The organism is Flavobacterium sp. NPDC079362, from assembly GCF_050267765.1.
In the GTDB taxonomy this organism is placed as follows: Bacteria; Bacteroidota; Bacteroidia; order Flavobacteriales; family Flavobacteriaceae; genus Flavobacterium; species Flavobacterium azizsancarii.
Window position 1 is genome coordinate 1 of the sequence record NZ_JBNNFM010000020.1, and the last position, 57,671, is coordinate 57,671.

The following is a 57,671-nucleotide window of genomic DNA, read 5'->3' on the forward strand; positions in this document are numbered from 1 at the left end:
GACACCCTTGCATTCAGCTAACACTTCCCACTGTAAAGGCGTGTTCGGGACTTACACCCTAGAGTTATCGCCCATGCTGGGCACACAACAAAAACATCTAATAGATTTTACCATCTATTAGATGTTTTGCAATTTACTTTATAGTAATTTAGAAAAATCCGGCTTAAAATAGTTTGGCCCTTTCATTACTTTTCCGTCTTCTCTGTAAATTGGTTGTCCGTCTTCGCCAAGTTTACTCATATTACTACGCTGAATTTCATCAAAAACAGCTTCAATTTTTTCCTGTAGTCCGTGCTCTATGATCGTACCACACAAAATATACATCATATCTCCAAGAGCATCAGCGATTTCAACCAAATCATTATTCTGAACCGCTTCAAGATATTCTTCGTTCTCTTCTTTCATTAAATTATAACGAAGTATTTTTTTAGATTCACCCAAATCAGCAATTGGTGTTTGACTGTGACCTATTTTAAAAGCAGTATGAAACTCCGTAACTGCATCAAGTTGTTTCTTCATGATATTATTTACTTAAATGAGATGCCAAATTAGCAACTATTCATATACAATTCTCTAAATTTGTAAAAAATAATTTTTTACTATGTTTAGTCAAGGACAATTAATATTCGCACTCTGTTTTTTTATTGCATTTGTAATCGTAATGATATTCGCTTACCGAAAAGACCTCGCATTACATAAAATTTTCTACAAAGGAAATTATAAAGTATTAATTGCTTTCCTGATCTTTATTGCTCTTTTATTTGTAATCAAATTTTACTTTAAAAGATAGTTTCAAAAAATATTTCTATATTTAGAACACGTATTTCTTAAAGCTGCATAATTAAACCTGACTAAAAACGTTTTATTTAAAGCTTTTTTTGATCAAAATAATTTCACAAAGTGTACTTTTATTGTTGCACGAGTAATGCGACTAGTAATAAAATTTATAACTTTACGACACAAAATCACCGACTCCAATGAAGATTCTAAAATATATATTCCTACTATTATTATTAAGTTTAGTTGCCCTAACCGTTTTTGTTGCTACCCAAAAAGGGATTTTTTCTGTTGAAAGAAGCAAAGTGATCAATTCGCCAAAAACAACGGTTTACAATTATATAAATGATTTTAGAAATTATGAAGATTTTGAGTCGTGGTCAGTAGCTGATCCTTCAATAAAAATGACATTCCCTAATAAAACAGCCGGAAATGGTGCTTCGTATTATTGGACCGGATCTGAAGGAAATGGAAATGCAATTACTCTAAAAACGAAAGAAGGGGAAAGCATTCAGCAAAAAATGAAATACGACGGTACGGAAGCAGATGTTAACTGGACGTTTAAAGATACTCTGGGCGGAAAAACTAAAGTTACCTGGAAAGCAAGCGGAACTATGAGTTTCCTATTTAAAGTTTACACTGCTCTTAACGGAGGTTCCGACAAAGTCATTGGAACTATTTACGAAAAAAGCCTTGCAAATATTGACAAAAACCTGGATTACGAAACCAGAACTTTTGCAGTTGAAATGAATGGAGTGGTAAAGAAAACTGAAACACCGTATATTGGACAGACGTTTACAAGTGAAATTCAGAAAGTAAGCAAGAATGCCAGAATTGTAATCCCGAAACTTATCGAGTTTAGCCAAAACAATGGCTTAACTGCCAACGGAAAACCATTTATTATCTACCACACCTATAACACAGCAACGGGATTAGCCAAAATTTCTATTTGTTTGCCTACAAACAAGGAAATCATGACAACATCAGGAAGCGATATTTCAGGCGGAACATTAAATGGCTTCGAAGGCGTAAAAACAACTCTTAAAGGTGATTACAGCCACATTAATGAAGCAATTACAAAAACCAACAACTTCATAAACAAAGAGAAAATTACACCGGATTTAAGCTGGTCACATCTTGAGATCCTGACTATTAGCAAGCTAGATGTAAAAAGTCCGTCTAAACTAACGACTGAAGTTTATTACCCAATACAGCCTAAAGTTGTTCCGGTTGCTAAAACTCCTGTTTACAGAACAGATGTTGAACCAACTTATCCGGAGCCAACAGAAGCAGATCCTTCAGAGGCACCAAAAACGGCGCCTAAACTAGCTCCAAAACCAAAACCGACTCCAAAACCAGCTCCAAAAACAGAAGAAGAACAGTCAGAATTCTAAAATAATCATGACCGATTAAACCTTTTGTTTAAATTTCATTCTAATAAGATAAATCAAAAAATTTGACAGACGAGAAGGAGTTTATACAACAATTATTAAATCCTAAGACGCAAAATACAGCGTTTCAAAAACTCCTGTCTGATTATCAGAAACCATTGTATTCTCATATTCGAAACATCGTTTTGAATCATGATGATACAGATGATGTTTTGCAAAATACTTTTGTAAAAGTTTTTCAGTATTTAAAAAATTTCAAAGGAGAGAGTAAACTTTTCTCCTGGATGTACCGAATTGCAACCAATGAGGCTTTGACTTTTTTAAATCAAAAAGCAAAACTAAGCGGATTAACTTCTGAAGCATTACAAAATAAAACCATCGACAATCTGAAAGCTGATGTTTATTTTGATGGTGATGAAATACAGATAAAACTTCAAAAAGCTATCGTGACCTTGCCGGAAAAACAGCAATTGGTTTTTAAGATGAAATACTTTGAAGAATTAAAATATGAAGAAATTTCTGAAATCCTAGGGACTTCAGTTGGCGCATTGAAAGCATCTTATCATCATGCTGTAAAAAAAATTGAAATATATGTTACATCAAATTAAACCTTTTGTAACTAAAACTATCTTATAGATATGAAAGCATTTAAATTAGAAAACGAACCGAAGATAACAACTGGATTTAAAGCTCCGGAGCATTACTTTGATGATTTTTCGGAAAAAATTTTACAACAGCTAAAAGACAAAAAAGAAGTAAAAGTAATTCCGATTTATAAACGTAAAAAGGTTCTTTCACTACTTGCCGCAGCTGTAGTTGTTACTGCATTAATGATCCCTATAGTTAACAACTACAATAACACTTCTAAAGATCTTGACGAAGACACTTTAGAGACCTATTTATCCTATCAGTCGAATTTAAATCAATATGATTTAATTAAGGAATTGGATACTAAAGACATCGACAAGCTTAACAAAAATGTTGCCCTTGAACAGGAAACACTCGAAGATATATTGGCTACAAACCCAAATCTTGAAAATTTAATTTCAGAATAAAATAAAAATATCAAAAGATGAAAATTAAAAATATACTACCGATAATTCTTTTCTTTTTCACTTTATCATTTTATGCACAAAGTGACAAAACAGATGAAAAGCGAGAAAAAATTAAGGCTTATAAAGTTTCTTTTTTAACTACAGAATTAGAACTGACCTCGACAGAAGCGGAGAAATTCTGGCCTATTTATAATGCATATGACGATAAACAATATGAATTGCGTCATGAAAAAATGAAAACTTATCTACGCAAATTAGATGATGACAACATTACTTCAATGTCAGAAAAAGATGCAGCGTTGCTTTTATCACAAATAGAAAGTACTGATAAAGAATTATATCTTTTACGAGACAAGTATACCAGCAATTTGAAAAAGATATTATCAGCAAAGAAAATATTAAAGCTTAAAAAATCTGAAGATGATTTTAATCGTAAATTATTAAAACAATATCGGGATAAAGCAGGCAAAAGCTAATATCAAAAAGAACAACAGCGATGAGGACCCTATATAATAATACTTACTTTATTATTTAGGGTTCTTGTTATTTAAAACGGATTCTGATTACTTTATTATGACCTGCAGCAATTGCCGTATTTCTATTGACAAAGCGAATAGTAAAAAGTTTTGAATCTGTTGATAATTGAGTCCAGTTTTCGCCGCCGTTCTGAGAATACTGAATCCCTTCAGAACCAACGCAGATAATTTCTTTACCATTTCCGCCCGGAACGTATTGTACGCATGATGCATATCCAAAACCCATTTCCTGGCCTATTAACTTCCAGGTATTTCCACCATCAGTTGTAAAAGCTTTATTATCTGTTTTTTTATTTGGAAGCTCATAATCACCTCCCGCAACAAATCCGTGTTTAGCATCATAAAAATCGGCTGTAAAAATACCCGTCATTGCTTTTCCCTGAACAATTGGCGTTTCAATTACTTTCCATGTTTTTGCTTTATCAGGAGAATAAAAAACGCGCGCTTTTTTTCCTCCGGAAACCAGCCAGGTATCATTTCCTTTTATAACAATATTCGAATTACTTGCTGCAAAAGCGGCTTCGCCCTCAGCGTTTGTAGGTAATTTATCTGAGAGTATTTTTGTCCAGGTTTCCCCTCCGTCACGTGTTACAATAATCGAAAAAGTATCTTCTGTCGGGTCACCAATTGCGATTCCCTCCTTATCATTCCAAAATTGCATACTATCGTAAAACACCTTCGGGTTAACTTCCTTATAAACTAATTTAACTTTTTGCGTTTTTTTAGAAACCTGATAAAGCAGTGCAGGATTTCCTACACTCAATAAAAAAACACTTTGAGAATTTTGCGCAATGCTTCTAAATTCTAAGTTTAAAGTATCACGATAAATACGGTCTTCAAACTTCTCTTTTTTATCTAAATCATAATAGCCAAAACGGGAATTATCAGCTCCGTACCAGATTTTATTCTTATCAATTACGATCGCTCTGATACTAATTTTATCCTGAAATAAAGTATCTATTTGTATGGAAGTAAAACCTCCCCATAACGACTTTTTATCATTATGATTCAGCGCTTTAAAAGACATCAACAAAATCAAAGCACCGAAAAACAATATTACTTTTCTCATATATAGTAGGTTTTTTTGTTGCTAAAATACAATTATTTATAACATATAAAATAAGTTCTGTTCTTTTTTCTGGCACAGTAATTGGATATCTCAGAATATTAATCTTAATATGATTTAAAATGAAAACTAAACTACTTTTTATAGCCCTGTTAACATTAGGTTTTAGTTCTGTATCTGTACAGGGACAAACTACTGTTTATGCAAAAAATTCAGATATAAGCGATAACTTAGACTTAAGAGCTGTAGCGTCTATGTTTGGGGAATCAGCGAATCTTCAGGATTTTGAAAGACGTTTGAACGATCCCAAATACCAGATATCAAATCTTGATTTAAACGGTGATGATCAGGTTGATTATTTACGAGTAATCGAATCTGTAGAAAACAGAACTCACGTTGTAATTATTCAGGCTGTTTTAGATCGCGATGTATATCAGGACATTGCAACGATAGATGTAGAAAGAGACAATTATAATAAAGTTAGCGTACAGGTTGTAGGTAACACCTACTTATACGGGGCCAACTATATTTATGAGCCGGTTTACAGTGTAACTCCTGTGATCTACAACTCGTTCTGGGTAACAAATTACAGACCTTATTACTCAACATGGACATGGAATATATATCCTACTTACTATGCCGCATGGAGACCTTACCCAATTTACAGATACAGAAACAATATTAATGTTTGTATCAACGTAAACAATCATTACAATTATGTAAGCACAAGAAGAAGTTACAGAGCTCCTGTTTTATACGAATCTAGACGCACATATGGCTACGAAACAAGACGTCCTGATTATAGCTTTGCGCAAAGACATTCTAACGTATCAAACAGATATGATCTGGATCAAAGACGTGTAGCAAGCAGAGATTATAACAGAACTCAAAATACTTACAACACTAACAGAACAAGTACAGGAAGAGTTTCATCTACGGATGACAGAACTCCAAACAGAAATTACACTGAAAACAGAAACAGTACTGACAGAAGCTACAACACCAACCGTACATCTTCTGCCAGCAGAGATAATTCTTCAAATGTAAATAATCCTGTAAGAGTTGAAAACACTCCAAGAACAGAAAACAGAAGAGATTACAGTCAAAATAATGCGAATGTTTCAAGAGAAAGTTCACAAAACATGAATACCAATAGAGGTTCTGCTACTCAAAGAACAGAAACTCCAAGAAGTTATTCAGAAAACAGAGGAAGTTCTGAGAACAGATCAAGCTCAGCAAGAACTCAAAACACACAACGTTCTGAGTCTCCAAGAGCCAGTCAGGAATCAAGAAGCAGCCAGCCACAAAGAGAAAGCGGATCTGGTTCAAGAAGCGCCGGAGGAAGAAGAGGTTAATATTAATTTCGCATTTATAGATAAAAAACTAAAGCACAATTTAACGATTGTGCTTTTTTTTATCTTTTTAATTATAATTGACTCTAATTTGTTTTAAAACAGTAAATTTGCAACCGTCTTTTATAAAAACATACATGAGCGCATCGCATAAAAACTTACACAGTAAGTTGTCTATAGGGGGTTTATTGATAACATTAGGGATTATTTATGGAGATATCGGTACTTCTCCATTATATGTAATGAAAGCCATACTTGGTGATTACGCCATAAACGCTGACATTGTTCTGGGTGGAATTTCATGTGTTTTTTGGACCTTGACCTTACAAACTACCATAAAGTATGTCCTTATTACTTTAAGCGCTGATAATCACGGCGAAGGCGGTATTTTCGCCTTGTATGCCCTGGTCAAAAAAACGAAAATTCAATGGCTTATTGTACCCGCCATTATTGGAGGAAGTGCTTTGCTTGCCGATGGAATTATAACCCCGCCCATTTCGATATCATCAGCTGTAGAAGGAATTAGAGCGTTTTATCCTACAATGAAAACTGAGACGATTGTTTATATCGTAATCGGAATTCTATTTATTCTATTTACCATACAACAATTTGGAACCAAGCTAGTTGGAAAGTTTTTTGCTCCAATGATGTTAATTTGGTTTGCCATGTTGGGAACTCTGGGAACTATACAAATTATAACTCATCCTGAAGTAATAAAAGCAGTAAACCCTTACTACGCTTACCATTTATTATCTATTCATCCTGACGGTTTCTTCGTGCTTGGTTTTGTGTTTTTATGTACTACAGGTGCTGAAGCGTTATACTCTGACATGGGGCACTGCGGAAGAAAAAACATTAGAATAAGCTGGATTTTTGTAAAAACAACTTTAGTTCTGAACTACTTTGGTCAGGCAGCTTATTTAATTCACCATGAAGGAAGTACATTGCAACAACTAGGTGGAGAGAACGGAAACCCTTTCTATTTGATTATGCCGCACTGGTTCCTTCCATTCGGGATTGTAGTAGCAACTTTGGCTGCAGTTATTGCTTCTCAGGCACTTATCAGTGGTTCATTTACTTTGATAAACGAAGCAATGCGATTGAATTTCTGGCCAAAAGTAAAAATCAAATATCCTACAGAAGTAAAAGGACAATTGTATATTCCGTCAATCAACTGGTTATTGTTTTTTGGTTGTGTTGGAATCGTTTTACACTTCGAAAAATCAGGAAATATGGAGCATGCCTATGGTCTTGCTATCATTTTATGTATGATCATGACTACTATCTTACTTAATTATTATCTGATAATGAAAAGAGTAAAATTGTATTTGATGGTACCACTTATCACAATTTATTTATTGATCGAATTCAGTTTCTTAATTGCTAACATTACCAAATTTGCAGAAGGTGGTTATGTAACGTTAATCATTGCAATGATTTTGATTTCGATTATGACAATTTGGTATCTGGCCAAAAGAATTAATAAAAGCTATACCAAAATCATCAAAATCGACGATTATAAGAAGGTTTTAATGGAATTGAGCGAAGATTTATCTATTCCTAAATACGCTACACACCTGGTTTACATGACTAATGCGAATCGTGTGGATGAATTGGAGGAAAAAGTAATCTACTCAATATTACAAAAACGTCCTAAAAGAGCTGATATCTATTGGTTTGTACACGTAAACATTTTGACTGAGCCTTATAAAACTCAATATAAAGTTACTGAGATTGCGAAAGATGACATTTATAGAATCGATTTTAATTTAGGATTTAGAGAACCTACCAAAATCAATTTAATGTTTAGAGAAGTAATTCGTGACATGGTAAAACGTGGCGAAGTAGATATTACGAGCCGTTACGAATCATTGAATAAAAACAATATTATTGGTGACTTTAAATTTGTATTGTCTGAAAAATTCCTTTCGAATGACAATGATTTAAGATGGCACGAAAACATTATAATGAACTCTTATTTCTTTATTAAGAAACTAAGTTTATCTGAAGAAAGAGCATTTGGTCTGGACAGTAGTTCTGTAAAAATAGAAAAATTCCCAATGGTACTTCACGCTCCGGAAAATATCGGATTGACGAGAATTATAAAATAAATCAATTCTAAAACACATTCAAAAACACTCTTTTAAACATTATTAGAGTGTTTTTTTCTTTTTAAAGGGAAGTTAAAATAACATTCATAATTAAAAATTTAACTTTCAATCAATTAATAGTACCTTTGCAACTCAAATAATTAAAATGAGATTACACAGAAATTTAGTTTATACTACCATCGATTCTTTAAATGCAATTTTCAATGAAGGAGAATATGCAGACAAAGTGGTAGCAAGAGCATTAAAAAAAGACAAACGTTGGGGAAGTTCTGACAGGAAGTTTGTTGCTGAAACGATATACGAAATTGTTCGTTGGAAACGATTATACGCAGAAATTGCCGAAGTAAAAGAACCTTTCGACAGAGAGAATCTATGGAGAATGTTTGCCGTATGGGCAGTTTTAAGAGGTTATCCTATTCCGGATTGGAAACAACTGGAAGGAACTCCTGAAAGAAAAATAAAAGGACGTTTTGATGAACTTTCTAAAGTTAGAGCACTTAAAGAATCTATTCCGGACTGGATGGATGAATTGGGCGTAAAAGAACTTGGCGAAAAAGTTTGGGCTACAGAAATTGCAGCTCAAAATCAACCTGCAAAAGTTATTTTAAGAACCAATACACTTAAAGGAACTAAGGAAAACCTAAGAAACACGTTGATGGATTTGAATATTGAAACAGAATATTTAAAAGATCAACCTGAAGCTTTAGTCTTAAAAGAAAGAGCAAACGTATTCTTAACTGACGCTTTTAAACAGGGACTTTTTGAAGTTCAGGATGCAAACTCACAATTGGTGGCCGGTTTTCTTGATGTAAAACCAGGAATGCGTATCGTTGATACATGCGCAGGAGCAGGAGGAAAAACATTGCATATTGCTTCTTTAATGGAAAATAAAGGACAATTGATTGCAATGGATTTGTATGAAAGCAAACTAAAACAATTAAAATTAAGAGCTAAAAGAAATGGTGCTTTTAATATTGAATACAGAATTATTGACACAACAAAAGTGATCAAAAAATTACACGAAAAAGCAGATCGTGTATTAATTGATGCGCCTTGTAGTGGTTTAGGAGTTCTAAAAAGAAATCCTGATGCTAAGTGGAAATTAAAACCTGAGTTTATTGATAATATCCGTAAAGTACAGGCAGAAGTTTTAGAAAGTTATTCTAAAATTGTAAAACCAGGCGGAAAATTAGTATACGCAACTTGTTCTGTTTTACCATCTGAAAATCAGGAGCAAATAGAAAAATTCTTAAAAACTGAAATCGGAAAACAATTTACGTTCATAAAAGACCGTAAAATTTTAGCTTCAGAATCAGGTTTCGACGGATTTTATATGGCGTTGTTAGAACGTAAAAATGCTGTAATTGCTGAATAACATATAAATTATATTTTAAAAAATCCCAAATTCCAATTTTACAATTGCAATTTGGGATTTTTATTTTGGGAATACCTTAAACTAAACTTGGTTTACGCAATAACTTCCCATTCTCGTTTTCCTTAAATTTTGGAACAAAAACAATTTCTTTCGGTTTTTCGTATTTATCCAGAACATCAAAAAAGTCCGCAGCAAATTCTTGCTTTTCTCCTTCGATAACCAAAATTAATTTTTCTCCTAAAACAGTATCAGGAACTCCCGTAACAAAGAATCTATTCGTTATCTTGTTAATTAATTTCGCTTCTATCTGTTCGGGAATTAACTTCACTCCTCCACTATTTACAACATTGTCGATTCTTCCCAGAAAAATAAATTGATTTTCTCTTACTAAATCGACCAAATCATTGGTTACAATAGGCTCATCAGAAATACTCGCCAATTTAATAACCAAACATCCCCGATCATCCTGAGCAATCTTTACATTAGGCAAAACAGTAAAAACATTTTCTCCTACCTTTCTCGCAGCGATATGAGTAATCGTTTCAGTCATACCATAAGTTTCATAAACTTCTGTCTTTAATGGTAAAACTTTTTCTTCGAGAGCAGCATCCATTTTTGCCCCTCCCACAATTAATTTCTTTACATTTTTTAAGGCCGCAATAGAATTATGAACCTGTAAAGGCACCATTGCAACAAAATCATATACTTTATCATTAAATGCTAATGGTTGCGTACTTGGCTCTGTAATATCCAACTCAAGACCTAAAATTAAGCTTCGAACCAGCATCATTTTACCGGCAATAAACTTTACAGGCAAACAAAGTAAAGCCTTGTTTCCTGGCTCTAATTCAAAAAAATCTCCCGTAGCCAAAGCCGATTGAATCATGGCTTGTTTTTCTAATTGCACCAATTTAGGAAGCCCGGTTGTTCCGGAAGTTCTCAATTCGATATAATCCTTATCATCGAACCAATCGAGTAAAAACTCTCCTATCGCCTGCTCGTTGCCATCACCTTCTTTTATATAATCATAAGCAACACGGCGCACCTCGTCTGCGTTTAAATGAAATCCATCTATTTTAAAATAATTATGGACATTTTTGTGTGTTAATTTTGACATATTATTATTGATTTGAAATTTCTACAACATTTATTTTACCTGTTAATTTTTCTTTCCAATTAGTCCAATTGTATTTTTTACTAAAGATAAATAGTAAAATAGGATAAATCACTACAACCGGCAATATAACATCCAGACCCGCTGAAGGTTCTGACATATCTTTGAAAAGGGAATGTGTCTGAAAAACAGACCAATCTGAAGTAACCAATATAGCTCCAATCAAATTATTTGCAGCATGAAACCCTAATGCCAATTCTATTCCTTCATCCATAAGAGTGATGATACCTAAAAACAAGCCGGTTCCTATATAATAAACCATTATAACGTAACCCATTTTTTCAACTTCAGGATTAAAAATGTGCATCGATCCAAAGATGATCGATGTCATCAACAACGGAAACCATTTGTTTAGTGCCAAATTAGCAAATCCCTGCATCAAATATCCTCTAAAAACATATTCTTCTGTACTCGTTTGTATTGGTATTAATATCGCCCCAATAACAACCAAAATCAAAAACGGAACCGGTTTAAAATTCCAGATAAAATTTTCGGGAGAATTAAAATACACAACCAGAAAACTTATTAATGTAAAGAAAGACCATAAAAGGAATGAAAAACCAATACGTTTCCAATCTACTTTTTTTCTAGATGTCGTAACCGATAAAAATGTTTGATGATGCAAATACTTCACCACAAAATAAATTCCCAAAAGTGCAAAAGCAAAAGAAATCATTACCAAAAACAAGGTAAGATTAGGTTCGAATATTTTCATAACAGCAGCATTGTCTGTTGGAAAATCCTCTTTCTTGACAATACTTTTATACAATACTGCAATCGAAAAAGGAATTTGACCAATAAACGATGCGATAATAATCAAAACTGATCCTATAAGATATAGCCAAAATTTATTTTGAGGTTTAATTCCTTGTTCTAAAAACATATTTATAATAATTTAAAAATGAGAATTCGATTTAATAAGTAAACCTTATTTTTGCTCTTGCTAAAATACCTAATTTTAGTTTAATTATCTTACAACATATTTTAAATATCTCAAAATGATACAAATTTACCATAATCCACGTTGCGGCAAATCCAGGAACTGTCTGGCATTCATAGAACAAACAAATCAGGAATATCAAATTATTCCGTACCTGACAGAAACCCCAACTTTTAATGAGCTAAAAGAAGTTCTTAAAAAGCTTAATCTCGAACCTCTTGAATTAGTCCGAATCAAAGAAAAAATCTGGATCGAAAACTATAAAGGAAAAGAACTAAGTAACGATCAGATTATTCAGGCTATGATTGATAATCCAATTCTGATCGAACGTCCAATTGTTGTAAAAGACGGAAAAGCTATTATTGGAAGAGACCCTGATCTTGTAGCGGCTTTTTTAGACTGATTATAAAGAATCAAATTAACATATTTTTGTGATTTCCCTCTTTAAACCAAAAGGTACATTTGTGGTCTAAAATAAAAAGAAACCAAAAATATAATGAAAAAAATCAAATTTGCTGTATTGCTTGTATTGCTATTTACAAGTTTTTACAATTATGCCCAACAAGGACCACCTGCTAAAAACAAAGTAAAAGTTACGGGGAAAGTTTTCGAAAAAATAAGCAAACAACCTCTTGAATATGCAACAATATCAATCACTGCTCCAAATGACACAAAAGTTATTGCTGGAGGTATCACCAATCCAAAAGGTGAATTTGATGTAGCGGTTGCTCCGGGAACTTATGATATAAAGATTGAATTCATTTCGTTTAAGCCCACCCTAATCAAAGGAAAGAACATTCAGGGCGATACCAACTTAGGAGTTGTTAATCTATCTGAAGATGCAGCACAATTAAACGAAGTTGTAATTCGTGCCGAAAAATCGACGGTAGAAATAAAACTGGACAAAAAAGTATACAATGTTGGACAGGATATGATGGTTAAAGGCGGAACTGTAAGCGACGTTTTAGACAATGTTCCATCAGTTTCTGTTGATACTGAAGGAAATGTAAGTTTAAGAGGAAGTGACAACATTAGAATTTTAATTGACGGAAGACCTTCAAACGCTATTAATGTTGCAGAAGCTTTACGCCAATTACCCGCCGATGCTATTGATAAAGTAGAAGTAATTACAAACCCATCTGCTCGTTATGATGCGGAAGGTGGTTCAGGATTAATTAACATTATTCTTAAAAAAGGAAAAAACCAGGGCTTTAACGGAACTTTTATTGCCTCAACAGGAATTCCTGAGACTTATGGCTTAAGTGGGAACCTAAACTACAAAACCGAAAAATTAAATTATTTTACGACAGCGGGTTACAACTACAGAACTAACGAAGGCGGCGGATTAACCAATACGGAATATCTTAATGCTAACGGAACTCCTAAAGGTTATTTAGACGAAGATCGTGATACCAAAAGAACTAACAAGGGATTTAATGGAAGAGCAGGTATAGAATGGACAGTTGCCCCCAATACTTTTTGGACAAATGCCATTAATTACCAAAAAAATAGTGGTGATACCAGAGACTTAATTAATTATTATAATTATGATGCTGCCCACGCTTATACCGGTACATCATACCGTTTAAACAATGGAAATACAGGAAGCGAAAATGTAGAATATACTTCCAATTTGATCAAAAACTTCAACGATAAGGGACATAAACTTACCGCTGATTTATCGATTTCAAGAAATACAGACGACAGCAACAGTATTATTACAGCTTCACCTAATTTTAACAACACGTTAAACGATCAAGTTCAAAAACAAATACAAGTTCAGGCTGACTATGTTCTGCCATTAGGCGAAGGAAGCCAGTTCGAAGCCGGATATAAAGGTAGTTTTGGAGACCTGAATAACCAATATCTAATCACTGATGGCGCAGGTGTCAAAGATGATAACTTATCAAACACTTTAGAGTACAAAGAAAACATAAACGCGGTATATACCCAGTATGGCTTTAAGGTTAATAAATTCTCTTATTTATTTGGATTACGTTGGGAAGATACCAATATTCAGGTTAACTTACTAGACACTAATGAGTTTAACACTAAGAAATACAACAATTTATTTCCTAGTGCTTTTATTAGTTACGAAATATCAGATCAGAGCAACTTTACTGCCAGCTACAGTAAACGTTTAACAAGACCCAGAGGTCGTTTCATGAATCCTGCAACAAATTACTCGAGCAATATTAATATTTTTCAGGGAAATCCGGATTTAGATCCTTCTTTAACTGACAAATATGATATTGGATACATCAAACGTTGGGATAAATTGACTTTTAATACTTCTGCTTATTTCGAAAACACAAAAGACGTTTTTAGTTTCGTACGAACTCCAAACGGTGACACAGTAGATGGAATTCCTGTTATTTTAAGCAGACCAATTAACTTAGGAAGAGAGCAAAAATATGGTTTCGAATTTACACTGAATTATACACCATTTAAGAAATGGAGAGTAAACAGTAACTTCAACCTTTATAACGTAAAAACAACGGGAGAAAATACGTATACCGATACGAACGGAAATGTGGTTGTGCAAAATCTAAACAACCAAGCTAATACCTGGTTTGCCAGAATCAACTCAAAATTAACGTTACCATACAAAATCGACTGGCAATTAAGCGGAGTCTACAATGGAGAACAAAAAACTGCTCAGGGTAAAAACCTTGGACAATTTGCAATGAACACCGCTTTCAGTAAAGATGTACTAAAAGACAAAGCGACTGTTGCATTCAACATCAGCGACATCTTCAACTCAAGAATCATGAGGTCATACACTTATCTGCAGAATGACACAACTCTTGAGAGCCAGACATCATATAGCGAAATGCAATTCCGTAAACGTCAATTCAACTTATCTTTCACTTATCGTTTTAACAAACCTAAAACCGAAAGAGAGAAACCGGGAGCACCTAAAAATGAAGGTGATGGTGGGGGAGATTTTCCCGGATAACATTCCTTAAAATTCCAAAATATAAAAAATCCAAATTCCAATTCCAGACTTAATGATTAAGTTCTAAAAAATTGGAATTTGGAATTTTTTATTTTTGGGATTTTGTATTTTAAATTTATTTGCATAAAAAAAAGGACTCGTAAAACGGGTCCTTTTTTTATGAAGTCAACTTAAAATTAAATTGCTTGTTCTGCTTTTTTCTTTGCTCTTTTCTCTTTGATAAGTTCCCAGCTCGCTCCCGTAACCCAATAAGATACGAAACCAACCAAGAAAAACATCAACCAAAACCCTATAGTTAGTATGGTCAAGAAAAGTAAAAAGCCTAAGTACTGTGAAAATTCAAACATGTTTTCCGGAATTTTTGAATGTAAGTACAAATGTAGGTCTTATATTTTTCCTTAGCAATAAAATCCAAATCAATTTTTATAAAATCATAATAATCCGTATATTTAAACTCATTTTAAATAAGCTTTTTTTGCCATGATTAATTCCTTTATAATCAAACAATCTAAAAAAGAAGAAGAAGATAAGTATTTTCAGGAGCTATTTCCTGCTGTACGCTATATCTTTTATGGCGAACCCCACCATAAAAGGATGTCGCTCCCATCAGGGCTAGGAAAACCGTTTTTATAAGAAGTTTCAATCATAAAGAAAAAAAATCAGTTCTAATTAGCGTTTTTACGAAGTAGACCGGTTTCATCCGCGTCTTATTTACCATACTATTTTACCAATTACACATATAACATTTTACAAAAAACATCATGAAATACAGAATAGAAAAAGACACAATGGGCGAAGTACAAGTCCCTGCAGACAAATACTGGGGCGCACAAACAGAACGTTCCCGAAACAATTTCAAAATTGGAGCTTCGGCATCTATGCCACAAGAAATCATAGAAGGCTTTGCTTATCTAAAAAAAGCAGCAGCTTATGCCAATGCTGACCTAGGTGTTTTGCCAGCCGAAAAAAGAGATGCAATTGCAGCAGTTTGTGACGAAATTCTGGCCGGACAATTAAAAGATGAATTCCCGTTGGTAATTTGGCAAACAGGTTCAGGAACACAAAGCAACATGAATGTAAACGAAGTGGTTGCCAATCGTGCACAAGTTCTTAAAGGTTTCAATATTGGCGAAGGCGAACCTTTTATCAAAGCGAACGATGATGTAAACAAATCCCAGTCATCAAATGATACTTTCCCGACGGCTATGCACATTGCAGCTTACAAAATGGTTATTGAAACAACCATTCCGGGAGTCGAAAAACTACACGCAACTTTAGCCGCAAAAGCAACCGAATTCAAAGATGTTGTAAAAATTGGCCGTACACATCTTATGGATGCAACTCCCCTCACGCTTGGTCAGGAAATTTCAGGATATGCAGCTCAATTGTCTTTTGGACTAAAAGCACTTAAAAATACTTTAGCACATTTATCCGAAATAGCATTGGGCGGAACCGCAGTAGGAACCGGATTAAATACTCCAAAAGGATACGACGTAAAAGTCGCTGAATATATTGCAAAGTTCACCAAATTACCTTTCGTTACAGCCGAGAATAAATTTGAAGCTCTGGCTGCACACGATGCGATTGTCGAAACACACGGCTCTTTAAAACAATTGGCTGTTTCATTAAATAAAATAGCAAACGATATTAGAATGTTAGCTTCCGGACCTCGCTCTGGAATTGGAGAAATTCATATTCCTGAAAATGAACCGGGATCATCAATAATGCCGGGAAAAGTAAACCCAACACAATGTGAGGCTTTAACCATGGTTTGCGCACAAGTAATAGGAAACGATATGGCAATCGCCATTGGCGGAATGCAGGGACATTATGAATTGAATGTTTTTAAACCTGTAATGGCTGCTAATTTCCTTCAGTCAGCAAGATTATTAGGTGATGCTTGCATTTCATTCGACGAGCATTGTGCTCAGGGAATCGAACCAAACTACAAACGCATCAAAGAATTGGTCGACAATTCATTGATGTTGGTTACCGCTTTGAACACAAAAATAGGCTATTACAAAGCTGCTGAAATTGCTCAGACCGCACACAAAAATGGAACGACCCTAAAAGACGAAGCCGTACGTTTGGGTTATGTAACTCCGGAAGACTTCGATGCCTGGGTAAAACCGGAAGAGATGGTGTAGAAAAAGTCGCAGTCGCAGTCGCAGTCGCAGTCGCCACTAATAAAAAAGGCAGAAAACTAAATAGTTTTCTGCCTTTTTTATTAACTTTATTAATACCTACAGCTTTGACAAAGTTTACCCGCTCTCAAAACTGAAAACTGAAAACTGAGACCGCGACTGAGACCTCCTTATTTCCCGTCTACATAATCTTGTAAGTAGCTAAATCTTTCGGTTAATTTTCCTTTCTCCGTTATTTTTGCACGCCGCAGGATTCCGTCTTTATCTCCATTAAAAAAGGCAGGAATTACGTGTTCCATAAATTGTTCGCCAAAACCTTCGCTGGCGTCTTTTGGAATTTCGCATGGCAAATTATCAACTGCCATAACCACAACAGCTGCAGGATGAAACACCTCTACTTCTCTATCTTCTAAAGGAAAGTATCCATAAATAGGTTCTTCGATTGTAGACGAACGCAAAGTACATGAAATTGGTCCTTTTACATCGCAAGATATATCAGCAACAACTTTTAATTTGCAGTCACTCGCATTCAGCATTTCTTTCGTTAAAATCATCGGAGCACCAGCCCCATAAAAATGTCCTGCGAAATAGATATCCGAAACTTTAGTAAACTTTTCAAAATCTGAAACATATTCATCAGGATGCGCAACGAAATCCTGAAAATCCAAAACCTTTCCATCAGTGCGTTTATTATACTCTAAAACATCTAACTGAATGTAAACTGGTTGTGTATAATTTTTAGTCAAGTAATTCTCAACTGTAATTTCTTTTACTTTAATAGCGTCCAAAATTTCTTTTGCTCCGCTCCCCACTTTTCCGGTTCCGGTAAGCACAAATTTTAATGCGGGTAAATTAATACGTTTCAAATGCATGATAAGTACATCTTTTCCTGAAAGTGTTTCTGCTTTTGGCAATTTAAATAATTCAAATTTTATTCCAAAAGCGCGGATTCCGTTATAAACACCAACCATTCCGGCATACCTTCCAAAACCAATTAAACGGCGATTTTGATCGTCAACAATAGTTTCATGATCATATAGATCGATGTTTTTCTCTAAAATTGCTTTTAACAATTTCTGATTATAAGGCTGCTTCTTTATTGTATGAGAAAAAAAGAAATATGCTTTTTCCGGGATTAAATTTTCAACAGGAACTTCTTTTACTCCAAATAAAACATCACAATTAGAAACATCATCCGTAACAGTAATTCCCATACTTTGATATTGAACATCCGTAAAAATCCTAATATCTGAACTTTCTACCTCAACGATAGCTTCATTATAAGTTTGTTTCAGTTTTACGAGTTCGCTTGGTGAAAATACAACACGTCTGTCAGGCGGATTTTTTCTTTCCTTAATAATTCCAAATTTCATTTATAGCAGATTAAAATAATTATTAATATAACTTTTTGAACTCATTTTGTTTCAAATATAACAAATTTAGTTAAAGTTTTGTTGTTAAAAATCAATTTAGAATGTTCGTAAACTGTTAAAAGCTGACTAACAAACAACTAATTAAACAAAATCTTAATTTTTTGTTAAAACTGCCTTTTTGGTTATACAAAATTGGCAAAACATAAATATTGAATTCTATATATTTGTTTTTAAAGAATGATGAAAATGAGCTTCCTTAAAAAGACAAATATACCACAAATACTTTTCCTAATTTTAGTTTTAGGGTCATGTGGGAAAGATAAAAACACAACAAATAAAGAAGAGGTTACAATAGAAGACACCTTACCTAAGATGAAGCCTTTAGGTCCTGAAAAACGACTTACGCAAGCTTATATAAATTCAGTAACCGGAAGGATAAATCACTTTTATAATAAAAACTGGCCAAACAATTCTATGAATGGCGGATTTTTGGTAGCCAGAAACGGTCAAATTATTTTTGAAAGATATAATGGTTATGCCAACAAAAATGAAGGAACAACAATTACAGCCAGTACTCCGTTGCATATTGCATCAGTAAGTAAAGTTTTAACAGCAACTGCTGTTTTGAAATTGGTAAATGCAGGTAAACTTGATTTGGATCAAAAAGTAAATACGATACTAAAGACTTTTCCGTACCCGGATTGTACAATACGAATGCTGCTTAGCCATCGTAGTGGAATGCGTAATTATGCTTATTTTACAGATCGCGATAAATCAGTTTGGGACAGACATAATCAATTAACGAATAAAGATATTCTTAATATTTTGGCAACTAAAGATATTGGCCTGGAATCAAAAACAGGAACACGTTTTAGTTACTGTAATACGAATTATGCAATGCTTGCTCTTATCATAGAGAAAATAACAGGACTGACTTACAAAGAAGCCATGACTCAAATGGTTTTTAAACCTTTAGGAATGTCCAATACTTTTGTTCTAGATAATGAAAAAGACAGAAAAACAATTGTTCCTTCTTATAAAGGTAATGGTGTAGAAATTGGTTTTGATTATCTGGATTGTGTTTATGGTGATAAAAACATCTATTCTACTCCACGTGATTTACTAAAGTTTGACAGAGCGAGAAATGCTCCGGATTTCCTGAAACCACAACTTTTAAAACAAGTTTATACAGGTTATAGTAATGAGAGAAAAGGTACAAAAAATTACGGTTTAGGAATTAGAATGATCAATTGGGATTCAGGACAGAATTATTACTTTCATAATGGTTGGTGGCACGGAAATACCTCATCATATATTCCGTTACAAAAAGAAAATGTTACCATAATTGCTTTATCAAATAAAATGACGAGAAACACTTATGCGGTTCGTAAACTGGCTCCAATTTTTGGTGATTATCCGTTTAATTTTAAAGATGAAGAATAATATTATTTTTCTGCAAAATTTATTACAAAACTAACTTCAAATAGTATAAATTTGCAAACTCATTTTAGGGGTCGACTGGTTTTGACAGCAAGTCGAATTGGAAAGTAAGCACGTCGAGCATTGAGACCTTGCTCGTAAATATAAGATCTTACAATTTTACACGGCGAAAATAACTACGCTTTAGCTGCATAATCCGAATTATAGTAAGATTAAGCCACGTCCCTATCAGATAGGGAAGCTGGATTCTCCTTGAAAGCCTTGGTTTGTGGCGGTCAGTCCAGGAGAACCGTAAAAATAAACCTAGATTTCCATGAGCTTCGGGTGGAGATCGAAATTAAGAAGATAAGTGTTGAGTGGTTGTTCCTGACCTAGCTCAACAACGAAAATCCAATCAGGAAATAAACGTGTAGAAAGCTCTTTAGTTGCTTGTTTGGACCCGGGTTCGATTCCCGGCGACTCCACTTGACGGGATGATTGAAAAATCATCCCGTTTTTTTCATAAACCAACAACCCTTTTTTTTTCATTTTCAAACAGTTATTTGAAAAAATATCGATCATTGTAGGTGTTCGATATACATTAAAAAGATATTGCAGTGCCTTTTCTTTGTTTTTTCCCTGCGCATAAATAATAGCGAGGTTGTTTTCTAATTTTGCAACTTCCTCAATATTATCGCTGTTTTTATAGATTTCATAGGCTTGCAAATAATATTGCAAAGCAATATTCAAAACATCTTTCGAAGCATACATTTTTTCTGCCGTAATACATACATAAGCCAGATTTTGTTTTGGTTCCTTTATTTTTTTTGCCTCAGCTTCAGCTAATTCTATGTATTTTATAGCTCGATCCCAATCTGAATTTTGAAATTCCAACGCAATTTTTCGGCACATTGCTAACTTTTTCCTGATGATCATTAATACCATTTAAACGATCAATCAATTCCTCTGTCAAAGATTGAGAATAAATATTAAAAGAAAGAATGAGAAAAATAATCTTGTCATCATATTTAAAATTCTAAATGAGAATTTTAAATATTAATAATAATAATAATACAAAATACTAATTATAAAGTAAATATTTTACGATATTTTTTAAATTATTAATTATGATAAAAAAAAGTACTCGTTGAAGAATTCTAAAAAAAAAAAATCTAACGCTTGAAAACTATCAAACGTTAGATTACAAAAAACCACTTTTGTTTTAAACAAACTTATAAAAACTTAAACAACTTATTTTTAAAAGCCTTTTGATATTCAGAAATTTATAATATCATCAGGCAATATAATTCCATTTTAATAATTCGGACAATTTTAATACCGAATCACTCTTTAATAATTTCAGACTATTTCGAATCATTTATTTTTGTAAAATAATCGAATGTAAAAAAGAAAACTGTCCTGTACTATCCTTTATAATTCTCATTATTTCATCAAAAGACAAAGATTATTGCAACAAAGCATGTTCAAAAACAAAAATAAACCCCAAAAACACATCATATAAAAATACATTTAACAATTATTAGATCCATAATAAATATTAACCTTAAAAAATAAAAATTACTTTTTTTAACATCATAGTACAGGATACTATATCAAGATTGATGCTTTAGATTTGAAAATAAAATCAATTAAATCTCACTAAATTGGTAAAAATCAGAACATTATTATTTTTTGTGTTTATACCGGCTTTTCTATTTGCTGTACATTCAAGTGAGCATTTAAAGCAGCTAAAAAAAGTATTAAAAGTAAATGCAGATGATAGCATTAAAAACACAAAATCAGTACAGTTCCAGTTTGGTTCTTTGCTAAACTCTTCCAAAGGAACGATAATCAAAAATTCTTTGATTTATAATTCAAAACTAGGATATGGTTTTGATTTCAATACTTCTTCGAATGTAAAAATTAATTCAACCTCTTTTTCCATAGCTAGACCAACGTATTTTTCAGTTCAACTTCCTGAAGAAAATTATCAAATTGAGGTGGTTACGGGCAGTGCTGACAAACCATCAAATGTTACTATAAAAGCGGAATCACGAAGATTGATGATCGATCAGCTTTCCGTCAAAAAAGGAAAACCGATTACAACAACTTTCAATGTTAATATCAGAACTCCTAAAATAAATGACAACCTCAACGTCACTCTAAAAGACAGGGAAAAAGATATTTTTGATTGGGATGACAAACTCACTCTTGAATTTTTAGGAGGAGTTGCTGTTCAAAGTATCAAAATCACTCTAAAAAACAACTTAACAGTCGTTTATCTGGCCGGAGATTCAACGGTTACGGATCAGGATGTAGAACCGTGGGCTTCGTGGGGACAATTTATTACGAACTATTTTGATGATAGTGTTGTTGTTGCCAACTTTGCTTATTCTAGCGCTGCTTTAAGTTCGTTTAAAGCGGGTAATCGTTTAAAAAAAATACTGTCGCAAATCAAAAAAGGGGATTATTTGTTTGTGGAATTTGGACATAATGACGAAAAAACAAAAGGTCCAGGAAATGGTCCCTGGGAATCCTACTCGGCTCTATTGACAGAATTTGCGCAATCTGCAAGGGACAAAGGAGCAATTGCTGTTTTGGTAACGCCTACACAACGTCGGGGCTTTAATGAAAATGGTACTTTGAAAGAAACACACGGCGAGTTTCCTGACGCGATGCGGACTTTAGCACAAAAAAATAATATTGCTCTTATCGATATTACAAAAATGACAACGGAATTATATGAAGCCTGGGGCGATGAAACTTCGCGAAAAGCTTTTGTGCAATATCCTGCCCACACTTTTCCGGGACAGGAAAAGGCGCTGGATGACAATACGCATTTTAATAGTTTTGGTGCCAACGAAATTGCACTTTGCGTTCTTAAAGGCATTCGGGAGCTTGACATTCCGCTAAAAAAACAAATCAAAAAAGAAATACAAAAATACAATCCAAAGCAACCCAATTTTATTTCGAGCTGGACACTTCCTATGAGTGACCGTTTTGAAATTAGTAAACCAGATGGCAACTAACCATCAAAGAATTCTATCTCTATGATGCTCAAAAACACAATTCAAAATCTAACTATTGCCGCGTTTACCATTTTTATAATACAAAACGGCACGGCGCAGCAAACGGACAAAATCTATCTTTCAGGAAAAGATTTTGAACATCCTGTACAATGGGATTTTTATTGCACAGGCGTAAATAACAGCAAAATCTGGTCTAAAATAAATGTTCCGTCGCAATGGGAACTCGAAGGTTTTGGCGAATATACGTATGGACGCTGGTACAAAGAACTCAACCAGAAAGAACCAAGCAAGGAAGAGGGTTTGTATAAATATGAATTTGAAGTTCCGGCATCTTATAAAGACAAAGACGTTCTGATTGCTTTTGGCGGTGCGATGACGGATACTGAAGTAAAAATAAACGGAAAACTAGCCGGAACAATTCATCAGGGAGGTTTTTATGAGTTTAAATATGATATTTCGTCTTTATTAAAATTTGGTTCTAAAAATATTCTGGAGGTTCATGTCTGGAAACATTCGGCCAATAAATCTGTAAATGCAGCCGAAAGAAGAGCCGATTGGTGGCTTTTTGGCGGTATTTACCGTCCCGTCTGGTTAGAGGTTTCTCCTAAAACTCATATCCTTAATATTGCTGTAAATCCTAAAATGGACGGTTCAATTACGGTTGATCTGAATCTGAAAAACATTCAAAAAAACACCATTTTAGAAGCTTCTCTTAAAGGTTGGAACGGGGAAAATTTTCAAACTTTTACTTTTCCAATTAAAGCCAAAAGTACCTCAGCAGCTATTGCAGCACAATGGAAAAATATTAAACCGTGGAATCCGGAGACGCCTAATTTATATGAACTGGAATTGGTTTTGAAACAAAACGGAACTGTAATTCATGAATATAATAAGAGAATTGGTTTCAGAACTTTAGAGTTCAAAAAGCAAGATGGAATCTACGTAAATGGTACGAAAATCATAATGAAGGGTATTAACCGCCATTCGTTCTGGCCTGAAGGCGGCAGAAGTACGAGTAAACGTATCAGCGAATTAGATGGTAAATTACTAAAGCATATGAATATGAATGCGGTTCGAGGGCATTATCCTCCGGACGATCACTTTCTGGCAGTTTGTGATTCATTGGGTCTTTTTGTTTTAAATGAATTGGCGGGCTGGCAAAATTCTTATGATACTGAAACGGGAACAAAATTAGTAACAGAAATGGTGACGCGCGATGTTAACCATCCCTCGGTCATTATTTGGGATAATGGTAATGAAGGCGGGTGGAATTATGATGTTGATAAAGTTTTTGAAGCCAATGATCCTCAAAAAAGGATTGTGATTCATCCCTGGGCCGATTTTAATGGATGGGACACGCACCATTATCCTACTTACTTAACGGGAATGCATCGATTTAATGCGGGTGAAAATGTATTTTTTCCAACTGAATTTATGCACGGAACTTATGATAACGGACATGGTGCCGGACTGGAAGATTTCTGGAATCGCTATAAAGAAAGTCCATTGTTTGCCGGAGGTTTTATGTGGGCAATGCTGGACGAAGCTGTAAAGCGCTCTGACTGGACGGGAGCTATAAAATTTGATTCGAAAGGTTCGCTTGCCGCCGATGGAATTCTGGGACCTCATCGCGAGAGAGAAGGAAGTTATTATACCGTAAAAGAAGTTTGGGCGCCCATTCAGTTTGAGCCCAAACAGGTCAATCCTGACTTTGACGGATCGTTTTTAATTGAGAACGATTACCTGTTTAGCAATTTGAATTCCTGTAAAATGGAATTTAAAGTGCTAAAATCGGATAATGATGTGCTTTATACCAATGGCGTTCCTAAAGAAATAAGTTCCGGAAAAATTGAAATTCCGAGTATTGATCCGGGAGAAACACGAAAAATTCAGTTGGCTGTTCCGAATAATTTTGCAGAAGGTGATATTTTGTCGATCTCAGCTTTTGATCAGTTTAATAAAGAAATTTATACCTGGACATGGCCCATTCATAAGGCTAAATTTTATGCTGAGAAGTTTTTAGCGGTTCAAAATACTAAAGCAAAAGCATTGGGAGCAAAAACGGGAAATGAAATTACGCTAAAAGGAAGTGATGTTACATTTACTTTTGATGCTCTAACGGGGGAAATTTCATCTATTAAAAATGCGAAAAATGTAATTCCGCTAACAAATGGCCCACGCCCAATTGGCATGAAAGCGAAGCTGAAAGACATTCAGCTGTCACAAGAAGGTGACAAAGCCATTTGCACAGTCAACTATTCCGGTGGATTGTCCTCTATAAAATGGATTATGGAACCGGACGGAAGATTTAAAATGGAGTTAATTGCCTTAAAAAATGCTTCTGGCGGCGAAGGTTTTGACGGTGCTTTTTTTGAAGATAAAATCAGTTCATTTGGCATCACATTTAGTTTTCCTGAAAAAGAAGTCACAGGCATAAAATGGTTTGGAAGAGGTCCGTATCATGTCTGGAAAAACAGAATCAAAGGAACCACTTATGGTGTTTGGGAGAAAGAGTATAACAATACGATTACAGGCGAAAGTTTCGAAAATTTAATCTATCCTGAATTCAAAGGATATCATGCCAATTTATTGGGCGCAAATTTAAAAGCCGGCGCTTCATCATTCAGGGTTTTCAGCGAATCTGACAATTTATTTCTGAGATTGTTTACACCGGATTTACCTAAAAACAGTTTGGCAGGAAGTTATCCGCAGCCGGCATTTCCGGAAGGCGATATCTCTTTTATGTATGAAATTCCGGCCATGAGAGATTTTAAACCTCTGGAACAGCAAGGACCACAAAGTCAGCCAACGAATATCCGCATCAAAAGCGGTGACGACGGAATTAAAATGAATTTGTGGTTTGATTTTAGAAGTTAAATTCTTGTTTCAGGTTTTCTTTGTTTCAAGGTTGAAATGAGAGTTTAACCGTAAATTTCGCAAAGCTTATATACCATAAACTTTGCGGCGCTGCGTGTTTGTGTGAAATGATAAAAAGTTAACTTATTATATAAATTAACAAAATACCATTTCAACATCTGACTTCTTCCATTTAACTTCTAACTTATTTTTATTTTACCTGATTGTTTTTTCCGGGAATTTTCAATTGTATGGCGCTGTCATTTAGCTCGAACTGACTTTCCTTCAAAAGTAAAATTACTTCGGCACCCGCCAGTAAAACGGGACCATAACCGTGAGCAGCGAAAACGTTGACAGGACGATGGTAATAGAATGCGGGATCAAAAGCCATTCCGGTTCCAACGCAGGTTCCTTCTACCTGGCCTTTATCATTTACTTTTGACGCTACGGCATTCCAGGCCAACAGTACAGCCGGAGCATAGGTCATCTTATCCACATAACCGCGATTGATGGCTCTGGCAACCGAATAGGCATAAATGGCGGTTGCCGAAGTTTCTAAATAAGAATCATTTCGATCTAATAACTGGTGCCAAAAACCGGTCCCGTCCTGATATTGCATCAATCCGGCAATATGCTTTTGCAGTTGGGACAAAACCTGGGGATATCCGGGATGATTTTTAGGTAACACTTCTAACAATTCGACCATGGTCATAAGAGCCCACCCATTTGCCCTTGCCCAATGAAACTGTGGATGAACCTGCATAGACTCGACCCAGCCGTGCATATAAATTCCTTTCTGACTGTTGAACATTCGCTCAGAAAACTGATTGACTTGTTTAACAGCATCGTCAAAGTATTTTACATCTCCGGTATAACTTCCCATTTGTGCCAATGCCGGAACACTCATAAACATATCATCTAACCAAAGCGTATTGTCCTGAGGTCTGTTTCTTGCTAATGTTCGGTCTTTTAGCCTAAATTGTTTATTACTGATAAAGTCAATATAATTGTTGACCAAAGGATCAATATTGGCTTTTAATCCTTCTTTTTTGGCCTTAATAAATGCAGCACAAAGAGCACCTGCAAAATCTAGTGCTTCCGGATGAAGCGTTTTAACCATATCGACATCTTTGATATTTTTCTCCTTATAATTGGCAGCGATATCTGTTATTAATTGTATTCTTTTATTGGAATAATCAGCAAAATACTTTTCGCCTGTAGCGTTTGCCGCTAAAAGCATTCCGGCATAGGTTACTCCCCATTCGTAACTTGTTAGTCTAAAAGCACCGGGTTCGAAAATAATATCCTGATTGCTTTTTTTATAATCCGTAATTACCGCTTTAGTATTTGCATCTACAATCTTAGAAGCTGAATTTTTATCTAAAAAATTATAAACTCTGTCTAATACTGCTTTTATATTTTCCTTTTGAGGGATCACATAGGGCGTTGGATAATCCGGCTGTGTTAGATGCAGTGGCGCTGTGGCATCTGTTTTCTGGGCATTAACCATAGTACATAATCCTAAGGCAAATACTATTATAATTCTGGTTGGTTTATAGTTCATGGTTAGTTTGTTAGTTTAGCAAAATACAAATTGATTCTTAAAATATTTTATCCTTAATCTAAATGAAAAACTTCTTTTAATGAAGTGGCCGCTGGCGAATTATCAGGATTTGTTTCCATGATATCGCTCATATACGCCCACCACTTTTTGACAATGGGATGATTTGGCAGTAAATTTTCATCAAAATCCGCACTTATTTTTTGAACGGCGAAAAGTATCAGTGTTTCTTCGTCCAGAAAAATACTGTAATCCTGTATTCCTGTGTCTGAAAGCAAGGTGACAAGTTCCGGCCAGATTTCGTCGTGCCGTTTTTTATATTCTGCCTCGAAACCCGGTTTAAGCTTCATTTTGAAAGCATTTCGAAGGATTGTATTATTTTGCATCTTTTAATGTTTTTAGATTGACTTTAATCATTACTATGCAACATGTTAAACTTAACAAATTAATTCATCTTAAAGTTTAAATTTAAAATACTAATCCTGTATTTGTATCCTGTGCTTCCCTGTTTAAATAATCTACGAGAGCAAAAAAAGTATTAACTCATATTTTGCTTTACGCTAAAATAGGATATTCTTTTAAACAAAAAAACTACCTGTTTTAGAGGTAGTTTTAACTTATAAAAATTGTAAAGCATATTAACATTACATTTATTCAGTTAATGTTTTATTATTTTATCAACTCTGATATTCTCTCATTAGCTGATTGATCATCAATTCTATAAATTTTACAATCTGTAATTTCGTGATTCTTATTTAAAATAAATATAGCACTTATTTGGTCTGCTCTGTTTAAATTACAAATCAACAGTATATTACTTTTATTTGAAACTTTTCCTAAAACATTCAAACTTTTATCTTTCTCATTATATCGTTTGATCGAGTCGTAAAATAATTTGTACACCTCTTTAGAATGACTTTTGGAAAACAAAATGTTTTTAATATCCTTTTCATCTATATATGTGGTATTTGAAGAAGTAAAATCATCTGATTCTAAGTATGACTTGAGATTAACATTATCACTCACTAAAGCTGTTTTTCTTATAATATATTCAAGTCTGTCCGGAGCAACCATTTTTTCTTCATCAGGAGGAGTAAACTGATCAATAATTTCAAACTTGCCTTTATCATTAACCTTATAATCTACATAAGCATGAAAAGGTTTGCCGGATTCTATTTGACAATGAATAATACCTTTTTTATTAATGTAAACGCTGGATGTACATTGACAGATTTGTTGATTGAATTTTGATAAGTCTAAAAAATCTACTAGTTCATCTTTCGAATTGTAATTTAATAAAGTGTAAACTGATTCCAAAGTGGAAATTATTACGGTATTATAATTGGAATTTAAGTTGACTCTTCTTTTAATTCTAATCCACTCAAAAGATTTCTCATCATTATACTTCAATTTTTTAAATTGTTGTAAATCTTGACTTTCTAAAACCATCTTATCAAATAATAATGATTTATATCGAAATTTATTTTTGCCTAAATTAATATCCTCCCCAAGATCATCACCTTCATAATCAAGCCGTAATGTATCATGAAATTTTATTAATTCGATATCATTAATGCTAAGTACATTACTTTTAGATTCTTTTTTTATAGATTCTTTTTTACACCCAAGCAGAATAAATAATGTGCAAATAATTGTTATTCTATAAATAATACCATTCATAATAATTAAATTTAATTTTATCTTTTTTAAGTTGTTCCCATAACCAAAGATTGGACTCTCCTTTTAATATGGAATTATTTGAATAATTTTTACCTCCATTGTATCCGCCCTTATTCCCTTTTTCTTTTCTTATCTTAAAACTCTGTATTTTTCCATATGGATCATCAACGATTATTCCAATGTCATTTACATCTACTACCCTGACAATATGTCCCAACAAAGACATACAAACACCATAACCTTTATTTAATTTATCTTCTAACATTTTTTTATGAGTCTTTTTATCATAGATCCCTCCAACACCTATAAACCCACCTTTAATTCCTAGTTCATTCGCTATTTTTACCCTGGTATTAGCTTCATATCTACTATCGTCTCCTTGTTTTAGAATGTCTCTAATCATAGTCATCATAAAATCTTCCATCTTCATATTAGGATCTGGAGCAGGGTTCATCTGACCTAAATATTGTAATGCAATCGATTCACTAGTTACATTACACATTGTATCGGCTAGTTTCTTATATTTTGCATCTCTTTGGCTATTATACTCTGCAAAATACTGCAAAATACGGTAAGCTTTTATTTTCTCTTCATTAGTTTGCAACTTGTCAATAAGCTTTCTAATTTCTTTTATTTGTCTAGCGCTAAAATAACAGAAGGTTAACGAGGTGTCCAAATTAAAAATTTCTTTTGGATTGCTCATTATTAAACTATAAGATTTATTCATTAAGACAGTATTTTTTGAATATTGTCCTTCTATTTCATTTTCTTCTAACGCTTCTCTAACTTCCCAGACATAAGTCTTTCCACCATCTTTACCTACTGACTTCCCATTTTCATCAATTTCATCAGCTTCTCTCAAGAAAGGTTTGTTAGCTCTATAAGCAGCTTTTGGATCACCATATACGACTTCATTATCTAAATGTCCTATTCCTGCAGCAGTGGGATAATTTACAGATAAATAAATATCTGTTGCGGTCTTTAATTCATTTTTACTCTTTAATAAAAACCATTTCTCAACATAATCTAACTGCTCTTCAGCTGTCATATTAAATAGTACAGAACGCTTTACTTTTAAATCTTTTGAAGCATCTATCCCAAATTGTATTAATCCTACGAATCCAGCTTTTTTATTATCGTCCATAATTTTCCCGAAAGTACCTGCTTTTGGAGAAAAAGATAAATTAGTTTCAAAAGCTATAATATTCATTAATACATTTGGAGAAAATGGAATTCCTTTTTGTTTTTCTATATTTTTACAAATTTGTACTACTTTTACTCTAAATTCCTTACTTACTTTAGATCCCCAAATCAATTGTGGATCATTTTCATCAAGTATTTCTTCATTATCTTTATTCGTACCAACACCCATAACCATAGTCAACAATTTATCTGTCAAATGCTTCGTAGAATATCCTTCAATACCAACATAGTACTTTATTTTTGTCCCCTTTTTCAATTTCTTATTAAGGTTTTTCAAAATAAAACTGGTTATTGCGACTCCTTCAGAATTTATTATTACTGCGTTGCTATAAGTTGGTTTCTCTCCCACTTTATGGGCTGTCAACACAATTTCTTTTCCAACCATATTTTGCGTTTTAGCTACAATAGTTACAACTGCTCCATTTTCGCCAAACGGAATTTCATCTTGTGTTGTTACTCTATTGCTATCATACATAAAATAGGCATCAAGGATTTTTGCATATGTTGTAACGGACAAAAGGGTATCAGATTCATAATTAGCCGGGACCTTAAATGGACATGGTTTCCCGTTCTGGATTCCTAATAATTTAAATCCAATTTTGGCAATTTTACCGTTTTCAAATCCGATGAGTTTCCTGAAATCAGAATCAAATTTTATTTCTTTAAAAATAACCCCTTCTCCATTGGTCTTTACATCTAAATAATGTTTTGTTTTTTTGTTATTGAGATAAAAATATATTCTGACAGTTTGATTACTGTAATACGGAATTGCAGCTTTGATCCAATTACTTTCACCTGAAAAACCTGAGGTTATTTTTTTGCTTCCACCGCTCCATGCCCAATAAGCTGCTGTAACTTGTGGCTGTTTTACTTCTATTTTAAAAATAGAATTCGATTTACTGCCTTTCTGAATGTCACTATAAGCTTCTACTGTATAATTTCCCACTTTTTGAGGAATCGGAACATCGTAGAAACCCCATTGGTGAAAATATTCTTTTTTAGGATTTTTATCTTTATTCATTATTGCTGTACCTGGTGACAAGTAGGGTTTATTATTAGCATCATAAATCATCCATTTTACATCTTCTTTTTCTTCATCTGTAGGAGGATTTATTTTAAACGTTTTGGCTTCTAAAGTCAACTTTCTATTTGGATCACCTAATAAAAACACACCTGTAGCTGATGCATCTTTTACGTAACCAATACTCGTCACTTCATTTTTAATTACTGAGATTTTAGATTCTTTACTTAATGCATATTGATCTTTACTGGTTACTTTAATTTTATATTCGCCCAATTCAGGCAAGGCTAGTTTAATGATACCTCCTGCATCTAATTCCAGTTCCTCAGAAATTTCAGTTACTTTATTGGCTGTTTTCTTTTCTAGCTGATAATAAAGTTTTAACGGATTTAATGTTTTTACTTTGGTATTTTTCAGGTTTACTTTAAACAATTGCTCTTTTACAGAAGCTCTTGTGAAACTGTCTTTAAATGGAGATTTAATCTCAATTTGCTGGGCAACTATTTCTAATTCTATAAAAGTAGATGTTCCGGCATTTTTGCTGCCTTTTATTGTAGGTTTGTAACCATAGGCATCAATTCTGTAAACGCCGGCTGTATCGAAATTATAACTAAATGAAGTTCCCTCATTTACAAAAACAATTCCTTCATCTTTTTTGTTTTGAACATTACGAACAATCCAATTGATATCTTCTTTTTTATACAGGTTTTGGTTTATAAATTTTTCATCAAGGAAAAATTCCAGGCTTTCTCCAATAATAAATGACTTTGCCGTTGTGTTTTTAATTTTTACCGCACCTTTATCTACTGCACTTCCACGAATTTCTTCGTTGTTTATTTCTCTTAGGAATACATAAACGTCTTCTCTTCCTATTGAAGCATATAATTGGTCAGCACTTAAATTAGGATATATCTTTGTTTTGGTAGTTATTGTGATCGTATTGGGTAATGCACTCAATCCTTCTACTTCTTTCAGCAGTAAAAACAGTTCGTCGTATTGTTCAAAAAGGTTTGCAATATTAGTTTTATCATCGCCTAATTGTTTTTTGATTGTTTCCCAACGCGTTTTATTTTTCACAGAAATTGTTCCGTTCAGTATGTTAGCATCAATTGCTTCAATCATTTTTTGACGAACGGTTTCCCAGTTAAAGTTTTGACTTTCTACAGTAATTTTAGCAGACTGTTTTAGCTGGTCATACATTTTAGTAAATAGCATGTCATCTGGTTTACCATCAAAATCTTTGGCAGTCGCTCCTTCATCAAAAGCTTTAGCAATGTTTCTCCAATACGCTGTTTCGACAGTATTATTTGCTGCCATTGCAGCTTCTAATCTCTTTTTTATTTCTGCTCTAACAACTTCTGTTTTTGGCTCGTTATTATTTGTCTGAAGTGTTTGAGAAACCGTTAGCGTCTCTTGTGCTGCGACACTTGTATACGTTTGCGTTGTTGTTCCGCTGCTAAAATTGAGCGTATTACTTTCTGCCCCTGATGTTGGAGGCGTAGTGTTGTCTGAAGTTGCAGAGCTTCTTGTTGTTCTGCCAGTGGTATCGATAACGTCTCCTCCGATTAGAGTGCCTGAAGTTGATGTTGTCGGTAAAGAAATAGTAGCTGACGAAACATCCAGATTTGACACTGTTCCTCCGGAAACCAAAGGAGTATTGCCAATCGACAGTGCTGTTTTTTTGATTTCAGCAGTAGTATCGATGGCGCCTCCTTCGGTTGAGGCAATAGTATTGTTGGCAATAGCAGCGGCATTCTGTTTTTTTTGCTCCTGCCATTCCTGTACTATATCTTTTTGCTGGCTCATTTCTTTCGAAACTTTGGCCAGCTCTTTTATGATGGTTTTCGTTAAGTCTTCTGAGGCTTTTATATCAGCACTATTTTGTATGGAAAGATTGAAATTATGGATTGCATTTTTACTCATCTCTTGGTGTTTTTCTGGGTGTAAAAATAGTATCAATGTTTGCAATTTCTAAACTTCAAGACACTTGTATTCAGTAGTTTCAGCAATTTATCGTTTTACTGAAACTACTGAATTTACAAGGCTTTTTTTAGTTCATTTTGTATTCTTCTGTCCTACTTTTACACCCTCAAAAATTAAATAGTGATATTCCTTTTATCGAACAATAATTCAAAAAGGCTTCTCTTATTTTTCAAAAAAAACAATCATCACACTATATATTAATCACACTAAAACAGCAGCCATTATGGATTATGTATTATCAACAGGCATGTCAAAAATGCCTAAAATACCCGACAAGAGTAATTCACAACTTTTCTTAATCACATATTTAGAAAAAAGATTCCAGACAGGAAATTTAACCCTACCCTAAATTGAAAAGGAACACAACTACAAGATCTGTTGTTCGTCTCCATACTGAAGAAGATTCAACTTATCAAAATCAAATAATTACATCATTTAAAAGAAAAAAAATATGGCTTTACAAACATTAAATACCATAAAACAATGGTTTAAAACGGGTTTAAAACCAACACAAACTCAATTTTGGGATACCTGGGATTCCTTTCGACATAAATTTGATAAAATCCCTGTAAAAGAGGTCGAGGGATTGGACGAATTACTCCTTTCAAAAGCTGACAAAACCGCTCTGGACAGCCACATCGCCGATAAAAATGCTCATGCACCACAAGTAAATACGGATTGGAATAGTGAGTCCGGTTTTAGTCAATTACTTAACAAACCTGAATTTAAAACTATCAATGGAGAGCCATTGACAGGTGGTGGAAATATAATTATTGAAGCAGGCGGATCCCAGAATTTACAAACAACTTTAGCCAATGGTAATGAAACCACAAACAGCATAATATTTAACGATGACTATTATAATTGGCTAAAAACAAGCATAGATTCGAGATCTATACGTTTAACGGATAGTAATTCAGATATGTTAGTAGCTATTGATTCTGCTGGTGTTGTTACACGAGATGATAGTCAACATGTTTCGCTAAATCCTCAAGGGATATTTTTTAATCGGGATACTGCTGATACTGCTGAATCGTATTTACGAATTAATGAATCTTCTACAGGCGTTAGCACAGTAAATTTACCTGTAACTAAAGGTAAGGAAATAACATTAGCTGCTACAGATGATTTTAAAACAATCAACGGAGAATCTATTGTTGGAGAAGGTAATTTAGACATTGAACCTCGAGGTCTAAAGTCCGTTTTAGATGCAGATCCGACTGCTTCTTATGGCCAAAGTAAAGCAACTGTTATGGGCGATTACGGCAATTCGAAATATAATGAGCTTATCGTTTCTGATGAAACCGAAAAAACAGGGATCTATCAGTTAAAAAATCAATTATCATTTGACCATACTGTGTTAGATTCTAATGACATAGGGAATATAACGCTTTCAGAAGGCAATGTTATATTAACCAGGGATAAATCTAATAATCAGACGGTTGTCGATATATCTGATCCTGTCGCTAATACGCAATTAAGGTTTCCGGCAAAATCAGAAGAAGGTAAAACATACACGATAGCTACTACAGAAGATTTTAAAACCATTAATGGAGAATCTATTGTAGGTTCAGGTGATATCCTTATCAGTGGAGGTGCCGGAGACATCCCTACTCTGCAAGAAGTATTAGATAAAGACAGAAATGCGACAAATGCAAGTATAAATCTCTTATCAGAGGACGAAGAATCGCAAACAACGGTACATGAGGGTGGTCTAAATATTTCGGCCAAAGCAGAAACCGGTTTTCTTATTACCGATATTAATAAACTGGGAGTTTCAGTAAGTAAAGACGAAGAAACTACTTTCGTAAATGTATTAGCTGATGAACTATCATTAAATAAAAATCTATCAGGAAATCCGGTTAAGCAAGGCATTGTATTAAATGAGGAGAGTTCCGGAGCTTCTACAATCAAGCTGCCTCTGACTTCAGATGGTAATGTAAAAACTTTGGCAACAACAGAAGATTTTAAAACCATTAATGGGGAATCTATTGTTGGAGAGGGAGATATTGTTATTAGTGGTACAACTTTATGGAAAGCTGGCACAGTTAGTACTTCCATAACAACAGTTGATGGTGATAATGAAGCTAGTGGAACAAAATCAATAGCTATAGGCCACCAAACAGCAGCAAGTGGCTATGCTTCGTATGCAGAAGGCTCATTCACTCAATCATCAGGAAATAATAGTCATGCAGAAGGGAACGAGACCACTTCTTCCAGTAGCGCATCACATTCTGAAGGATATCAAACAAGTGCACAAGGCCCATATTCACATGCAGAAGGGCAAGCAACAAAAGCATTTGGGACTGGATCACATTCTGAAGGCTACCAAACAATTGCACAAGGCATATATTCACACGCAGAAGGTAAACAAACAACAGCATTAGGTGATTATTCACATGCAGAAGGTAATCTAACTATAGCTCTAGGAGAAAATTCACATGCTGGAGGTAATGAATCAGAAGCTAATGGTCTATACTCATTTGTTCATGGAAATAACTCATTTGCTAATAACGAAAATACAATAGTATTAGGTGCTAACATAACTGGCATAGAAAGCGATACAACATACGTTGACAAATTAAATATAAAATCTGTACCAGCCGGTACATTAGATAGAAGTTTAGGAATTGATGTAGATGGTAATGTTATTGCGGGAAACGTTGGAGGTGTTGGGTCTCAAACATTTGACCAAATATTAGATGCAGGTAATACTGCAATAGGTAAAACTATGGTATTAAATTACCCTAACGAAGCTACCAGTACATTGAACGGATTTAATATTTCTGTTGACAATCAAAGAGGCAATTCAGTTACAACGTCTCCTAACATAATTAGTGTAGAAAGTAGAAATCAGAATAAGAGAATTAGCATACTATCTGATCAGATAGAGTTTTATAACTCTCTGAATGAATCTGATAAAGTACGCTTAGCATCCAGGGGTATAGAACCAAACGCTACAGGTACAATTTACTTACCTACATTAAAAACAGGACCAAATAGTAGAACCTTAGCAGCAACAGACGATTTTAAAACTATTAATGGGCAATCTATTCTAGGAGAAGGTAATATATATATATAACAGGAGATCAAGGTCTTGATCAAGTATTATCGAGAGGTAATGTTTCAGAAAAAGTTATTTTTATAACAGATGGAGACTATAAGACTACTCTGGGTAGAGGTGCTATAAAACTTGATGGTCTTTATAACAATGAAGCTTCTACTATTACGCCAAACTCTGTAAATCTTCAAAGACAAGAGGTTAATATAGAGTTAAAAGCGTCTTCCGACATAGCTGGAAGTTATATACAAACTTTACAGTCTAAATCCGGAATAATAGCTACTACAGATGATTTGACGCCTTATGCTTTAGATGCAAACGTTGTACATAAAACAGGTACAGAAGATCTTCATGGAAGAAAACGTTTTTTTTCAGATAACACCGAATCGGGAGGAATAGACATTTATGGATCTGTTTTTAATGGAGGTAAAATGCTTAATATTAGTCCAGGAAGTGGAGCTAACTCTTCAGGTATAGGTATTACTGTAAGTGGAGGAGCTAGAGGAATCGAGGTTGACACAAGTTCAGAAGCAGGAGACGCAATATTTGTACAAGCAAGAAGTGGCAGCGCTGCTTTTGTAGCAAATGGAGGCACAGGATTTTCAGGAAATCTATTTTTAGGAACGAATAATGGATCTACCACGTCTAGTATTGATAAATTAGGAAATGGATTTTTTAATGGTAACGTAGGTATTGGAATATCAAAACCTTTAAGCGTAGGTGGTGGCTCAAAATGGCTTACTATTGATGGCACGACATCATACGGAGGTGGCTTTATTTCTTCTATCAATGGAGTAGGAAAAGGTTTTTACTATTATGATAATGGTTTCGCCAAAGTTCAAGCAGACGGAGGATCAGGTATAAGACTTGTAGTTGGTGGAACTAATGCATTGACAGTTTTACCTAATGGTAATACATTAGTAGGAACAACAACAGACAACGAGGCAAAATTTCAAGTGAATGGAACTATTTCCACAACAGGGATAGTATCAAACTATATTGCTAATAATGCATTAGTAGTATATAATTCAATGACTAACTATACATCTTTAAACACGTTTGGAGATTCTGAAAATGTAGCAGGTAATGTGGGCTTTTATAGTCTTGAATCTTTAAGATACAATAGTACAGACGGAGTTCAGAAAATTACTTATATAAACGGTGCTAACGCAGGTAAACTATATGTAAGGGTTAAAAGCGAAGGTACTTGGTCGGCTTGGGTAGAGAAATAATAATTAAATATAAATAATGAACACAATAAAGCAAGTAGTAGCAAATCTACTAGGAGATTTTACAGCAGACTTTTACATAACATATTTCATCTTCGTTATGCTCGGTATTATACTTATCTTGAGAATACAAGCTTTGAATAGAGATAAATTATCAGATAGTACTCCTATCAAATTCAGCTACGACTAAATACTTATAATAAAAACAACCTCAAATTAATCATATGAATAAATCAAAAATCACCGTAATCATTAGTCTTTTAATTGTTTTAACTGGCTTAGTTGATACAAAATTCGATCTTTTGCAAGATGCAGGATTATCATTAGTAAACATTAACCGAATCAAATTGTTGGGGCTGTTTTTATCAGCGGCATTACCAAGTATTACTTCTTTATTTTCGACCGAAGAAAGGTAGAAAAGTCAAATGGCAGGAATAAAAAAATGTTTTAACAAGCAGCAATAATACTTTGCCTTTATTTTAAAATGAAACATCCAGGATAAAAAGAAAAAATAAAATCTTTGATAATTCCTGGGTGTTTTCTTAACGACTTAAAATCGTTATTTTTTTCTAATGAAACTACAGAAAGCACTCATCTCATTTTTCTTTTTTATGGGGCTTTCCATACTACTTTTACACGCTCATAAACCGAATAACCGTGTTCATCTAAACACGTCAATTCGCAAATTTTCAGGATGTTTTATAAGAACATCCTCCTCTCCTACTTAGAGAAAATGATTCTGCCTGAATTAAACATTAATAGCAATAAATAACAAACACAAAAAACATGGCTTTACAAACATTAAATACCATAAAACAATGGTTCAGAACGGGTTTAAAACCAACACAAACTCAATTTTGGGATACCTGGGATTCCTTTCGACATAAATTTGATAAAATCCCTGTAAAAGAGGTCGACGGGCTTGACGAATTGCTCTTATCTAAAGCTGACAAAACAATTTTAGACCAGCACATCGCCGATAAAAACGCTCATGCACCACAAGTAAATACGGACTGGAACAGCGAATCGGGCTTTAGCCAATTACTTAACAAACCTGAATTTAGAACTATTAATGGGGAAACTATTCTTGGAACTGGGGATATAATTATTGAAGCTGGCGGAGATATTCCAACATTACAACAGGTATTAGATACAGATAATAAAGCAAATAAAGGGATTATATTAACAAGCGGATCAAATACTGCTCAGATAAATCCAAATTATATATTTTTAGATAACAACAATGCTACAATACAATTATCTACCGCATTAGACCGTAATTCATCTAATGAGACAATAGAATCAGGTGAGATCATTTTAGGATCTGCAAATGCTGCAACACTTCAAAGACAAGGAGACGCGTGTATTAGACGTAATCCTAATTCAAAAGGAACTACTGTATTTAAACTTAAGGAAACTAATGACGAAGAAGTCTATACCTTAGCCACGACAGACGATTTTAAAACCATTAACGGAGAATCTATTCTTGGAGAAGGTAATTTAGACATCGAACCTCAAGGTCTAAAATCCGTTTTAGATGCAGATCCTACTGCTTCTTATGGCCAAAGTAAAGCAACCCTGATGGGCGATTACGGTACTTCGAAATATAATGAGATTATCGTTTCTGATGAAACCGAAAAAACAGCTATCTATCAATTAAAAAATCAATTATCATTTGATCATACTGTATTAGATTCTAATGACATAGGCAATATAACGCTTTCAGAAGGCAATGTTATATTAACCAGGGATAAATCGAATAATCAGACTGTTATTGACATATCTGATCCTGTTGCTAATACTCAACTAAGATTTCCGGCAAAATCAGAAGAAGGCAAAACATACACGATAGCTACTACAGAAGATTTTAAAACTATCAATGGAGAATCTATTCTTGGAGAAGGAGATATCCTGATCAGCGGAGGTGCCGGAGACATCCCAACTCTGCAAGAAGTATTAGATAAAGACAGAAATGCTACAAATACAAGTATAAATCTCTTATCAGAGGACGAAGAATCGCAAACAACAGTACATGAGGGAGGTCTAAATATTTCGGCCAAAGCAGAAACCGGTTTTCTTATTACCGATATTAATAAACTGGGGGTTTCAGTAAGTAAAGACGAAGGAACTACTTTCGCAAATATATCAGCTGATGAATTATCATTAAATAAAAATCTATCCGGAAATCCGGTTAAGCAAGGCATTGTATTAAATGAGGAGAGTTCCGGAGCCTGTACAATCAAACTGCCTCTTACTTCAGATGGGAATGTAAAAACTTTGGCAACAACAGAAGATTTTAAAACAATCAATGGAGAAACGATAGTTGGAGAAGGAGATATTACGATAGAAGGCGGAGGAAATCAGAACTTACAAAGCGTTGTTGATTTTGGTGGCAGAGTAAGTAAAGAAGGTTTCAACTTCCTCGATATATTAGAAGGGAGTTCCTATGACAGACATATTTGGGGCTCTGTAAACAATGGAAATAATCAGGGAAGTAGTTTTGCTATCTGGAACAATCAATCTTATTTTACAAATACATCAGGAAATGTAGATGGTCGAGTTGGTGTTTATGAAGGTAAGGCACAAATGACGAGAACCAGGTCAGGTGGCGGGAGTTCACATACGGTTACTATGGAATTTGATGCCGTGAATCCAACTTATGACGCAACAGTACTCATACCTGTACCTAAAACTTGGGGAACTTACCGATTAACTTTAGCAGATGATTTTAAAACAATCAATGGAGAATCGATAGTTGGTACAGGTGATATGGCAATAGGCGGAACTAGCCCAGATGCAACCACTACAGTAAAAGGCGTTGTAAAACTTACCGGAGATTTAGGAGGTACGGCAGATTTACCTACTACTCCTACAGCTTTACACAAAACGGGTAACGAAAGTTGGACAGGCCAAAAAAGTGCAGCGAATAGCGATGGTAGCCCCGCAACAGTTTTACAACTTATAAATAATTTTAGTACTAATACTAATGGTACTACTTTTGATTTAAAATCTATATCTGGATCTAATTCTATATTGATGGGTTTAGATTTACAAAGTTCAGTAGGCGGAAAAGGATTATTGATTAAAAACACAACAGCTAGTACAGTTGTTCCTATAACGGTTCAAAATAACCTTACAGACGTTTTTACAGTAGGCAAATTAGGAGATATAACAGGAAAATCTTTTATTAAAACAGGAGGTACAGCATCGCAATTTTTAAAAGCTGATGGATCTGTAGATTCAAATGTTTATACTAATGACGCAAATGTAATTCATAAAACGGGTGATGAATCTAAAAGCGGATTTTTAACACTTAATACAGGTTTAAAATTGGATAGTTCTTTTATATCCTGGCTTGGAAGCCCCTCGAAACCAACAGGTTCAGGATCTGCAACTATAACTGCCATAGGAAATGATATAGCTATAGCGTCTGGATCATCTTCACGACAATTTGCGACATTTAAAACTGATCTACTTAGTACGGCGCAAACTTATAGTTTCCCAAATAATAGTGGAGTAATAGCTTTGTTATCAGATATACCTACAAACGCCCCGGCCGGAACTTCAGGAAGTTATACCGCAACAGTCTCAGAAATAACTAATGTATCTATAAACGGGATAGGCAGAATGTCCAATTATATAAAAGTAGGAAATGTAGTTTCTGTTCAGGCTAACGTTAATTTGAACATCACTACGAGCTCTACATTATCGAGATTTAGAATATCATTACCTATAAATATTGCAGGCTCTGCAACTAATTTCTATTGCGGCCAAGGTACCGTATTCACTACTACCGCCGGAACTGCGGCATACCCGTGTCAGGTATATTTAAATGGAGGTACTGAAGCTATTGTACAATTTAACTCCGAAATAGGAACGGGGCCGAGAGATGTATCTTTCAATTTTCAGTACGATATAACAAAGTCCAATTAGACAATACTTTATCTCAAGACACCAACTAAAAAATTAGCTAATATTCAAAAATAAACTCTAATTAATTTTTAAACCCACACCCAAAATCGTCTGAGAATATTTATCTCTAATGATTTTGGGTGTTTTTTGTCTGCGAATAGCGGAGTGTAAAACTTATTCGAAAAATGTAGTCATAGAATTATTTTTTCAGAGAATAACAATTCTCCAAAATAGTCTAATTAAAAACCACAATCAATTATATCACAGAATATTAACACTATTTACATTCTACTGAAACTACTGAAAACGACAGCTCAATTTTTCGTTTTTCACCCACTTCTGCCCTATTTTTACATACTCTAATAACCACTATTAGCATCCCAAAACAGACATAATAATGCACTTTATTTTCATTTTTTTTTGAGAATGGATACCTCATCTGTAGACAATACCTTCAATAATCATATTAACCATTAAACATTCACCCATCATGGATTATACACCAAGAGACTTAGGAGAAACGCCTAAAACACCAGACATGAGCAATTTCAAAAATCCCTTGGGACAAACCACAGAGGGAAACATTTTTATAGAAAGTTTTAACATCACGCCTCTAAGCGTATCCGAAAAAAATGAGAGTCTCACCGAAGTCCTAAAAAAAGAAAGCAGAGACAGCAACATTTAATCTCACAATCTCTAAAACCATAAAAATGCCAGACCAAACAACACTGCAAAAACTAAAAGAAAAATACGGTACAGTATTAAAGCTGACCTCTGATGATCAAATAATTACTGCTTATTGCAAAAAGCCAACTTTCACTACATTTCTTAATTATCAAAATAAATACAAGGACAATCCCCATGAAGCAATTCTGTTTTTATTTCAGGAATGTGTCCTGGATACAGAAAATTACGATGATGAATTCATGCTTTCGGCAGGAAATTCTATTGTCGCCATGATCAAAAACGATAGTGAATTCTTCATCGATACAACACCGCAAAAAGACGAGTTCAAAAAATCAGCAGCACTTATTCGGTATGCTTTTCATGTCGATCCTTATCAATTAGCAATGGATGAGTTTTATAAACTGCTTGAAGAAGCTTTGTGGTTACAAAAACACAAAGAGAAAAGAATGGAAAACACATTCATGACCGCCTTTGCCCAAACATTTTCAAATTAAAAACAAAAAAATAAATCATTATGAAATTCAATTTTAATGTAAACGAAATTTTAGCCACCAAAGAAACCGAATATACAGGCATTAACTACAACGAATCAGAATCGAAAGATTTTATTATCGATAAAACCGGAGGCGAATTTAACCTGAGAGTCTTCGCTCCTTTGGTTTTTGAGCCATTGGTAAAAAAAGACCTTAATTTACCCAGTTTACGAATAGATGCTGTTACTGTCAACCTAAACCGTTCGAAAGTCATCAAAAAAGAAGGAATCGAAGGACGTGATTCAACCATCAAGGAACATATTACAAATGGTGATTTTAGTATTTCTATAGACGGACTAATCGCGAATGAAACCGGAGATGAATACCCAAAAGAAAAGCTTTTTTTACTGAAACAATTCCTGAATGCCCCTTATGCTCTAAGAGTAACGCATGCCATCTTAAACCGATTTGGTATTTACGAATTAGTGATCGACTCCTACGCTATCCCTTCGATTTCAGGAACAAAAAACATTCAAAAATTTACGGCCAGTGCTACATCAGATGAAACCGTTGAACTAATAATCAGAGACAATGCTTAACCTAAATGCCAAAATCAGAGTCTACGAAACGGTACGACTCATCCCCACTCCTAAATATTATGAATTTACTTATGTCAAAAATGTAGACATCAGCAGTTCGTACAAATCCCTTACGGATACGGCGACTATTGTAATGCCGCAAAAAGTATATACCGATACTAAAGGATTTGATCAAAACTTATTTGCCAACGCCAGCGGAGAAGAAAAATCAATTTACGATTTTTTTAAACTCGAAAATTTTATCGAAATATTTTTAGGCTATGATGGCGATTACAAACCGGCTTTCAGAGGTTATATCACAGGAGTACAAACTGATATCCATGCTGTCATTACCTGCGAGGATGCGATGTATGCGTTTAAAAAAGTAAAAGCCGTAAAAGACGATGATGTTCAGGATAAAAAGGATATTTTGAATATTGTAGCAACCAACCCTACAACAAATATTGAAAGCTTTAATCCTAAAACTTTCTTCGAAAAAAGAATCAAAGAACTAAAACTACCTTTTAAAGTAAATGCGCTTGACGAAGAATTGGGGAATGTCATGATTAACAGAAACCAAAGTTTAGCTCAGGTTTTCGAGATGCTTAAAGACAAAGGAATTTATACGTATTTTAAAACCGAAAACCTGGCTCCTGTACTTACAATTACGAATAACCCACAGCAGCATACTACAGCCGAATTAGCCAGCTTTATTGATCGAAATTTCATTAAAAGTCCGTTAGCGGGAGCATTGGTCAAAAAACTAATCAACCAAGGACTTAGTCTTTTAAGTGCACAGTTCAATAAAATAGCGCAATCTGTTTCGGGAGGTTTTCTGGGAAAAGTACGTTTTAGATTTCGTTACAATATTATCGAAGATAAACTAGTCGCGGTAAATGAAACGACAAAGAATACCCGTACCAGAGTAGAAAAATACTTTAAAAATTCGAATACGCCAATTTATATCGAATTAGGTGATCCGAATGGGCAATTAGTCAAAACCCATGTATTGCATAATGACAACGATGATTTGCCTAATGATCCTGCGGCTTTCAAAAAAGCAACAACAGAAGTTGCTGCAGCATTGTACCAATATGCCGCTTCAAGGGCCATGCAATCGAAACCAAGCGGATTTGAAGGCTATTTCCTAACTTTTGGTGAACCATTCGTAAGACCTACAGACAAGGTAATTTTGGAAAACGCCAAGGACAAAGAAAAAAACGGCACTTTTCAGGTCGAAAAAGTAGAACGAAGTTATGGCGAAAACGGCTATAGGCAAAAGATTTATATAGGACGAAGAGTAGAAACAGTATAAAAACACAAAATGGGAAATATAACAGATTTAATAAAAGATGTCGCTGGTAAAAATCAAATTATTGAGACTTTTGCTGCAAAAGTCATCGAAATAAACACAGAAACAGCATCGCTCCATAATCCTGAAGATGCTTATACCGTAAACATCATGCGCGCTGATGGTGCCATACTTAAAAACGTACGATTGAAAGCTTCAATCCTCGATGCAGAACAAGGAATTATTATTATTCCTAAAAAAGACAGTTGGGTTTTGGCTACCATTATAGATGGAGTCGAAACGAGAGCGTTTGTTTCGCAATTTTCTGAAATTGAACGTTCTTTTATTCGATTCAAGAATGATGAAAATCAATATCTGGAAATCAATACTGAAGTAGATAAATTCCAAATGTTATTCAAACAATCCAGCGAAAATAATGCATCATCAACTGCAAAGCCTACTTACAAAAATATTGCTCAAATAGAATTTAGCGGCAAAAAAGATTCAAATATTACCACGTCTTTCTATGATGAAAATGGTAAAGAAATTGCTAAGAACATCTTTAATGGAAATCAGCAGCAAACTATTTTAAGTACTGTTAATGGTGAAGATATTAAAGAGCGTTTAAATTTCTCCCTTTCTTCTGGAGAAAATTCAAAGGCAGCAATACAATTTTTAGATAAAGAAGGTACTGAAAAACAAAAAATAACATTTGACGAATTACAGACCGAAATTAATCTCAATAAAGGAAATACCATCTTTAATTTAAAAGATAAAGAAGCAAAAGTCATCATTAAAGACGGTTTTGAAGCTTTAATTTCAGATACCAAAACTTCATTTATTAAGGGTAAATTAACTTTAGAAATGGATGATAAATTTAAAATTAATGCCGAAGGAAAAAATTTACTCACCGAGCTAAATGGGCTGATTGATGAAATAGTTAAAATTACCGTTCCCACACCAGTTGGTCCTTCAGGTCCTCCAATCAATTCTACTCAGCTTACAGGAATAAAAGAAAAATTAGCACAACTATTAAAATAAAATAACAATGGCTTTAAATAAATCAGGTTTAGAAGGATCAATAAAAGCTCTTTTAAAAGAGGAAAAAGAAAAAACAGATAACGCGTCGTCTATCGATAACCTTGCAGCAAAAGTAGCAACTGCAATCGAGGCGTTTGTCAAATCAGGAACCGTAACCACCACAGTAACTACAACAGGTTCTGCATCAGCCCAAACCGGAACGGGAACCGGAAGCATTTCTTAAAAGTTCTCGTTTTAAAATGAAAAAGCACCTATTACGTTTCAACGTAAGAGATGCTTTTTTTTATTTTAAAAAATCTCAAAGTCTAATATTTCAAAGTCTCATTTTATTTAGAAAAATATTAGTTTAATTTTTTTCTCAAAGTCTCTTCCATTTCATAAAATTTACTTTCGAGATCGTGAATCTTTTCATAGATATTAATAGGATCGGGCATTTGCTTAGAAGCATACATGCTTGCGTACCAAACTTCCAGAATATCCTCGGCATAAATAGAATACATTGGGTAATTTCCGTCTCTGTTGTCGGATTTCAGGATTAATTTTCCACTTTCCCTGATTCGGTTTAAAACCCTTTTTACTACTACTCCATCATTCTTACTGATAATAACATAAATTCTTCCGTCAAGGATATCATCAAAATTATCGACGTATTTCCCAAAAAGGTAATCGCCGTCATGAATGGTTGTCGACATCGAGTTTCCTTTTATTTCAAAACATCTGTAGGTACCGTTTTTTAACATTGGCATACTGAATGACGGAAGACTTTCCATATATTCCGGATCAGAATAACCGTCTAAATAACCTGCTCTTGCTTTTACTCCGACAAAATTAATATTCTCCTCCCCGTCTTCATTTACCGTTATAATCTTAGGTAGATTCAGCCCCACTTCGCCAGTTGTTTTATTGGCGAAAATTTCATCACTATTTCCAAAAAAATAGTCCGGGTTTACATTACAATGCGTAATGATACTTTGCAGCAAATCAAAACCTGGCTTTGTCCTTTTTCTTTCTCCGTCAGACTGCAATCTTCCAATAGTGATACTATCTATTGTAGTACTGGTTACTCCTATTAACTTCGCAAATGAGTTATTATTTAACTTCAGCTCGTCTATAATACGTTTTATCTTAGTATGTATTTCCATGTTGTTGCATTTGTTTTAATTATGTAATATGTTTTAAATAATAATACACATTCCACTATATGTTGCAAAACTAAAAAATATATCATAAATAATAGCATTCTTTTCTATTTATTTTACGTAACAGCTGAACATAAAGACATTTAAAGCCTTTTTCTTACTGTATTACTCTAATAGTCAATATAAAAAACTAAATCATATTACTGAAATTACTGCATTTTTCATCGTAATATGTTGCACAAACTAAAACATATGTTGTATATTTGTCAAAAATAATCCACCATATGATTCTAAAAGATTTTTATACCGAAAAAAAGAACGCAATCGAAATAGAGTTCACTTCTAATGCACCAATAGTTCAACTTTATAGTGATGCCATTTTTAAAGATGCTATTGAAACACCGGTAGTAATGTTTAAATATGATACCGTAGACTGGGAAACATCTTCTGAAAAAAACTACAAAGCAGATGTATCATTTTGTCTGTATCTAATATTACCTGTAGCAACTATTTCTTCTACAAGTTATGCAAATGCGTTTGATATTGCCCAGCGAATAGACAAAGCAGTATTGTCTAAAAGCAACAGTAATGCTGCTATAGATACTAACTCAACGTTTAAGATAAGAGAAAAACAATGTACAAACGAACACACGTACTGGAACAAAAATGATTTTTTTATTTGGGAGATCACGTACAAAACCACCTTAATAGAAAATATCTTAAAAAAGAAATACATCCTTTTTAATAATGGTTTAAGTAATGAAAAACTGGAGGAATTAGGATATGACTTAGAATCTGGAATAATTGGAATAAACCCTAATCAGGTCGAAGGAAATATTGATTTAAAAACCACTACTTAATCTCAATAAGCAATCAAATAAAATTACATGGCATAAAAATACCGCAGCACACGAAGCCAAATCATAAATAAAATCAACCTATCTTTTTAAAACCCAAAACATGAAGAGAAGCAGAACACTATTAGACAAAAGGAGAGAGTATGTGATCAACTATCTAAATAGAAATCAAGCTAAACAAATGAAAGTTGTAGTATCTGAACTTTCGGATACTTTGTTCCTCACAGAGCGTACTATCTACACCATTATAAACGAAGGACTCGCTACAGAGGCCAGAGCTTAAAGCACTGAAACTACTGGTTTTGACGATTAAAAAAATTGGAAAAAGCAACCTTGAGCCTTAAATTTGTACTCGATATCAAAAGCAAGTTTATCTCCTGGCCAAGAACAGGATCCAATTGAAAAACCGGTTTTTATACCACGTCCAAAAATACCCTTTCTACTTTTTGGATTCCCGATTACGAATATCATTTTTAACATAATAAATAGCTGATTCATAACAAATTCAACAACTTGTTACGGCCCTTCTTTTGCCTTTTTTCGGGCAAAAAACAAGAACAAATTTTCAACACTTAAAACAATTTATATTATGAGTACATTAAACGATGTAGTGATTACCAAACTATCAGGCGGATTAGGAAGAAGAAGTCCGGAGCAGGACATGGTTTCAGGATTACTTTTTGATGAACCTACCGGGATTTTGCCTGAATTAAAATTAGAATTAGAATCTGACACAGTAAAACGTTTAGCATCATTAGAAGATGCCGAAGCCTTAGGTATTACAGAACAATATGATGTAAGTGGTCAGTCTGTTTACTATCAAATTCAGCAATTTTTCAGAATGAATCCTTCCGGTGATTTATATATTATGAAAACTGCTGCCACTTCTTATGAGGACATTGTTGCTAAAGCAATGGACATGCAGGAAAAAGCAAACGGAAATATTCGTCAAATGGCCATTATCTATTCCGGAGCAACCACATTTGCACAAACTCAAGCTGCAGTTTTAGCAGCGCAAACTCAAGCTGATCTTGCTTATGCAGATTATATGCCTTTTGAAATTATTTTAGAAGGAAAAGGTTTTACTGTTGATGCAGCTTCTTTAGCCGGATCAGATTCTGAAAACGTATCTGTAGTTGTGGCTATGGATTTGGAAAAAGCAAGTAAATACAAAAATTCAGCAGCAGTTGGATTAGCATTAGGTGCCATTTCTAAAGCAAAAGTATCTGAAAACATTGCCTGGATCGAAAAATTCAATCTAACTGGTGAAGGTTTTGCCAAAGCTGGTTTTGTAGGCGGAAAAGAAATTAAGGATCTTGGCACTTTAAGAGAATTAAACGAAAAAAGATTCATTTTTACAAAAACGCACACTGGTTTACCTGGTCTTTATTTTAACGACAGCCACACCTGTACTCTTGGAACTTTAGACTTTGCTTATGTCGAAAACAACCGTACAATCAATAAAGCTACTCGTTTATTACGTACCGCTTTATTGCCAAAATTGGCTTCTCCGGTTTTAGTAGATATTGATGGTAAACTGCCTCAATCTGTTTCAAAAAGCTTTGAAGGTTTATGCAGATCTGCTTTAGAAGGAATGGTAGGCAATCAGGAAGTTTCTGATTTTGATGTTTATGTTGATCCAAAACAAAACATTTTAGCCACTTCAGAATTAAAAGTAAAAGCTGAAATTACTCCAATTGGAACTGCCCGTAAAATTATGGTTGATTTAGGATTTAAAAATCCATTCGGAATCGATAAAGCATAATTTATACGATTTCTTATCATTCATTAACAACAAAAATTCACCACTACTATCACGATAATTGAGTTACTCTAAAAAACAATTAATCAAAATGATAGCTCCCGAGCGTTATCGGGATTATAAAAAACAAATCAAGATACATATGAATAAATTACCCTTAATTAACGGACAACAACACAGCTGGTCATCTATTGAAGTAAGTATTGCAGGTAATATCGTTACCGGAATTACAGCTGTAAACTATAGCGACTCAGTTTCTAAAGAAAACCATTACGGAGCCGGAGATATGCCGGTACACAGAGGTAGAGGAAAATACGAGGCAAAAGCTTCAATTACTTTATACAATTACGAAGTAGAAGCTATTTTAGCCGCTTTACCAAAAGGACAAAGATTGCAGGACATCAATCCGTTCAGCATCATTGTAAGTTACCTGGACGACAGTAACGAAGTAATCACACACACTGTTAGAAACTGCGAATTCAACTCAAACAGCAGAGGAATTAGTCAGGGAGATACTAAAATTGCGGTATCTTTTGACTTGATCTGTTCTCATGTTGAATGGAATTAATCATCCCGATAAATTCCTAACATTATAATACCCTTCCCTGTCTTTAAAACCGACTAAAAAGAGAAAACCAATATCAATTGCGTTATGCAAAAAAGGAGTTCAAAGAACATGCTTTTTGCCAGCAAACTTATTCTATAAGCTCTTTATTAGTCCGCTTTAAGCAGGGCATCTTCTTCAAGAGGCTGCCTCGAGATTATTCAACCCCAAAACAATAACTCAGGCAGTCTCTTTTTTTTTAAAATCTGCATCTCTTAATAATTCAATTTCTATTAAAAATAAAACGTCAATCAGCAATTATAGCTGAATATGACATTTATGCATGTGTCCGCTAATTCTTTGTTATTGCAATAGAATAAACGCAAAAGACACCACTCAATCCGATACCAATTTACCCTATCATAAAAACAATAAAAGAATTTTAAAATGGAAACAGAAAACTCAAAAAACATCGACGTTCTTGACGGAAACATCACTCAGGCGCAACTCAACCAATGGAAATACAAACATAAAAAAGTAGTAAAACTGACCATTGCAGATGACGACAAAACGACTTTGTTTGCCTATTTTAAAAAACCGGATATGAGCATTCGTTCTGCCGTATTGCAAGCTTCTAAAATGGACGAGTTTAAAGCTCTCGAAGTATTATTCAAAAACTGTTATTTGGGCGGCGATGCCAAAATAGAACAAGAAGACGATTTACGTCTCAATATTACCACAGCATTCTCAGATCATATCCAGCCGAAACCTGTTAAAGTAGAAATACTGTAACAACACCTTTTTTGCCCTTTCCTAAAAAACTATCCCAATGATTATTAAAAACCATACAATAGAACTAAAAGATACCAGTGCTTCTGAAATGGCCAGGTTTAGGCAAATTATGCTGGGTATTTGGCGTCAGCAGATTGAGGATGATAAAAATACTGACGAGATGATTAAGTATGCTAGCACTTCTAACATAAATAACAGCACTAATTTGGTTTCGTTATCAAAAATTATAGAAAGCATTAAAAATAAAATTGGAGAAGTTCATGAGCACATGTTTTTTCATGATTTAGTTGATATTCCAAACAGTATTCCTGATGGTTTCGAAGAGTTCACTTATGATGATAGTCAGGGAAATGTAAAACAAGCTGGAATTCTTTTAAAATCGAATCAGTTTAAGGGGATAAATTTGATAGCAAATACTTTTCAGGCATTTATTGAAATCGGAAGTGAACAAACCGATTTTATACTAACTATTTTCAATAATGATTTAACTCAAACCGCATTCAAATTTACCGTTCATGATTTTGATCTTTTTATGGCCCTTTTTAAGTCTTTAGGAATTAAATATAGCGATACTGGTAACAAAGCTGTCATTGATTTATATATTAAAAAAATAAAAGACGCTAAAAATGATCCTAACCAACTAGACGTCATCTATCAATCATATCCTAAAATTTTATTTGGAAAAATGGACGATTCGGATTTATACAAACATCTGGATCTTATTTTAAATGATATGTATTTACTTGGAGGGTCGGTTGGTACAAATGAAGACAAAGCTGTTTTACAAATTCTTTACGCAATAAAAGACAGGCAAAGTTTGTATATAATTCTTAGAGACTCAGACTTGTTATGCAATATATACAGAAAGCTACAAGGTGATGAACTCCAAGATCTACTTCGATTTGTAACTCATTTAGTTGCTGAATTTGACAATTCAAAACCAACAGATACTGTGTATTTTGACAACAGTTATTATTTATTTAGAGATACGCATATAAAAACTGCTTGGTCAGGAAATAACATTTTGATCGATAATTGTAAAAAAACGGATAAGACTGAAACAATTGGAAAAGCTAGAGCTTCGATAAGTGCAAAAGATCTTGATAGAATAAACCCTCCAGGAGTCTACGAAGTACCCGTTTTTGAGCATTATATTGAATGGAAACCATTTAATCCATTAGCAAAATTAAACTTTGGTACAAAACTGGGAGATTTGGGCGATCAAATAGGCGACGAAAATACGTTTGTTATTGCCTTAAAGCTTCATAATATGGCTACTAAACAATCAAACTGGGATTTGTTTAATATTGCCACAGATTTATTGAGTTTATTATCTGCGGTTGGTGCATTGCGTATTGTTTTGGCAAAAGGAGCACCTATGACAGCGAGAGCACTTGCAGGAATTGTTTTAGCAAAAGACGCTACTCATTATGCTATGTTAAGTAATGGTACTTTAGAAAAATGGCATAAAAATGGTTATGGTTGGCTAGCCAATCTCTGGATCGCTTTTAGTGTAACAGCAGATCTTGCTTCTTTTGGATTACCTAATTTATCAAAAATGGCAAAGGAAGGAAATGCAGCGGCTGAATTGGCAGAAACAGCAAAAGATGCGAAAGAAACAAGAAAGGTTATTGAGGAAGCAAACAAAATTGTTGAAGTTCAAACAGGAAAAGATGTTTCAAAGATGACTGAGAAACAGTTTGAAAAATTTGTAAAACAAACAATGATCGATAATCGTAAAATAATTACTTTAGCGGATATAAATCAGTTAGGAATTGCAAATAAAATTCAACTAGTTGACGAATCAGGCGAAAACGTAGCTTATATTACTCGAAATATGCGATATGGCGCTAAAAAAGGAATTACTTACGAGTTTAACGCTCTAAGAGAAGCTGGAACGATTAAAAAAGGTAGTAAAACTGACCTAAAGTGCGAAATGAAATTACTAGATAGCGAATCTGCAAAAAAATATGATTTGACTGTAAAACAAAATGAAGAAATTTTATATCTTGATTTTAATATTCCACCAAAAATTAATGAGCAATATAGCGGTTTAGGACAAATAATTTTTGATGACGCACATACTTTTATGAAAAACAGCAAAAAAGTACCTGAAATAAGCGGTATGTTTGGTGTTTGGATTAAATATCCCGCATATTATGCACATTACGGTGGAGAATCTATTAATCTTAAAAAGTTTTTGAAAGCCATAGATAGTGGAATGGATGAAAAGAAAGCTGCTTTTGAAACTATTACTGGAGGATGGGCGAAAGATAACGGATATACCAAGGTTGAATTTCAAAAAGAATGGTCAAGAGAAGAGGTCATTGTTAAATTTTTAAAAGAATAAAAATGGGAAATCATTTATACGAAAACGGAGATTGGATATTTATTAGTAATTCAACTATTAAAGAAAAAACTAATAGGGATTTCTATCCTGTTGATTTAGAATCTAAAAACAGAAAATGGGGAAGTAATGAAAACCTAGATTTAAAATACTCTATTATTTTAGATGTATTAAAAGAAGTAATTCCAGAAAAAGCTAGCAAAAAGGGAATAATGGATGTCGAATTATCAATGGAAGAAGTTTCAGGAATAAAGACAGTCTTTGAACGTGAAATAAATCACTTATTATCTATCAGAAAACTTGCAAAAGATGGATATAATATTTTAGTCTTCGATAAAGAAATTAAAGTTGACACAAGGAATCAAGCTCCAACAGATGGTCGCTTAGTAGCTTTTAATGACATCTATTTAATTGCGAAAGAATGTCTGGATGAAAACAAACCTATGTTTTTAAGTATTGATTAAATTCAATTGCAAAAATATAATTTATTACAAACCCGTTTTTCAATTCAAGAAAAACGGTTTTTTTTTGTCATCTATTTGTTTCAAGTGACAAAACAAAGCTACAAAAAGCAAAACATCTTCTACTGAAACTACTGACTTACAACTCCATATTATTTTTCAAACACGCTATTTCGGCGTATTTTTACAGTGTTATTAAAACGTGTTTCACCTCTTAAATGTGATCACAAAAAAGGAACTTTTCAAGCTTTATTTACAAGTTTTTCTTAACCGTAAATAAATCCTTAAACACAAATAATCTTATTGCAGCATAAAAATCCTGATTGTCGTTAAACTATCAGGAAAGGCTTTTTATTCTCAAAATTTGAAATCTTTAATACACACAAATATGGATCAAACAACAAAAAAACACATCGATTTACTGCATCCTTCTGTCAGGGAAGAAGTGACTAAAATCATCGAAGAATGCGATCTGGCATTAATCGGACGCGCAAAAGTACATATTACGCAAAGTCTCAGAAATTTTCAGGAACAGGAAGACCTTTATGCTTTTGGCAGAACGAAACCCGGAAAAAAAGTAACTAATGCAAAAGGCGGACAATCTATTCACAATTATGGCTTTGCGATAGACATTTGTCTGATTATAGATGGTAAAACAGCTTCCTGGGATACGGCAAAAGACTGGGATGGTGACCAAATTTCGGACTGGCAGGAATGTGTCGAAATTTTCAAGAAACACAATTGGAACTGGGGCGGAGACTGGAAAACCTTTAAAGATCTTCCGCACTTTGATAAAAAAGGATACAGCGACTGGAAAGTGCTCAGTAAACTAAAACGTGACAGAAAAAACTATGTAATCTTATACAAATAATCAGATGAAACATTTAAAATTAAGACACCTCACTTTTCTAATTGCCGTTTCTTTTGTAATTACTTCCTGTACCTCAACCAAAACAGCCCTTTTCGATCATTATTCTTATCAAAAAACAACAGAGATAAAGGTAGAAACTTCGAAATTAATGAGTCAGGCAAGTACGCCTTACACTTCAAATAAAGAAGCAATTGAAGTTTTATTTCTGAACATTGAAAAATTGACCGAATATGAAAAAAGTAAACCCAATAACGAAATCACTTTTGCGATGTGGAAAATCCTAAACGACAAAGAAAAAAATCTTTTGGCAGGTTTCTTCCAACGGTGGAAAACGAAAGAAGTTTTATCTCCAACCTTTATAGAGGAATCCAAAAAACAGGTTTTAGAGGCTGTGGATTTGCTGATTCAATACGAAATTAAAAAAGACAAAGAATCAAAAGATGCCCTTTGGGATTTAATCAACAGCAATACTTAAAACTATGAACAATGATCTATTAATAGAAGAACTAAAAGACAAACTGAAAGTTATTATAACCAAAAGTTATAAAGAGAATAAAACCGAATTAGAAAAGGATTTAAACGCATTTTTAGAAACCTCCAAAGAAAAACTGGAACGCTGGATGTTTCTTTTTTCTATAGGGGATTTAACCGAAGAAGAATTAGAATGGCTTCTAAAAAGCCAATTGGATTTGGTGACATTGCAAGCACTTCAAACTACCGGAATTTCAAAAATAAAACTCAATACGCTTAAAAATAATATTATAAAAATGATTTTTAAAGTGATTACAGAAATGATTATCCCAATCGCATGAAAACATTATTTTTAATTCAAAAAAAAGAATAATAAATTTCTAAAAATCAGACAATTAAACACAAACAACAACTTACTGAAACTACTGATTAGGAACCTCAAAAATCTTGGTTAAAGGCAAATCGCGGTGTATTTTTACAGTATCAAATAAAATAGCATCTTTTTGATATGGCGCGCAGATTCAAAAAGAAGTATTCATTAATAAAACAACAAATAATAACGGTATATGAAAGATTTTATCATAGATGAAGACTTGTTAATTACAGATGGAGATTTCGCCCTGAAAGAGGCAGATCAGCAAAACATAGAACATCTATTGTTAAGCCAGAAAGGAAGTTATAAAGAGTTTCCGATTCTGGGAGTAGGAATCAAAAAATACATCAACAGTCCGGATGCAACCTCCAGGCTAAGACTAGAAAACGAAATAGACAAACAATTATCGTATGACAACTTTTTTGTAAAAACATTAGATGTCAACGATTTACAAAACATTAAAATCGATGGAAACTATTAAACCACAGGAAAACCAAAACATTTTTGACATCTCTTTGCAGGAATACGGAAGTATAGAGAAAGTATTCGACCTTTTAGAAGACAATAATCAATTTAACCTTACTGATGATATTTCTGTTTATGAAGATTTAAAAATTGGCAGGGAAGCTTTTAAAAAGGATATTGTCGAATATTACAATGCCCGAAATTTAAAACCTGCCACTTCTATTACAGACGAGGAACAGTATTTACTGGATAATTTCTCCGGAATTGACTATATGATTATCGAAGATGATTTTATCATTTATTAATTCATAACTTCAATGTTGATTGCTGGAAACGTTGGCTATCAATAGGCAGATTTTCGGATACATTTAAACCTCTGCTTTTAGAAATCTCTAAAGAAAACTACACTTCTGTAGTATTTACAAAAAAAACATAAAAAATTATCTATAAGCATATTACACATGTCTTACAGGCTAAACTATATCTAAAAATTAAAATATGGCACGTACAATTGCTGAAATACAGAACGAAATTCTGGATGAGAAAAAGAAACAATCCTCTTTAAACGGCTTAACAGACTCAAAAGCTGCGATTTGGAAACTCTGGATCAACATCGTCGCTACCGCGATCTGGATACACGAAAAAATAGTCGAAAAAAACGCCCTGATTTCAAGGCCTCACACCTTAAACTGGTATCGCGAACAGGCTTTGAATTTTCATTACGGGATGCCTTTAGATCCGGATTCGAACAACAGAATATCGCTGATTTGGAAAGAAGGTGCTTATCAATTTGACACCGCAGAACTCACCGACACCGAAATTGAGGCTGCTAAAATAATCAAACATTGTGCGGTAAGCGAAATTGACTTGGAAACGGTATTAAAACCCAAGGAAGAAATAGGAGATATAAAAGAAATTTTTTCGGATTATTTCCATAATAAAGTTGGTGTTGTTTTTATAAAAGTCGCCACTGTAAAAGACGATAAAATTTCTAGAATTGATGTTCCTAACGAACTTTATGCTTTTAAGGAATATATCGCTAAAATAAAAGATGCAGGAAATCAGGTATATATTACTTCTGACCAGGGAGATAATCTAAAAATGACTTTGAATGTTTACATAGATCCTCTAACTATTTATATTCATCCCAAAGACATTGGATACTATCAGTTAAAAAGTATCAGCAGGGATTTAACTGAAGAAGAAAAAAACAAATTAAAGCAATACGAAGAAGCGTTCCTAGAAAACCCACTAGATCCGGCAAACGGTTCCTTAATCTTAAACAATACAATATTTCCGATAACTGATGCTGTCAATGATCATTTGAAAAATATTGAGTTTAATGGCGCTTTTGTCAAAACCTATCTGGTTGACGCTATTCAGAAAGCATCAGGAGTTAAGATTCCGATATTGAAAAAGGTTGAAACCACCTGGGCAAAAAATCCTAATGACCAACAAAATCCGGAATATAAAGATGCTACCAATATCGAATATTTTATTCCGAATTCAGGTTATTTTGATATGGATACGCTTCAGGTTGAGCTCAACTACATTCCCTACACATTCTTCAGAGATAAACAATAGTCTAATATATATACAATGAATAAATACACCGTTTTAAAATGGGAAAAGCTGTTATTGTGGCTCATCCCTCCTATTCTTAGAAAAAAAACTCATATTGACTGGCTCGATGTTTTGCTGACACCCATTCATACCATTTATGAAGAAACACTCTATAAAATGCAGCATACCGGACAGATTATTTATCTGGAAAAAGTACTGAACGAGACTTATAACCCAACTAAAAACTACAATCCTAATTTAAGTACAGAACAAAAACGATTAGAAGAGTTGATTTATATCGACGAATCCGTAAAACCTACTATACAATACGTACATCTGCACAAAGAGTATCACGAACCCGCTACTCGTTTACCAAATGGTACTTTAACAGAAGGCGCTTTGATGATTCCGCAATTGAAAGTTTTTACGCATAATGAATATAAAAACAGGAACAATAAACCTCCTTATCTCGCACATCGTGAAGACTATACAACAATATCATATGCCAATTTCAGAGTATTTATTCCGGAAAGTTTAATAACCAACAAAACGATAGTGATTGAGCCAAATGAAAATCAATCAGCACCAACTGAAGCTATTAAAGTAGCCAATGTAGAATACAGCAATCTGCTTAACTTCTATAAACTGGCCGGTAAAAGTTATGAAAGCTACTCCTATTCACTGAAAAATTAAAAATAAAAGCTGAGATATAAAAAACTCAGCATTGAAACAGCAGTATAAAAACAACA

The 57,671-nt window shown here is 33.9% G+C and carries 49 protein-coding genes and 1 other RNA gene; 39 read left to right on the top strand and 11 right to left on the bottom strand.

Annotated elements, in window-relative coordinates; genetic code table 11:
• Positions 1 to 138 precede the first annotated feature (138 nt).
• On the bottom strand, positions 139 to 519 hold the full coding sequence (locus tag ACQKCJ_RS16235; protein WP_271338606.1) for a nucleoside triphosphate pyrophosphohydrolase family protein: 381 nt from the start codon (positions 517 to 519) through the stop codon (positions 139 to 141).
• Positions 520 to 601: 82 nt separating this feature from the next.
• Between ACQKCJ_RS16235 and ACQKCJ_RS16240 the strand changes: the two genes are divergently transcribed.
• The 5 genes from ACQKCJ_RS16240 to ACQKCJ_RS16260 all read left to right on the top strand — a co-directional run bounded on the left by ACQKCJ_RS16240 (position 602) and on the right by ACQKCJ_RS16260 (position 3,699).
• Complete coding sequence (locus ACQKCJ_RS16240; protein WP_244860567.1) at positions 602 to 790, top strand: hypothetical protein; 189 nt, start codon at positions 602 to 604, stop codon at positions 788 to 790.
• Positions 791 to 977: 187 nt separating this feature from the next.
• Positions 978 to 2,171 (top strand): SRPBCC family protein, encoded by a 1,194-nt coding sequence (locus tag ACQKCJ_RS16245; RefSeq protein WP_427402420.1) that lies wholly within the window; start codon positions 978 to 980, stop codon positions 2,169 to 2,171.
• A 62-nt stretch (positions 2,172 to 2,233) separates the two neighbouring features.
• Positions 2,234 to 2,776 carry an RNA polymerase sigma factor gene (locus tag ACQKCJ_RS16250; RefSeq protein WP_271338604.1) on the top strand — a complete coding sequence of 181 codons (543 nt, stop codon included), beginning with the start codon at positions 2,234 to 2,236 and terminating at the stop codon, positions 2,774 to 2,776.
• Between the two features lie 30 nt (positions 2,777 to 2,806).
• On the top strand, positions 2,807 to 3,223 hold the full coding sequence (locus tag ACQKCJ_RS16255) for a hypothetical protein (protein ID WP_427402421.1): 417 nt from the start codon (positions 2,807 to 2,809) through the stop codon (positions 3,221 to 3,223).
• 17 nt (positions 3,224 to 3,240) lie between these two features.
• A complete protein-coding gene (locus tag ACQKCJ_RS16260) occupies positions 3,241 to 3,699 on the top strand; it encodes a sensor of ECF-type sigma factor (RefSeq protein WP_271338602.1) in 459 nt (152 codons plus the stop codon).
• Positions 3,700 to 3,766: 67 nt separating this feature from the next.
• Here ACQKCJ_RS16260 and ACQKCJ_RS16265 read toward each other — a convergent pair whose 3' ends face one another.
• Complete coding sequence (locus ACQKCJ_RS16265) at positions 3,767 to 4,828, bottom strand: oxidoreductase (protein ID WP_427402422.1); 1,062 nt, start codon at positions 4,826 to 4,828, stop codon at positions 3,767 to 3,769.
• 119 nt (positions 4,829 to 4,947) lie between these two features.
• Between ACQKCJ_RS16265 and ACQKCJ_RS16270 the strand changes: the two genes are divergently transcribed.
• From ACQKCJ_RS16270 to ACQKCJ_RS16280, 3 genes are all read left to right on the top strand, one after another.
• The gene (locus ACQKCJ_RS16270) at positions 4,948 to 6,180 is read left to right on the top strand and encodes a hypothetical protein (protein WP_427402423.1); all 1,233 of its coding nucleotides are present in this window, start codon (positions 4,948 to 4,950) and stop codon (positions 6,178 to 6,180) included.
• A 134-nt stretch (positions 6,181 to 6,314) separates the two neighbouring features.
• Positions 6,315 to 8,288 carry a KUP/HAK/KT family potassium transporter gene (locus ACQKCJ_RS16275; RefSeq protein WP_271338599.1) on the top strand — a complete coding sequence of 658 codons (1,974 nt, stop codon included), beginning with the start codon at positions 6,315 to 6,317 and terminating at the stop codon, positions 8,286 to 8,288.
• Between the two features lie 145 nt (positions 8,289 to 8,433).
• Positions 8,434 to 9,663 carry an RsmB/NOP family class I SAM-dependent RNA methyltransferase gene (locus ACQKCJ_RS16280; RefSeq protein WP_271338598.1) on the top strand — a complete coding sequence of 410 codons (1,230 nt, stop codon included), beginning with the start codon at positions 8,434 to 8,436 and terminating at the stop codon, positions 9,661 to 9,663.
• Between the two features lie 76 nt (positions 9,664 to 9,739).
• Here ACQKCJ_RS16280 and ACQKCJ_RS16285 read toward each other — a convergent pair whose 3' ends face one another.
• Both ACQKCJ_RS16285 and ACQKCJ_RS16290 read right to left on the bottom strand, forming a co-directional pair.
• The gene (locus ACQKCJ_RS16285; protein ID WP_427402424.1) at positions 9,740 to 10,780 is read right to left on the bottom strand and encodes an AMP-binding protein; all 1,041 of its coding nucleotides are present in this window, start codon (positions 10,778 to 10,780) and stop codon (positions 9,740 to 9,742) included.
• Between the two features lie 4 nt (positions 10,781 to 10,784).
• Positions 10,785 to 11,720, bottom strand: coding sequence for a CPBP family intramembrane glutamic endopeptidase (locus ACQKCJ_RS16290; protein ID WP_427402425.1), 936 nt, complete (start codon positions 11,718 to 11,720; stop codon positions 10,785 to 10,787).
• A 115-nt stretch (positions 11,721 to 11,835) separates the two neighbouring features.
• Between ACQKCJ_RS16290 and arsC the strand changes: the two genes are divergently transcribed.
• A complete protein-coding gene (gene arsC, locus ACQKCJ_RS16295) occupies positions 11,836 to 12,180 on the top strand; it encodes an arsenate reductase (glutaredoxin) (protein WP_427402426.1) in 345 nt (114 codons plus the stop codon).
• 93 nt (positions 12,181 to 12,273) lie between these two features.
• Complete coding sequence (locus tag ACQKCJ_RS16300; RefSeq protein WP_427402427.1) at positions 12,274 to 14,736, top strand: TonB-dependent receptor domain-containing protein; 2,463 nt, start codon at positions 12,274 to 12,276, stop codon at positions 14,734 to 14,736.
• A 176-nt stretch (positions 14,737 to 14,912) separates the two neighbouring features.
• Here ACQKCJ_RS16300 and ACQKCJ_RS16305 read toward each other — a convergent pair whose 3' ends face one another.
• Positions 14,913 to 15,083, bottom strand: coding sequence for a hypothetical protein (locus ACQKCJ_RS16305; RefSeq protein ID WP_194615743.1), 171 nt, complete (start codon positions 15,081 to 15,083; stop codon positions 14,913 to 14,915).
• A 414-nt stretch (positions 15,084 to 15,497) separates the two neighbouring features.
• On the opposite strand from ACQKCJ_RS16305, the gene fumC reads away from it, so the two are divergent.
• A complete protein-coding gene (fumC, locus tag ACQKCJ_RS16310; RefSeq protein ID WP_427402428.1) occupies positions 15,498 to 16,883 on the top strand; it encodes a class II fumarate hydratase in 1,386 nt (461 codons plus the stop codon).
• Between the two features lie 167 nt (positions 16,884 to 17,050).
• Here the strand turns inward: fumC and ACQKCJ_RS16315 are convergent, their stop codons facing one another.
• A complete protein-coding gene (locus ACQKCJ_RS16315; RefSeq protein ID WP_427402429.1) occupies positions 17,051 to 18,253 on the bottom strand; it encodes an NAD(P)-dependent oxidoreductase in 1,203 nt (400 codons plus the stop codon).
• A 240-nt stretch (positions 18,254 to 18,493) separates the two neighbouring features.
• Between ACQKCJ_RS16315 and ACQKCJ_RS16320 the strand changes: the two genes are divergently transcribed.
• From ACQKCJ_RS16320 to ACQKCJ_RS16335, 4 genes are all read left to right on the top strand, one after another.
• Entirely contained in the window at positions 18,494 to 19,696 is a 1,203-nt protein-coding gene (locus tag ACQKCJ_RS16320; RefSeq protein WP_427402467.1) for a serine hydrolase domain-containing protein, read from the top strand.
• Between the two features lie 67 nt (positions 19,697 to 19,763).
• Positions 19,764 to 20,160, top strand: a transfer-messenger RNA (tmRNA) gene (ssrA, locus tag ACQKCJ_RS16325).
• A 1,176-nt stretch (positions 20,161 to 21,336) separates the two neighbouring features.
• A complete protein-coding gene (locus ACQKCJ_RS16330) occupies positions 21,337 to 22,701 on the top strand; it encodes a rhamnogalacturonan acetylesterase (protein ID WP_427402430.1) in 1,365 nt (454 codons plus the stop codon).
• A gap of 21 nt (positions 22,702 to 22,722) precedes the next feature.
• Positions 22,723 to 25,578 carry a glycoside hydrolase family 2 TIM barrel-domain containing protein gene (locus ACQKCJ_RS16335; protein ID WP_427402431.1) on the top strand — a complete coding sequence of 952 codons (2,856 nt, stop codon included), beginning with the start codon at positions 22,723 to 22,725 and terminating at the stop codon, positions 25,576 to 25,578.
• 190 nt (positions 25,579 to 25,768) lie between these two features.
• Here ACQKCJ_RS16335 and ACQKCJ_RS16340 read toward each other — a convergent pair whose 3' ends face one another.
• The 4 genes from ACQKCJ_RS16340 to ACQKCJ_RS16355 form a co-directional block, all read right to left on the bottom strand.
• Entirely contained in the window at positions 25,769 to 27,121 is a 1,353-nt protein-coding gene (locus tag ACQKCJ_RS16340) for a glycoside hydrolase family 88/105 protein (RefSeq protein WP_427402432.1), read from the bottom strand.
• A 53-nt stretch (positions 27,122 to 27,174) separates the two neighbouring features.
• Complete coding sequence (gene rhaM / locus ACQKCJ_RS16345; protein ID WP_427402433.1) at positions 27,175 to 27,504, bottom strand: L-rhamnose mutarotase; 330 nt, start codon at positions 27,502 to 27,504, stop codon at positions 27,175 to 27,177.
• A gap of 283 nt (positions 27,505 to 27,787) precedes the next feature.
• Positions 27,788 to 28,798 (bottom strand): hypothetical protein, encoded by a 1,011-nt coding sequence (locus ACQKCJ_RS16350; RefSeq protein ID WP_427402434.1) that lies wholly within the window; start codon positions 28,796 to 28,798, stop codon positions 27,788 to 27,790.
• The gene (locus ACQKCJ_RS16355; RefSeq protein ID WP_427402435.1) at positions 28,779 to 32,945 is read right to left on the bottom strand and encodes a hypothetical protein; all 4,167 of its coding nucleotides are present in this window, start codon (positions 32,943 to 32,945) and stop codon (positions 28,779 to 28,781) included. Before ACQKCJ_RS16355 ends, ACQKCJ_RS16350 begins: the two co-directional genes overlap by 20 nt.
• Before the next feature lie 511 nt (positions 32,946 to 33,456).
• On the opposite strand from ACQKCJ_RS16355, the gene ACQKCJ_RS16360 reads away from it, so the two are divergent.
• From ACQKCJ_RS16360 to ACQKCJ_RS16405, 10 genes are all read left to right on the top strand, one after another.
• Positions 33,457 to 36,087 carry a hypothetical protein gene (locus ACQKCJ_RS16360; protein WP_427402436.1) on the top strand — a complete coding sequence of 877 codons (2,631 nt, stop codon included), beginning with the start codon at positions 33,457 to 33,459 and terminating at the stop codon, positions 36,085 to 36,087.
• A 272-nt stretch (positions 36,088 to 36,359) separates the two neighbouring features.
• Entirely contained in the window at positions 36,360 to 37,298 is a 939-nt protein-coding gene (locus ACQKCJ_RS16365; protein ID WP_427402437.1) for a hypothetical protein, read from the top strand.
• Positions 37,299 to 37,519: 221 nt separating this feature from the next.
• On the top strand, positions 37,520 to 37,711 hold the full coding sequence (locus ACQKCJ_RS16370; RefSeq protein WP_427402438.1) for a hypothetical protein: 192 nt from the start codon (positions 37,520 to 37,522) through the stop codon (positions 37,709 to 37,711).
• A gap of 370 nt (positions 37,712 to 38,081) precedes the next feature.
• On the top strand, positions 38,082 to 41,228 hold the full coding sequence (locus ACQKCJ_RS16375) for a hypothetical protein (RefSeq protein ID WP_427402439.1): 3,147 nt from the start codon (positions 38,082 to 38,084) through the stop codon (positions 41,226 to 41,228).
• A 469-nt stretch (positions 41,229 to 41,697) separates the two neighbouring features.
• Positions 41,698 to 41,892: a hypothetical protein gene (locus ACQKCJ_RS16380; protein WP_271336236.1), complete on the top strand. Its 195-nt coding sequence runs from the start codon at positions 41,698 to 41,700 to the stop codon at positions 41,890 to 41,892.
• 25 nt (positions 41,893 to 41,917) lie between these two features.
• Positions 41,918 to 42,388: a hypothetical protein gene (locus ACQKCJ_RS16385; RefSeq protein WP_427402440.1), complete on the top strand. Its 471-nt coding sequence runs from the start codon at positions 41,918 to 41,920 to the stop codon at positions 42,386 to 42,388.
• 20 nt (positions 42,389 to 42,408) lie between these two features.
• Positions 42,409 to 42,966 carry a DUF6046 domain-containing protein gene (locus ACQKCJ_RS16390; protein ID WP_427402441.1) on the top strand — a complete coding sequence of 186 codons (558 nt, stop codon included), beginning with the start codon at positions 42,409 to 42,411 and terminating at the stop codon, positions 42,964 to 42,966.
• A complete protein-coding gene (locus ACQKCJ_RS16395; RefSeq protein WP_427402442.1) occupies positions 42,959 to 44,260 on the top strand; it encodes a hypothetical protein in 1,302 nt (433 codons plus the stop codon). The genes ACQKCJ_RS16390 and ACQKCJ_RS16395 overlap by 8 nt, the downstream gene beginning before the upstream one ends.
• A 9-nt stretch (positions 44,261 to 44,269) precedes the next feature.
• Positions 44,270 to 45,277, top strand: coding sequence for a hypothetical protein (locus tag ACQKCJ_RS16400; RefSeq protein WP_271336240.1), 1,008 nt, complete (start codon positions 44,270 to 44,272; stop codon positions 45,275 to 45,277).
• Positions 45,278 to 45,284: 7 nt separating this feature from the next.
• Entirely contained in the window at positions 45,285 to 45,500 is a 216-nt protein-coding gene (locus ACQKCJ_RS16405) for a hypothetical protein (RefSeq protein ID WP_427402443.1), read from the top strand.
• Positions 45,501 to 45,618: 118 nt separating this feature from the next.
• Here ACQKCJ_RS16405 and ACQKCJ_RS16410 read toward each other — a convergent pair whose 3' ends face one another.
• Positions 45,619 to 46,419 (bottom strand): XRE family transcriptional regulator, encoded by an 801-nt coding sequence (locus ACQKCJ_RS16410; protein WP_271336242.1) that lies wholly within the window; start codon positions 46,417 to 46,419, stop codon positions 45,619 to 45,621.
• Between the two features lie 281 nt (positions 46,420 to 46,700).
• On the opposite strand from ACQKCJ_RS16410, the gene ACQKCJ_RS16415 reads away from it, so the two are divergent.
• The 14 genes from ACQKCJ_RS16415 to ACQKCJ_RS16480 all read left to right on the top strand — a co-directional run bounded on the left by ACQKCJ_RS16415 (position 46,701) and on the right by ACQKCJ_RS16480 (position 57,615).
• The gene (locus tag ACQKCJ_RS16415; protein ID WP_427402444.1) at positions 46,701 to 47,276 is read left to right on the top strand and encodes a hypothetical protein; all 576 of its coding nucleotides are present in this window, start codon (positions 46,701 to 46,703) and stop codon (positions 47,274 to 47,276) included.
• A 100-nt stretch (positions 47,277 to 47,376) separates the two neighbouring features.
• Complete coding sequence (locus tag ACQKCJ_RS16420; RefSeq protein WP_065450601.1) at positions 47,377 to 47,556, top strand: hypothetical protein; 180 nt, start codon at positions 47,377 to 47,379, stop codon at positions 47,554 to 47,556.
• Between the two features lie 306 nt (positions 47,557 to 47,862).
• Positions 47,863 to 49,038, top strand: coding sequence for a DUF2586 domain-containing protein (locus tag ACQKCJ_RS16425; RefSeq protein WP_427402445.1), 1,176 nt, complete (start codon positions 47,863 to 47,865; stop codon positions 49,036 to 49,038).
• A gap of 139 nt (positions 49,039 to 49,177) precedes the next feature.
• Positions 49,178 to 49,603 (top strand): hypothetical protein, encoded by a 426-nt coding sequence (locus ACQKCJ_RS16430; RefSeq protein ID WP_035684757.1) that lies wholly within the window; start codon positions 49,178 to 49,180, stop codon positions 49,601 to 49,603.
• 423 nt (positions 49,604 to 50,026) lie between these two features.
• Positions 50,027 to 50,371, top strand: coding sequence for a hypothetical protein (locus tag ACQKCJ_RS16435; protein ID WP_271336246.1), 345 nt, complete (start codon positions 50,027 to 50,029; stop codon positions 50,369 to 50,371).
• Positions 50,372 to 50,408: 37 nt separating this feature from the next.
• Positions 50,409 to 52,721, top strand: a complete 2,313-nt coding sequence (locus ACQKCJ_RS16440; protein ID WP_427402446.1) for a hypothetical protein — start codon at positions 50,409 to 50,411, stop codon at positions 52,719 to 52,721.
• A gap of 2 nt (positions 52,722 to 52,723) precedes the next feature.
• Positions 52,724 to 53,182 (top strand): hypothetical protein, encoded by a 459-nt coding sequence (locus ACQKCJ_RS16445; protein WP_271336248.1) that lies wholly within the window; start codon positions 52,724 to 52,726, stop codon positions 53,180 to 53,182.
• A 385-nt stretch (positions 53,183 to 53,567) separates the two neighbouring features.
• Positions 53,568 to 54,050 carry a M15 family metallopeptidase gene (locus tag ACQKCJ_RS16450; protein WP_427402447.1) on the top strand — a complete coding sequence of 161 codons (483 nt, stop codon included), beginning with the start codon at positions 53,568 to 53,570 and terminating at the stop codon, positions 54,048 to 54,050.
• Between the two features lie 4 nt (positions 54,051 to 54,054).
• Positions 54,055 to 54,525, top strand: a complete 471-nt coding sequence (locus ACQKCJ_RS16455) for a hypothetical protein (RefSeq protein WP_271336250.1) — start codon at positions 54,055 to 54,057, stop codon at positions 54,523 to 54,525.
• Positions 54,526 to 54,529: 4 nt separating this feature from the next.
• Positions 54,530 to 54,862: a hypothetical protein gene (locus ACQKCJ_RS16460; RefSeq protein ID WP_271336251.1), complete on the top strand. Its 333-nt coding sequence runs from the start codon at positions 54,530 to 54,532 to the stop codon at positions 54,860 to 54,862.
• Positions 54,863 to 55,087: 225 nt separating this feature from the next.
• On the top strand, positions 55,088 to 55,375 hold the full coding sequence (locus ACQKCJ_RS16465; protein ID WP_427402448.1) for a hypothetical protein: 288 nt from the start codon (positions 55,088 to 55,090) through the stop codon (positions 55,373 to 55,375).
• Complete coding sequence (locus ACQKCJ_RS16470; RefSeq protein WP_271336253.1) at positions 55,362 to 55,664, top strand: hypothetical protein; 303 nt, start codon at positions 55,362 to 55,364, stop codon at positions 55,662 to 55,664. Before ACQKCJ_RS16465 ends, ACQKCJ_RS16470 begins: the two co-directional genes overlap by 14 nt.
• A 193-nt stretch (positions 55,665 to 55,857) precedes the next feature.
• Positions 55,858 to 56,943, top strand: a complete 1,086-nt coding sequence (locus tag ACQKCJ_RS16475) for a hypothetical protein (protein ID WP_271336254.1) — start codon at positions 55,858 to 55,860, stop codon at positions 56,941 to 56,943.
• 15 nt (positions 56,944 to 56,958) lie between these two features.
• On the top strand, positions 56,959 to 57,615 hold the full coding sequence (locus tag ACQKCJ_RS16480) for a hypothetical protein (RefSeq protein WP_427402449.1): 657 nt from the start codon (positions 56,959 to 56,961) through the stop codon (positions 57,613 to 57,615).
• The last annotated feature ends 56 nt before the right edge of the window (positions 57,616 to 57,671 follow it).

Coding starts and splice junctions, on each gene's coding strand:
- ACQKCJ_RS16360 (WP_427402436.1), top strand. CDS start 33,457: ATGGCTTTACAAACATTAAATACCATAAAACAATGGTTTAAAACGGGT.
- ACQKCJ_RS16400 (WP_271336240.1), top strand. CDS start 44,270: ATGGGAAATATAACAGATTTAATAAAAGATGTCGCTGGTAAAAATCAA.
- ACQKCJ_RS16260 (WP_271338602.1), top strand. CDS start 3,241: ATGAAAATTAAAAATATACTACCGATAATTCTTTTCTTTTTCACTTTA.
- ACQKCJ_RS16305 (WP_194615743.1), bottom strand. CDS start 15,083: ATGTTTGAATTTTCACAGTACTTAGGCTTTTTACTTTTCTTGACCATA.
- ACQKCJ_RS16415 (WP_427402444.1), top strand. CDS start 46,701: ATGATTCTAAAAGATTTTTATACCGAAAAAAAGAACGCAATCGAAATA.
- ACQKCJ_RS16390 (WP_427402441.1), top strand. CDS start 42,409: ATGAAATTCAATTTTAATGTAAACGAAATTTTAGCCACCAAAGAAACC.
- ACQKCJ_RS16280 (WP_271338598.1), top strand. CDS start 8,434: ATGAGATTACACAGAAATTTAGTTTATACTACCATCGATTCTTTAAAT.
- arsC (WP_427402426.1), top strand. CDS start 11,836: ATGATACAAATTTACCATAATCCACGTTGCGGCAAATCCAGGAACTGT.
- ACQKCJ_RS16445 (WP_271336248.1), top strand. CDS start 52,724: ATGGGAAATCATTTATACGAAAACGGAGATTGGATATTTATTAGTAAT.
- ACQKCJ_RS16350 (WP_427402434.1), bottom strand. CDS start 28,798: ATGAATGGTATTATTTATAGAATAACAATTATTTGCACATTATTTATT.
- ACQKCJ_RS16270 (WP_427402423.1), top strand. CDS start 4,948: ATGAAAACTAAACTACTTTTTATAGCCCTGTTAACATTAGGTTTTAGT.
- ACQKCJ_RS16460 (WP_271336251.1), top strand. CDS start 54,530: ATGAACAATGATCTATTAATAGAAGAACTAAAAGACAAACTGAAAGTT.
- ACQKCJ_RS16235 (WP_271338606.1), bottom strand. CDS start 519: ATGAAGAAACAACTTGATGCAGTTACGGAGTTTCATACTGCTTTTAAA.
- ACQKCJ_RS16430 (WP_035684757.1), top strand. CDS start 49,178: ATGAATAAATTACCCTTAATTAACGGACAACAACACAGCTGGTCATCT.
- ACQKCJ_RS16335 (WP_427402431.1), top strand. CDS start 22,723: ATGATGCTCAAAAACACAATTCAAAATCTAACTATTGCCGCGTTTACC.
- rhaM (WP_427402433.1), bottom strand. CDS start 27,504: ATGCAAAATAATACAATCCTTCGAAATGCTTTCAAAATGAAGCTTAAA.
- ACQKCJ_RS16465 (WP_427402448.1), top strand. CDS start 55,088: ATGAAAGATTTTATCATAGATGAAGACTTGTTAATTACAGATGGAGAT.
- ACQKCJ_RS16385 (WP_427402440.1), top strand. CDS start 41,918: ATGCCAGACCAAACAACACTGCAAAAACTAAAAGAAAAATACGGTACA.
- ACQKCJ_RS16285 (WP_427402424.1), bottom strand. CDS start 10,780: ATGTCAAAATTAACACACAAAAATGTCCATAATTATTTTAAAATAGAT.
- ACQKCJ_RS16240 (WP_244860567.1), top strand. CDS start 602: ATGTTTAGTCAAGGACAATTAATATTCGCACTCTGTTTTTTTATTGCA.
- ACQKCJ_RS16255 (WP_427402421.1), top strand. CDS start 2,807: ATGAAAGCATTTAAATTAGAAAACGAACCGAAGATAACAACTGGATTT.
- ACQKCJ_RS16245 (WP_427402420.1), top strand. CDS start 978: ATGAAGATTCTAAAATATATATTCCTACTATTATTATTAAGTTTAGTT.
- ACQKCJ_RS16455 (WP_271336250.1), top strand. CDS start 54,055: ATGAAACATTTAAAATTAAGACACCTCACTTTTCTAATTGCCGTTTCT.
- ACQKCJ_RS16375 (WP_427402439.1), top strand. CDS start 38,082: ATGGCTTTACAAACATTAAATACCATAAAACAATGGTTCAGAACGGGT.
- ACQKCJ_RS16275 (WP_271338599.1), top strand. CDS start 6,315: ATGAGCGCATCGCATAAAAACTTACACAGTAAGTTGTCTATAGGGGGT.
- ACQKCJ_RS16340 (WP_427402432.1), bottom strand. CDS start 27,121: ATGAACTATAAACCAACCAGAATTATAATAGTATTTGCCTTAGGATTA.
- ACQKCJ_RS16450 (WP_427402447.1), top strand. CDS start 53,568: ATGGATCAAACAACAAAAAAACACATCGATTTACTGCATCCTTCTGTC.
- ACQKCJ_RS16265 (WP_427402422.1), bottom strand. CDS start 4,828: ATGAGAAAAGTAATATTGTTTTTCGGTGCTTTGATTTTGTTGATGTCT.
- ACQKCJ_RS16425 (WP_427402445.1), top strand. CDS start 47,863: ATGAGTACATTAAACGATGTAGTGATTACCAAACTATCAGGCGGATTA.
- ACQKCJ_RS16480 (WP_427402449.1), top strand. CDS start 56,959: ATGAATAAATACACCGTTTTAAAATGGGAAAAGCTGTTATTGTGGCTC.
- ACQKCJ_RS16435 (WP_271336246.1), top strand. CDS start 50,027: ATGGAAACAGAAAACTCAAAAAACATCGACGTTCTTGACGGAAACATC.
- ACQKCJ_RS16290 (WP_427402425.1), bottom strand. CDS start 11,720: ATGTTTTTAGAACAAGGAATTAAACCTCAAAATAAATTTTGGCTATAT.
- fumC (WP_427402428.1), top strand. CDS start 15,498: ATGAAATACAGAATAGAAAAAGACACAATGGGCGAAGTACAAGTCCCT.
- ACQKCJ_RS16420 (WP_065450601.1), top strand. CDS start 47,377: ATGAAGAGAAGCAGAACACTATTAGACAAAAGGAGAGAGTATGTGATC.
- ACQKCJ_RS16320 (WP_427402467.1), top strand. CDS start 18,494: ATGAAAATGAGCTTCCTTAAAAAGACAAATATACCACAAATACTTTTC.
- ACQKCJ_RS16410 (WP_271336242.1), bottom strand. CDS start 46,419: ATGGAAATACATACTAAGATAAAACGTATTATAGACGAGCTGAAGTTA.
- ACQKCJ_RS16470 (WP_271336253.1), top strand. CDS start 55,362: ATGGAAACTATTAAACCACAGGAAAACCAAAACATTTTTGACATCTCT.
- ACQKCJ_RS16315 (WP_427402429.1), bottom strand. CDS start 18,253: ATGAAATTTGGAATTATTAAGGAAAGAAAAAATCCGCCTGACAGACGT.
- ACQKCJ_RS16440 (WP_427402446.1), top strand. CDS start 50,409: ATGATTATTAAAAACCATACAATAGAACTAAAAGATACCAGTGCTTCT.
- ACQKCJ_RS16370 (WP_427402438.1), top strand. CDS start 37,520: ATGAATAAATCAAAAATCACCGTAATCATTAGTCTTTTAATTGTTTTA.
- ACQKCJ_RS16300 (WP_427402427.1), top strand. CDS start 12,274: ATGAAAAAAATCAAATTTGCTGTATTGCTTGTATTGCTATTTACAAGT.
- ACQKCJ_RS16380 (WP_271336236.1), top strand. CDS start 41,698: ATGGATTATACACCAAGAGACTTAGGAGAAACGCCTAAAACACCAGAC.
- ACQKCJ_RS16395 (WP_427402442.1), top strand. CDS start 42,959: ATGCTTAACCTAAATGCCAAAATCAGAGTCTACGAAACGGTACGACTC.
- ACQKCJ_RS16475 (WP_271336254.1), top strand. CDS start 55,858: ATGGCACGTACAATTGCTGAAATACAGAACGAAATTCTGGATGAGAAA.
- ACQKCJ_RS16355 (WP_427402435.1), bottom strand. CDS start 32,945: ATGAGTAAAAATGCAATCCATAATTTCAATCTTTCCATACAAAATAGT.
- ACQKCJ_RS16405 (WP_427402443.1), top strand. CDS start 45,285: ATGGCTTTAAATAAATCAGGTTTAGAAGGATCAATAAAAGCTCTTTTA.